General features: G+C 46.2%; 54 protein-coding genes, 2 pseudogenes and 1 riboswitch. Of the genes and pseudogenes, 33 read left to right on the top strand and 23 right to left on the bottom strand.

Features of this window, described 5'->3' with window-relative positions; all coding sequences use genetic code 11:
- The first annotated feature begins 25 nt into the window (after positions 1–25).
- Entirely contained in the window at positions 26–481 is a 456-nt protein-coding gene (locus tag L5L97_RS21400; RefSeq protein WP_219254954.1) for a DUF2809 domain-containing protein, read from the top strand.
- A gap of 83 nt (positions 482–564) precedes the next feature.
- Positions 565–1068: a hypothetical protein gene (locus tag L5L97_RS21395; RefSeq protein WP_263183906.1), complete on the top strand. Its 504-nt coding sequence runs from the start codon at positions 565–567 to the stop codon at positions 1066–1068.
- A gap of 165 nt (positions 1069–1233) precedes the next feature.
- Here the strand turns inward: L5L97_RS21395 and L5L97_RS21390 are convergent, their stop codons facing one another.
- On the bottom strand, positions 1234–2754 hold the full coding sequence (locus L5L97_RS21390) for an aldehyde dehydrogenase family protein (RefSeq protein WP_263183904.1): 1521 nt from the start codon (positions 2752–2754) through the stop codon (positions 1234–1236).
- A gap of 381 nt (positions 2755–3135) precedes the next feature.
- Between L5L97_RS21390 and L5L97_RS21385 the strand changes: the two genes are divergently transcribed.
- The 4 genes and pseudogenes from L5L97_RS21385 to L5L97_RS21370 all read left to right on the top strand — a co-directional run bounded on the left by L5L97_RS21385 (position 3136) and on the right by L5L97_RS21370 (position 8693).
- Positions 3136–5037, top strand: coding sequence for a sigma-54-dependent Fis family transcriptional regulator (locus L5L97_RS21385; RefSeq protein WP_263183903.1), 1902 nt, complete (start codon positions 3136–3138; stop codon positions 5035–5037).
- A gap of 281 nt (positions 5038–5318) precedes the next feature.
- Positions 5319–6839 (top strand): annotated as a pseudogene (locus L5L97_RS21380) (catalase).
- Positions 6840–7016: 177 nt separating this feature from the next.
- Positions 7017–7535, top strand: a complete 519-nt coding sequence (locus L5L97_RS21375) for an ankyrin repeat domain-containing protein (protein ID WP_263183901.1) — start codon at positions 7017–7019, stop codon at positions 7533–7535.
- 177 nt (positions 7536–7712) lie between these two features.
- Positions 7713–8693 carry an MDR family oxidoreductase gene (locus L5L97_RS21370; RefSeq protein WP_263183899.1) on the top strand — a complete coding sequence of 327 codons (981 nt, stop codon included), beginning with the start codon at positions 7713–7715 and terminating at the stop codon, positions 8691–8693.
- A gap of 97 nt (positions 8694–8790) precedes the next feature.
- Here the strand turns inward: L5L97_RS21370 and L5L97_RS21365 are convergent, their stop codons facing one another.
- Positions 8791–10140, bottom strand: coding sequence for an ATP-binding protein (locus tag L5L97_RS21365; protein WP_263183913.1), 1350 nt, complete (start codon positions 10138–10140; stop codon positions 8791–8793).
- A 14-nt stretch (positions 10141–10154) separates the two neighbouring features.
- Positions 10155–10841, bottom strand: a complete 687-nt coding sequence (locus L5L97_RS21360; RefSeq protein ID WP_105251061.1) for a response regulator — start codon at positions 10839–10841, stop codon at positions 10155–10157.
- 284 nt (positions 10842–11125) lie between these two features.
- Between L5L97_RS21360 and L5L97_RS21355 the strand changes: the two genes are divergently transcribed.
- The 4 genes from L5L97_RS21355 (at position 11126) to L5L97_RS21345 (ending at position 13805) form a co-directional block, all read left to right on the top strand.
- Positions 11126–11635, top strand: coding sequence for a Spy/CpxP family protein refolding chaperone (locus L5L97_RS21355; protein WP_263183898.1), 510 nt, complete (start codon positions 11126–11128; stop codon positions 11633–11635).
- A 51-nt stretch (positions 11636–11686) separates the two neighbouring features.
- Positions 11687–12577, top strand: a complete 891-nt coding sequence (locus L5L97_RS21350; RefSeq protein WP_263183896.1) for a cation diffusion facilitator family transporter — start codon at positions 11687–11689, stop codon at positions 12575–12577.
- A gap of 14 nt (positions 12578–12591) precedes the next feature.
- Complete coding sequence (locus L5L97_RS22905; protein WP_317629577.1) at positions 12592–13044, top strand: hypothetical protein; 453 nt, start codon at positions 12592–12594, stop codon at positions 13042–13044.
- 209 nt (positions 13045–13253) lie between these two features.
- Positions 13254–13805: a porin family protein gene (locus L5L97_RS21345; protein ID WP_263183895.1), complete on the top strand. Its 552-nt coding sequence runs from the start codon at positions 13254–13256 to the stop codon at positions 13803–13805.
- Positions 13806–13942: 137 nt separating this feature from the next.
- Here L5L97_RS21345 and glnG read toward each other — a convergent pair whose 3' ends face one another.
- The 8 genes from glnG to L5L97_RS21305 form a co-directional block, all read right to left on the bottom strand.
- Positions 13943–15355, bottom strand: a complete 1413-nt coding sequence (gene glnG, locus L5L97_RS21340; protein WP_263183894.1) for a nitrogen regulation protein NR(I) — start codon at positions 15353–15355, stop codon at positions 13943–13945.
- Positions 15356–15393: 38 nt separating this feature from the next.
- Entirely contained in the window at positions 15394–16440 is a 1047-nt protein-coding gene (glnL, locus tag L5L97_RS21335) for a nitrogen regulation protein NR(II) (RefSeq protein WP_105251067.1), read from the bottom strand.
- A gap of 153 nt (positions 16441–16593) precedes the next feature.
- The gene (locus L5L97_RS21330; RefSeq protein WP_263140863.1) at positions 16594–17100 is read right to left on the bottom strand and encodes a DUF4124 domain-containing protein; all 507 of its coding nucleotides are present in this window, start codon (positions 17098–17100) and stop codon (positions 16594–16596) included.
- Between the two features lie 204 nt (positions 17101–17304).
- A complete protein-coding gene (locus tag L5L97_RS21325; RefSeq protein ID WP_168826402.1) occupies positions 17305–17931 on the bottom strand; it encodes a glutathione S-transferase family protein in 627 nt (208 codons plus the stop codon).
- A gap of 133 nt (positions 17932–18064) precedes the next feature.
- A complete protein-coding gene (locus L5L97_RS21320) occupies positions 18065–18757 on the bottom strand; it encodes a type 1 glutamine amidotransferase domain-containing protein (protein ID WP_263183893.1) in 693 nt (230 codons plus the stop codon).
- 71 nt (positions 18758–18828) lie between these two features.
- Positions 18829–19986, bottom strand: coding sequence for an iron-containing alcohol dehydrogenase (locus L5L97_RS21315; RefSeq protein WP_263183892.1), 1158 nt, complete (start codon positions 19984–19986; stop codon positions 18829–18831).
- Positions 19987–20158: 172 nt separating this feature from the next.
- Positions 20159–20755, bottom strand: a complete 597-nt coding sequence (locus tag L5L97_RS21310; RefSeq protein WP_212600236.1) for a TetR/AcrR family transcriptional regulator — start codon at positions 20753–20755, stop codon at positions 20159–20161.
- Between the two features lie 336 nt (positions 20756–21091).
- Complete coding sequence (locus L5L97_RS21305) at positions 21092–21403, bottom strand: pyrimidine/purine nucleoside phosphorylase (protein WP_063884943.1); 312 nt, start codon at positions 21401–21403, stop codon at positions 21092–21094.
- A gap of 358 nt (positions 21404–21761) precedes the next feature.
- Between L5L97_RS21305 and L5L97_RS21300 the strand changes: the two are divergent.
- Positions 21762–23715, top strand: a pseudogene (locus L5L97_RS21300) (methyl-accepting chemotaxis protein).
- A gap of 141 nt (positions 23716–23856) precedes the next feature.
- Here the strand turns inward: L5L97_RS21300 and ovoA are convergent.
- Positions 23857–25971 carry a 5-histidylcysteine sulfoxide synthase gene (ovoA, locus tag L5L97_RS21295; protein WP_263183891.1) on the bottom strand — a complete coding sequence of 705 codons (2115 nt, stop codon included), beginning with the start codon at positions 25969–25971 and terminating at the stop codon, positions 23857–23859.
- Between the two features lie 365 nt (positions 25972–26336).
- On the opposite strand from ovoA, the gene L5L97_RS21290 reads away from it, so the two are divergent.
- A complete protein-coding gene (locus L5L97_RS21290) occupies positions 26337–26732 on the top strand; it encodes a hypothetical protein (protein WP_198572490.1) in 396 nt (131 codons plus the stop codon).
- 39 nt (positions 26733–26771) lie between these two features.
- Here L5L97_RS21290 and L5L97_RS21285 read toward each other — a convergent pair whose 3' ends face one another.
- On the bottom strand, positions 26772–26954 hold the full coding sequence (locus L5L97_RS21285; RefSeq protein ID WP_105251075.1) for a hypothetical protein: 183 nt from the start codon (positions 26952–26954) through the stop codon (positions 26772–26774).
- A 361-nt stretch (positions 26955–27315) separates the two neighbouring features.
- Here L5L97_RS21285 and L5L97_RS21280 point away from each other — a divergent pair, with 361 nt between their 5' ends.
- The 4 genes from L5L97_RS21280 (at position 27316) to L5L97_RS21265 (ending at position 31167) form a co-directional block, all read left to right on the top strand.
- Positions 27316–28167: a PfkB family carbohydrate kinase gene (locus L5L97_RS21280; RefSeq protein WP_263177000.1), complete on the top strand. Its 852-nt coding sequence runs from the start codon at positions 27316–27318 to the stop codon at positions 28165–28167.
- A 315-nt stretch (positions 28168–28482) separates the two neighbouring features.
- Positions 28483–29943 carry a diguanylate cyclase gene (locus L5L97_RS21275; protein ID WP_105251077.1) on the top strand — a complete coding sequence of 487 codons (1461 nt, stop codon included), beginning with the start codon at positions 28483–28485 and terminating at the stop codon, positions 29941–29943.
- A gap of 135 nt (positions 29944–30078) precedes the next feature.
- Positions 30079–30774 (top strand): MOSC domain-containing protein, encoded by a 696-nt coding sequence (locus tag L5L97_RS21270; protein ID WP_198572493.1) that lies wholly within the window; start codon positions 30079–30081, stop codon positions 30772–30774.
- Positions 30775–30810: 36 nt separating this feature from the next.
- Positions 30811–31167, top strand: coding sequence for a DUF4870 domain-containing protein (locus L5L97_RS21265; protein ID WP_105251079.1), 357 nt, complete (start codon positions 30811–30813; stop codon positions 31165–31167).
- Between the two features lie 76 nt (positions 31168–31243).
- Here L5L97_RS21265 and L5L97_RS21260 read toward each other — a convergent pair whose 3' ends face one another.
- The gene (locus L5L97_RS21260; RefSeq protein WP_263183890.1) at positions 31244–33160 is read right to left on the bottom strand and encodes a methyl-accepting chemotaxis protein; all 1917 of its coding nucleotides are present in this window, start codon (positions 33158–33160) and stop codon (positions 31244–31246) included.
- 347 nt (positions 33161–33507) lie between these two features.
- Complete coding sequence (locus L5L97_RS21255; protein ID WP_105251081.1) at positions 33508–35157, bottom strand: electron transfer flavoprotein-ubiquinone oxidoreductase; 1650 nt, start codon at positions 35155–35157, stop codon at positions 33508–33510.
- A 247-nt stretch (positions 35158–35404) separates the two neighbouring features.
- Positions 35405–35538: riboswitch (molybdenum cofactor riboswitch) on the top strand.
- Between L5L97_RS21255 and moaA the strand changes: the two genes are divergently transcribed.
- The 7 genes from moaA to L5L97_RS21220 all read left to right on the top strand — a co-directional run bounded on the left by moaA (position 35526) and on the right by L5L97_RS21220 (position 40470).
- Positions 35526–36506, top strand: coding sequence for a GTP 3',8-cyclase MoaA (gene moaA / locus L5L97_RS21250; protein WP_263164940.1), 981 nt, complete (start codon positions 35526–35528; stop codon positions 36504–36506). It overlaps the preceding riboswitch by 13 nt.
- A 96-nt stretch (positions 36507–36602) precedes the next feature.
- On the top strand, positions 36603–37079 hold the full coding sequence (moaC, locus tag L5L97_RS21245) for a cyclic pyranopterin monophosphate synthase MoaC (RefSeq protein WP_006079755.1): 477 nt from the start codon (positions 36603–36605) through the stop codon (positions 37077–37079).
- 23 nt (positions 37080–37102) lie between these two features.
- Positions 37103–37354, top strand: coding sequence for a molybdopterin synthase sulfur carrier subunit (gene moaD, locus L5L97_RS21240; protein ID WP_006079756.1), 252 nt, complete (start codon positions 37103–37105; stop codon positions 37352–37354).
- A 1-nt stretch (position 37355) separates the two neighbouring features.
- Complete coding sequence (gene moaE, locus L5L97_RS21235) at positions 37356–37823, top strand: molybdopterin synthase catalytic subunit MoaE (protein ID WP_263147854.1); 468 nt, start codon at positions 37356–37358, stop codon at positions 37821–37823.
- Positions 37824–37902: 79 nt separating this feature from the next.
- On the top strand, positions 37903–38706 hold the full coding sequence (gene modA, locus L5L97_RS21230) for a molybdate ABC transporter substrate-binding protein (protein ID WP_263183889.1): 804 nt from the start codon (positions 37903–37905) through the stop codon (positions 38704–38706).
- A complete protein-coding gene (gene modB, locus L5L97_RS21225; protein ID WP_106648406.1) occupies positions 38706–39386 on the top strand; it encodes a molybdate ABC transporter permease subunit in 681 nt (226 codons plus the stop codon). The genes modA and modB overlap by 1 nt, the downstream gene beginning before the upstream one ends.
- Complete coding sequence (locus L5L97_RS21220) at positions 39367–40470, top strand: ABC transporter ATP-binding protein (protein WP_263183887.1); 1104 nt, start codon at positions 39367–39369, stop codon at positions 40468–40470. Before modB ends, L5L97_RS21220 begins: the two co-directional genes overlap by 20 nt.
- A 14-nt stretch (positions 40471–40484) precedes the next feature.
- Here L5L97_RS21220 and L5L97_RS21215 read toward each other — a convergent pair whose 3' ends face one another.
- Complete coding sequence (locus L5L97_RS21215) at positions 40485–40646, bottom strand: hypothetical protein (RefSeq protein WP_263183885.1); 162 nt, start codon at positions 40644–40646, stop codon at positions 40485–40487.
- A 484-nt stretch (positions 40647–41130) separates the two neighbouring features.
- Here L5L97_RS21215 and L5L97_RS21210 point away from each other — a divergent pair, with 484 nt between their 5' ends.
- The 4 genes from L5L97_RS21210 to L5L97_RS21195 are packed head-to-tail and all read left to right on the top strand — an operon-like array spanning position 41131 to position 44422.
- Positions 41131–41652 carry a hypothetical protein gene (locus tag L5L97_RS21210; RefSeq protein WP_131524044.1) on the top strand — a complete coding sequence of 174 codons (522 nt, stop codon included), beginning with the start codon at positions 41131–41133 and terminating at the stop codon, positions 41650–41652.
- Between the two features lie 60 nt (positions 41653–41712).
- A complete protein-coding gene (locus L5L97_RS21205) occupies positions 41713–42390 on the top strand; it encodes a response regulator transcription factor (RefSeq protein ID WP_006079763.1) in 678 nt (225 codons plus the stop codon).
- A 49-nt stretch (positions 42391–42439) separates the two neighbouring features.
- The gene (locus tag L5L97_RS21200; RefSeq protein ID WP_263183882.1) at positions 42440–43696 is read left to right on the top strand and encodes a sensor histidine kinase; all 1257 of its coding nucleotides are present in this window, start codon (positions 42440–42442) and stop codon (positions 43694–43696) included.
- A gap of 33 nt (positions 43697–43729) precedes the next feature.
- Positions 43730–44422 (top strand): TIGR01621 family pseudouridine synthase, encoded by a 693-nt coding sequence (locus L5L97_RS21195; protein ID WP_263174609.1) that lies wholly within the window; start codon positions 43730–43732, stop codon positions 44420–44422.
- A gap of 26 nt (positions 44423–44448) precedes the next feature.
- Here the strand turns inward: L5L97_RS21195 and L5L97_RS21190 are convergent, their stop codons facing one another.
- Positions 44449–45618 carry a GGDEF domain-containing protein gene (locus tag L5L97_RS21190; RefSeq protein WP_263183881.1) on the bottom strand — a complete coding sequence of 390 codons (1170 nt, stop codon included), beginning with the start codon at positions 45616–45618 and terminating at the stop codon, positions 44449–44451.
- Between the two features lie 259 nt (positions 45619–45877).
- Here L5L97_RS21190 and L5L97_RS21185 point away from each other — a divergent pair, with 259 nt between their 5' ends.
- Entirely contained in the window at positions 45878–46045 is a 168-nt protein-coding gene (locus L5L97_RS21185; RefSeq protein ID WP_006079767.1) for a YqaE/Pmp3 family membrane protein, read from the top strand.
- A 72-nt stretch (positions 46046–46117) separates the two neighbouring features.
- Here L5L97_RS21185 and L5L97_RS21180 read toward each other — a convergent pair whose 3' ends face one another.
- Positions 46118–48295: a TonB-dependent receptor gene (locus L5L97_RS21180; RefSeq protein WP_168826443.1), complete on the bottom strand. Its 2178-nt coding sequence runs from the start codon at positions 48293–48295 to the stop codon at positions 46118–46120.
- A gap of 424 nt (positions 48296–48719) precedes the next feature.
- On the opposite strand from L5L97_RS21180, the gene L5L97_RS21175 reads away from it, so the two are divergent.
- Entirely contained in the window at positions 48720–48911 is a 192-nt protein-coding gene (locus L5L97_RS21175; RefSeq protein ID WP_263183880.1) for a DUF2986 domain-containing protein, read from the top strand.
- A gap of 19 nt (positions 48912–48930) precedes the next feature.
- On the opposite strand, the gene L5L97_RS21170 is transcribed toward L5L97_RS21175, so the two are convergent.
- The 4 genes from L5L97_RS21170 to L5L97_RS21155 form a co-directional block, all read right to left on the bottom strand.
- A complete protein-coding gene (locus tag L5L97_RS21170) occupies positions 48931–49443 on the bottom strand; it encodes a M23 family metallopeptidase (protein ID WP_263183879.1) in 513 nt (170 codons plus the stop codon).
- Between the two features lie 37 nt (positions 49444–49480).
- Entirely contained in the window at positions 49481–50071 is a 591-nt protein-coding gene (locus L5L97_RS21165) for a hypothetical protein (protein ID WP_263183878.1), read from the bottom strand.
- Between the two features lie 12 nt (positions 50072–50083).
- The gene (locus L5L97_RS21160) at positions 50084–50749 is read right to left on the bottom strand and encodes a CHAP domain-containing protein (protein WP_263183877.1); all 666 of its coding nucleotides are present in this window, start codon (positions 50747–50749) and stop codon (positions 50084–50086) included.
- A 189-nt stretch (positions 50750–50938) separates the two neighbouring features.
- Positions 50939–52282, bottom strand: a complete 1344-nt coding sequence (locus L5L97_RS21155) for an anaerobic C4-dicarboxylate transporter (RefSeq protein ID WP_105251110.1) — start codon at positions 52280–52282, stop codon at positions 50939–50941.
- A 264-nt stretch (positions 52283–52546) separates the two neighbouring features.
- On the opposite strand from L5L97_RS21155, the gene L5L97_RS21150 reads away from it, so the two are divergent.
- Both L5L97_RS21150 and L5L97_RS21145 read left to right on the top strand, forming a co-directional pair.
- Positions 52547–53725, top strand: a complete 1179-nt coding sequence (locus L5L97_RS21150; protein WP_105251111.1) for a PrnB family protein — start codon at positions 52547–52549, stop codon at positions 53723–53725.
- Between the two features lie 4 nt (positions 53726–53729).
- Positions 53730–54851 carry an aminotransferase class V-fold PLP-dependent enzyme gene (locus tag L5L97_RS21145; protein WP_263183876.1) on the top strand — a complete coding sequence of 374 codons (1122 nt, stop codon included), beginning with the start codon at positions 53730–53732 and terminating at the stop codon, positions 54849–54851.
- Between the two features lie 175 nt (positions 54852–55026).
- Here L5L97_RS21145 and L5L97_RS21140 read toward each other — a convergent pair whose 3' ends face one another.
- Entirely contained in the window at positions 55027–55284 is a 258-nt protein-coding gene (locus L5L97_RS21140; RefSeq protein ID WP_251068942.1) for a YceK/YidQ family lipoprotein, read from the bottom strand.
- A 614-nt stretch (positions 55285–55898) separates the two neighbouring features.
- On the opposite strand from L5L97_RS21140, the gene L5L97_RS21135 reads away from it, so the two are divergent.
- Together L5L97_RS21135 and L5L97_RS21130 are read left to right on the top strand one after the other, a co-directional pair.
- Positions 55899–56714 (top strand): hypothetical protein, encoded by an 816-nt coding sequence (locus tag L5L97_RS21135; protein ID WP_263183875.1) that lies wholly within the window; start codon positions 55899–55901, stop codon positions 56712–56714.
- A gap of 168 nt (positions 56715–56882) precedes the next feature.
- The coding region (locus L5L97_RS21130) for a hypothetical protein (RefSeq protein WP_263186858.1) at positions 56883–57671 on the top strand (789 nt) is incomplete at its 3' end.

Genomic DNA, 57671 nt, shown 5'->3' with positions numbered 1-57671 from the left:
ACCGAGTGAAGGGATTAACTTATTTATGTCTACCGCCGTTATTCGCGCTTTTATCAGCCGCAATCCGAGTCGTAAATCCTTTTGTATTTATGCCGTTTTATTATTTTTGACCGAAGTCTTAATCGCCTTATATGCACCTGCGGGTTTTATTCGTGGTTTTGTGGGCGATGTATTGGTGGTGATCTTACTGTTTTGCATGGTGCGCGTTGTTGTACCCCCAGTAGTCAATCCGGTAGCCAATAGTACAGACGAGGGTATTAAACGCTTTTTTCAAACTCCTTGGCTGGCGTTTGCGGTATTGCTGTTTGCCTTTGCCATCGAGTTTGGCCAGTATTGGGGCTTAGTCGATAAGTTAGGCTTGGGTGGAAATCGATTGGCGCGAATAGTGATAGGTAGCCATTTTGATCCACTTGATCTCGTGGCATATTTTGTCGGTTACTTGATCTTAGTGGGCTGTTATTGGAAAAGCCGCCAGTCCTAGTATTTGAATCCGCAAGAGCCGCGAGACGTGTGTTTTCGCGGATAAGTAGGCGAGATAGGTAGACGAGATAAGTGGGGTAAGGGATGCAGCCGATAACGGGGTTTTCACTGCTAACAGCACGTACTGATGGACTTGAGCCTGATCCACTGAAAATGCCTTTGTATTTCAATGGCCAACCTACTCACTCTTTTATTGCAGGCCTAGTGATTGAAGGCCAATATCGCTGCGTTTTACCCAATAAAACCTCGGGGTATTTGGTCATCACTTCTTTTGATTGTCCCTTCGAAGAATCGACCGAGTTTAGTCTGCTTGATGAAGGGTTTAAGCTCATTGCGACAACCTCTTTGGCGCAAATGTACGATTCTTTTCTGCTTTATGCCCATTGGCCTATGAAGGATAACCGACTGAGATTGCACTATTACGGTCAGTTTGTGCTGGATTTAGTGATGACAACGGGCAGTTCTTGGTTACCTTTTCAGCCAAAACTTAAACTGGTTGAAGTTATCGATCCCCAAAGCGATCCACAAACAGCCTCATCTCTTGCTGAATTAGCTCAGCGTTTAGCGCGGATTGATAATATAAACTGAGTGAGGTTTGAATTAAATTCAGTTAAAAAAGAAAGGGCTATTCGCCCTTTCATGTTTATCACTTGTATCGATTACTCATGCGGAAAGTTTTATAAGCTTGCTTGCAAAGACGTTTAAAAACCTAATAAAAGCTTCCTCACATCAGCTTGTTTGAACACCAAAACCTTAGAAGAAACCTAAAGGATTCACATCGTAACTCACCAAGAGATTCTTGGTATTTTGATAGTGGTTGAGCATCATCTTATGGGTTTCGCGACCGATGCCGGATTTTTTGTAACCACCAAAGGCGGCATGGGCAGGATAGGCATGGTAACAGTTAATCCACACGCGGCCAGCTTGAATGCCACGTCCCATACGTTGAGCCGTGTTCATGTCCCGTGTCCACACACCAGCACCTAGGCCGTACTCAGTATCGTTCGCGATCGCTAAGGCTTCGGCTTCATCTTTGAAAGTGGTGACCGAAATCACAGGGCCGAAGATCTCCTCTTGGAAGATACGCATCTTATTGTGGCCTTTCATAATCGTCGGGCTGATGTAATAGCCTTCACTTTGGCCGCCATCGAGTTGGCAAAGTGTGCCGCCCAGTAGCACTTCTGCACCTTCAGCCTTACCTATGGCTAAGTAGCTTAAGATTTTATCGAACTGTTCTTTAGAGGCTTGAGCGCCAACTTGAGTGTCGGTATCTAAGGGATCGCCTTGCTTAATGGTTTGCGCACGGGCGAGCACTTTTTCGATAAAGCGATCAAAAATCGACTCTTGGATTAACACTCGTGATGGGCAGGTACAGACTTCACCTTGGTTGAAGAAGGCCAGCAACATGCCTTCGACGGCCTTATTTAAATACTCGTCTTCATGGTCCATCACATCGGCAAAAAACACGTTAGGCGACTTACCGCCAAGCTCAACGGTTGATGGAATTAAGGATTCGGCGGCGCATTTTAAAATGTGATAGCCAATTTCGGTGGAGCCCGTAAAGGCCAATTTAGCGATGCGTTTGCTGGTGGCCAAAGCTTGTCCAGCTTCGGCGCCAAAGCCGTTGACTACGTTAAGAATACCCGCGGGTAATAGGTCTTCAATCAGTTCGAGCAAGACCAGAATCGAGACTGGCGTCTGCTCCGCAGGCTTGAGTACCACACAGTTACCCGCCGCTAGCGCAGGTGCGATTTTCCATGCGGCCATTAAGAGTGGAAAGTTCCAAGGAATGATCTGGCCGACCACGCCTAAAGGCTCTGGGAAGTGATAACTGACCGTGTTGCCATCAATATCGGCGGCGCTGCCTTCCTGTGCGCGGATACAACCTGCAAAGTAGCGGAAGTGGTCGACGAATAAGGGCAAGTCAGCATTTAAGGTTTCACGCACCGCTTTACCGTTTTCCCAGGTTTCGGCAACGGCTAAGTATTCGAGATTTTGCTCGACGCGATCGGCAATGCGCAGTAACAGGTTTGAGCGCTCAGTGACTGAGGTTTTACCCCATGTTTCTTTCGCTGCGTGGGCTGCATCTAATGCTAATTCAATATCTTGGGCATCGGAGCGTGGGATTTGGCAAAAGTTTTGGCCATTCACGGGGGAGCGATTGTCGAAGTATTTGCCATTGACTGGGGCGACCCATTTTCCGCCGATAAAGTTGGCGTATTTTTCTTTGAAGTTAACGATTGCGCCTGCGGTTCCGGGTTGAGCATAAATCATAGAATCATTCCTTCTTGTGGATGGCATGCTGGGCGCTGGCGATTTTTACGCTCTTGGCTTCAGCAAGGGAGTCTTGTTGATGCATCTCTGCTGGATGCCTTTTTAAATATTTTTCGTTTTGCTTTAAGCCAATCCTATTGATTGGCTTAGTGTTCTCTTATGCAACACCTTAGGCTTGCATACCAAGGGTGCATCGCAAGGAGAGTGCCAAACTGGCAGGAGTTGTACACTTGTTGTGCTAACAGTATGATGAAAAGCTAATTTTGCAGATTTGAAACAGTATGGGCACTCAGGGAGAGAAGTGTGTCCTGTGGTTACTTTGTCATTGAGTGGCACACAGCAATTGTGCCGAAACGGAACACAGCTCGGGGGAGCACGGCTATGACAGTTAAACCGCATTTACCATCGACACAGGCGTGGTTGGCCGATTCGTGGCAGCGCAGCATTGGCGCTGGCTTGTCAGAATTTCAGTTACCCCAGGAACTCAGGCTCGATGCCTGCGAACTAAAGCAGAAACATGAGCAATATCAAATGCTCATTGCATTAGTGCAATCCCACGCCTTGCCTTTGTTTAATCAGTTGATGGCGCATTCTAATAGCCGACTCTTGCTCAGCGATGCCGAGGGTTACGTGCTTAGGCATTGGGGCGTGAGCCGTTACTCCACAAAACTGGCGGATGTAGCTCTGGATATTGGGGTGAATTGGCTTGAGCAGCATAAGGGCACTAATGCGATAGGGACGGCGCTTACCGCCAAACAAGCGGTATCTGTAGTGGGTGAGCAACATTTTATTCGCCAAAATCGTTTTATGAGTTGCACTGCTTGCCCGATATTTTCCCCCCAAGGTGAGATGCTCGGGGTGATTGATATCACCAGCGAGCAGCAAAGGCACACCCAGCAGACGCTGATGTTAGTGTCCAGTTTGGCGCAGCAGGTCGAGACCGCGCTTTTGTGCCATCTGCCCGATAGCCATTATCGAATCGATTTAGCGGCGCAGCCCAATCTGCTCAATTCGGGTTGGCAGGGTATAGTGATTGCCGATAGCGATGGCCGCATTGTGGGTTGTAATCTCATGGCGAAACAATTGCTTAATCATGCCAAGGTGGGCGATACCGTCGAGCAGTACTTAGGCGATAATTGGAGCCGAGCGGGTGGTTTTAATCAGCATTTAGCCTTGCATCTACAGACTCAATCCTTAAATATTCCCAGCGCTAAGGGTCGAGTTGCGATTAGCAATAAATCGCTCAATCAATTGGGGGTTCGGTTTCGCGATCCTCAATTAGAACGCGCTTGGCAACATGCCAATAAGGTGATCACCAAGCAAATTCCGCTGTTAGTGCTCGGAGAAACGGGCGTCGGTAAAGAGCAGTTTGTTAAAAAGCTCCATGCCCAGAGTGCACGTCGCACCGAGCCTTTAGTGGCAGTGAACTGCGCCGCATTGCCCGCTGAATTAGTCGAATCTGAACTTTTTGGTTATCAGGCAGGCGCTTTTACTGGGGCAAACCGCACTGGATTTATCGGTAAAATTCGCCAAGCTCACGGCGGCTTTTTATTTTTAGATGAGATCGGTGAAATGCCGCTGGCGGCCCAGAGTCGTTTACTCAGAGTATTGCAAGAGCGCGAAGTGGTGCCCGTTGGCAGTAATCAAAGTTTTAAAGTCGACATCCAAATCATTGCCGCGACCCATATGGATTTAGAGCAACAAGTGGCGCAGGGGCTGTTTCGGCAGGATTTATTCTATCGATTAAATGGTCTGCAGGTACGTTTACCAGCGCTGCGTGAGCGGCAGGATATCGAGCGCATTATCCATAAATTGCATCGTAAACATCGTATCGCCGCGCAGGATATCTGCCCAGAACTGTTAGGGAAAATGATGCAATACGACTGGCCGGGGAATTTGCGTGAGCTGGATAACCTCATGCAAGTCGCTTGCTTGATGGCAGAAGGAGACAATACCCTCAATTGGCAACATTTACCCGATTATCTGGCGGCCAGACTCACATGCGAGCCATTAAAAGGAGACCTGTTACAAGCTGCATCTTTATGTGATGAATTTAAAGAGGTAAGCCGTCAACGTTCTGCATCACCCCTGCTAAGTGGTAAGTTCGCTGTGGAGCCGAATGTCACAAAGGTTCAATCGGATTCCCTAAATGAAGCGATTTATAGCAATGTGTTGCAGGCATACCAAGCCTGTAATGGCAATGTGAGCCAATGCGCTAAGCGTTTAGGGATCAGCCGTAATGCCTTGTACCGGCGATTAAAACAGATGGGGCTTAAGGATTAATATTAGCTTATGGCTCTTGTTGTGAAGCTCAATTAATCGCTAAATATCTCTTAATCACCCACGTTTATCCACTTCGCAATAGACTAAAACCGAGAGGTTTTAGTCCACAATCTCTAGCTTCAGTATCTGACAATGTGACTTTTTGTTGTTGCCAATTTATGCCTAATAGGTTTTATTGATTCGTATAATCGATAAAGATCGTTTCTTCTAATTACAAATTCAGAACTATACTGCGGGCAGGCAGAAAAGAGCTTGGCGTTATGCATAGAAGAGGAACTGTTATGCATCTTACTAAAAGCCTTTTAATTATTTCTATGGGTCTGACATTGAATGTACAGGCTCAAACTTTACCAACAAATACCCTGACACGTGACAATGGTGCACCTGTGGGTGATAACCAAAACTCGACCACAGCGGGCAGTAATGGCAGCGTGTTATTGCAAGATGTGCAGCTTATCCAGAAGCTACAACGCTTTGCCCGTGAACGTATTCCTGAGCGTGTCGTCCACGCCAGAGGCACAGGTGTTCATGGTGAGTTTGTATCGAGTGGCGATTTTAGTAACCTAACCCAAGCGGCACCCTTTGCACAAAAAGGTAAAGTGACACCCGTATTTGTGCGCTTTTCTACCGTGATCCACTCAAAAGGTTCACCAGAAACGCTGCGTGATCCCCGTGGGTTTGCGACCAAATTTTATTCGGACCAAGGTAACTGGGACTTAGTGGGTAATAACTTACCCGTATTCTTCATTCGCGATGCGATCAAGTTTCCTGACATGGTGCATTCACTCAAACCATCGCCAGTGACCAATATGCAAGATCCGAATCGTTTCTTCGATTTTTTCAGTCACGAAGCGGGTTCAACCCATATTTTGACTTAGGTTTACAGTAACTTAGGTGTACCTGCCAGTTATCGTGAAATGGACGGTTTCGGTGTGCATGCGTACAAATTTGTGAATCGAGATAACCAAGTTAAATACGTGAAATTTAACTGGAAGAGTCTGCAAGGTGTTAAAGGCTTACGTCCCGATGAAGTGGTTAAAGTCCAAGGGCAAAACTTTAACCATTTAACTGATGATCTTTACAGTGAGATCAACAAGGGTAACTATCCTAAGTGGGATCTGTACGTTCAATTACTCGACCCGACTGAGCTTAATAATTTTGATTACAACCCGTTAGATGCCACTAAGGTGTGGCTAGATGTGCCAGAACAAAAAGTGGGCACTATGACGCTGAACCGCATGCCTGCAAACTTCTTCCAAGAGACTGAGCAAGCGGCATTTGCGCCATCGAATTTGATCCCAGGGATTGAGCCTTCGGAAGACAGATTACTGCAAGGCCGTATGTTCTCCTACGCCGATACTCAGCTGTATCGACTCGGCACGAATTTGTCGCAATTGCCGATTAATAAATCCTTAGTGGCGGTGGCAAACCACAACCAAGAAGGTGCGGGCAATATGGGGCATACCCAGTCCGATGTGAACTATCAACCGAGCGTACATTTAGCCTTGGCCGAAGATAATCGTTATCGTGCGGTAACAACTGCGCTGACGGGGACTGTGCAACAAACGGCTATTAGCAAGCAGGATAACTTTAGCCAAGCGGGCGTCTTTTATCGCAGCTTGAGCAAGCAAGATAGAGCAGATCTGATCACTAACTTGGCCGGTGACTTAGGCAAAGTGAACGATGCCAATGTGAAACATCAGATGCTCAGTCACTTTTATCGTGCAGACCCAGAGTTTGGTGAGCGTTTAACCAAGGCCGTAAAGGGTGATCTGGCCGACGTTAAACAGCGTTCAATCTGATGTCGTTATTTTTAGGACTGTTTTGGTCGCAGAGATTTGCGCGTTAACAGTCCGAACCCAGTAAGTCCCGCAAGACGTAAACAAGCTCTTTTCTACCCAGTTTAAGAGGGCGTCTTGCGGGCATTTCGTCACCTCTTATTGTTTAAATCTCTATTTTAGCTGTGCTGGGAGCCATTGATGAAACACACTATTGCTATCTTATTATTGATTATTGTGGCCCTGAGTATGTCGGTGGCAATGGGGGCTGGTTCGCTTCAAGCGCCATTGGTTACATCCGCAACTGTCAGTCAAACGGACAAGCCCGATACGGCACAAGTACAATTGCTGGTGGACTATTTTTTTGCAGCAGCGCGTACCGGCGATATCACAGTGCTTGAGCATTTTCTCGATGCGGGCTTCCCTATTGACCAGAGAAATAGTCAAACCTATACCGCGCTAATGGTGGCGGCCTATAACGGCCAAGAGGCTGCAACGGATTTATTGCTTGAGCATGGTGCTAATGCTTGTTTGCAAGATAAGCGTGGTAATACGGCAATGATGGGCGCAGTGATTAAGGCCGAATTCACTATCGTAAAGCGGCTATACGCGAAAGAATGCGATGCGAACCTAACGAATAATGCCGGAATGACCTTGACTGAGTTTGCCCGCTACTGGGGTCAAAGCGGCGCTTTACAGCAGGCGAGTTTAAAGCCATAAAGACGCTAGATCTTGCAATCTCTTGCGCTCGATCACTCTGGGTCATTATCTTTAATCTGTTTAGATCTCAGCATTTACTATTAGCAATAAGTCTGCTTGTTAATGGTGTCTATGCCTTTTATGGTAACTTTTGGAATATCATTTAATGCGATTTTCATGGCCTTCGGAGAGCAATTTATGTTTGATGCCTTACTACTGACGCAAGAAGATAAACGCACGTTTGCTCAAGTTTCACAGATCACAGAAGCTGATTTACCAGAAGGGGAAGTCTTAGTTGAGGTTGCCTATTCCTCGCTGAATTATAAAGATGGTTTAGCTGTGACGGGTGCTGGCAAAATCATTCGCCAGTTTCCTATGGTGCCAGGCATTGATTTTGCGGGGGTCGTGCGCGAATCGACTGATGCAAGATACCAAGTCGGCGATCAGGTGATTTTGACCGGTTGGGGCGTGGGTGAAAATCACTGGGGTGGTATGGCGCAAAAAGCGCGGGTTAAAGCCGACTGGCTGGTGCCCATGCCGCAAGGTTGTGATGCCGCTAAAGCCATGATGATAGGCACGGCCGGGCTTACGGCTATGTTGTGCGTGCAAGCGCTGCAACAGGCTGGGATAACACCGCAAAGTGGGGATATTCTGGTCACAGGTGCCAGTGGTGGTGTGGGGTCGGTGGCGGTGACTTTGCTCGCCAATGCTGGCTATCGTGTGGCTGCCTGCAGTGGTCGAGTTGAACAGAATGCGCCTTTATTGAAGGAGCTTGGCGCCGCAGAAGTGATTGATCGCAGTGAACTTGAACAAGATGCTAAGCCGCTTGAGGCGCAGCGCTGGGCGGGTGTGGTCGATACCGTTGGCAACAAGATCCTCGCCAAAGTATTAGCGCAAATGCAATACGGTGGTGCAGCCGCTATCTGTGGTTTAGCGGGCGGTTTTGCATTACCAACAACCGTTATGCCGTTTATTTTACGGGGTGTGAGTTTACTGGGAATCGACTCTGTTTCTTGTCCATTTGAGAAACGAAAAGCGGCGTGGGAAGCTGTGATTAAAGCACTACCCGAACATTTTTATCAGCAAGCTTGTCAGCAGATATCATTGGCAGAGGTGCCTGATTTCGCGAATAAAATTATCCAAGGTCAAGTCACCGGACGTGTATTAGTTAAGCTGTAATCTCGTTTCCTACGTTTTAACACGATGGCAACACTGAGGTGTTGCCAATTACGACTAAACCATTAGTTCTGCCTCCTGTACTTGTTCTTCATATCGGCTATTTCGGTAGTGTAATCGTCACTTTAAGGCCCGTTGGTATACGGTTCTCGGCTTTAATCTTACCTTTGTGGGCGGTAATCGCCGCTTCAGTGATTGCCAGCCCAAGTCCCCAGCCACCGCTTTCTCTCTGTCTTGCCGAGTCGGGGCGGTAGAAAGGTTTAAAAATGGCATCGAGTTCGGCGGCATCTATGCCTGGACCATCGTCTTTTATGGTAATTTGTACTTGATCAGCCGTCGCACTCGCTTGCAGGTGAATATCGCTTGCGGCGTAGCGAATTGCATTACGCAGCAGGTTTTCAATCGCGCGGGAAAGTGATTTAGGAAAATGTGCTAACTCAATTTCTTCATCGATATCGATAGTAATGCTTTTACCTTGCTGTTCTGCTTCAAATTCCGCATCGTCTAAAACTTGGCTCAGGGATTCGGCCAAGCCTAAATGTACCTTAGTTTCGTTAGTGCTGAGCTTAACCCGCGAGAGCTCTAACAATTCACTGATAAGCTTTTCGAGTTGCTCAGCTTCATAACCTATGCGTTCCGTTTCTGTGGTCTGCTGACCTTTTTTACGTGCGAGGGCTAGGGATAACTGTAGCCGCGTCAATGGGGTGCGTAGTTCATGGGAAATATCCCCCATGAGCCGCTGCTGATTATTAACCATAGCTTCGATGGAGTCGGCCATGCTGTTAAAAGCCGTGGCGAGCTGACCAATTTCATCGTTGCGCTGAGTGGTGGACTTATCGACTCGGTGACTTAAGTCGCCCTCTGCGAGGGCATTAGCACTCTTTTTAAGTGAATTTAATGCCTTACCTAAATGCCACGCGAGCAAGCCACATAATAATCCCGAAAGGAAAATCGCTAGGCTTAAGGTTAATAACTTATTTTCGGCGAAGAAGAAGAACCAAGGCCGTGGATGATTATCCGGTAGGCGGCCATAAAGTGAATACGTTTCAGCGCCCAGATTAAATTGATAGGGACCAAACACCAGCTCATCTTTAAACTGATGGCTAATCGGTTGTTTTTCTTCATCTGCCATCAGCATAAAGCTGCGTACACCGCGACTCACCCTGTGGGTGTTGATCACTTGGCCTTGGCTGTTGACAAGATAGACCCGCAGAGGTTTGCCTTCCATGTCTATGTGTCTTTCCCAGCGCCGAAGAAAATCGGATTCCAGTAAGGCGGGGTTTTCTTGAATGCGCTTAGCTATAGTCGATAGGACTTTTTCAAGGTGAGGTGGCAGTGGCGCACGGTCGTGATTTTGTTGCAGCAATGGTAGCAGACCCACTAAGGCAATGATTAGCGAGCTGCAAAGCCAAAATCCGAGCAATAATTTGATAAATAAACGATTAGGCACAGTCGATACCACCGTTATGGGAGCCAAATATAACCTTTGCCACGGATGGTTTTCACCCTTGGCCGACCATCGCTACGCTCGGGGAGTTTTTTACGTAGATTCGATAAATGCATGTCTAAGCTGCGATCGAAGGGCATGAGTTTTTTGCCGAGCACTTTCTCGTTTAATTCTTCCTTATTCATCAACTCTCCCGCGTGCAGCGCTAGGGTGTGCAGCAGAGTGAATTCTGTGCCTGTGAGTATGATCAACTGCTCGTTACAGTAAGCTTCTTGGCGCGATGGATCTAAGCGTAGATCGCCAAACTCTTGGGCGGGCGCGGCATGGATTTCTTGGGTTGTTAAGTTCGAACGACGAATAATGGCGCGGATACGGGCAATTAATTCTCTGTCATTAAATGGTTTTGGCAGGTAATCGTCGGCGCCTATCTCAAGCCCAACCACGCGATCGATTTCATCGCCACGGGCGGTCAACATTAATACTGGGGTTTGTTTATGTTGGCGCAGTGCGCGTAGCACTTCAAAACCGTTTAATTTAGGTAGCATGACATCGAGTAGGATCAGATCGTAATCTGCGGTCAGTGCCAGATCTAAACCTTGTTTACCGTCGTAGGCCAAGGTTAATTGAAACCCTTCTAACTCGAGCAGTTGCCCTAGTAGCTCAGATAACCCCAGATCGTCATCGATTAATAATATCCGACTCATACTGTTCCTTAATCTCAGTAATGTGGCCTCATGTGCCTGTTTATCATAGGCACTTTTAGCGCTTTGGCTGAGTATACCTGTTTTGATGTCAATTGCTGTGTAGCAATGTAAGCCAAAGTAAAGAATAGAGTTATTGCCGCAACTTTACAGTGATTTACTCAGGCAACGTCCTCACTTACATATAGGGGGTTAGACTGGAAGGGTCGAAAGTGACTCGGCTTAAAAGGGTCGTCACTGTGTCTTATTACTTGCCATATTAAAGTTGAACCATCGAGGTTAACACTATGAAAACATTATCACCTTTGAAAGCGAGCCTGTTTGCCATTCTAGCGAGTTCTGCAGTTTTCGCGACGGCAGTTAATGCAGCACCTAAGGATGCTGGCTGCGACTTCTCTAAATCTGAATTCCATAAAGGCGACCGCATGGAACATGGCGGCCGACATATGGACCACGGTGGCATGCATCGTATGTTTGAAGGGCTCGATTTAACGGATGCCCAGAAAGCTGACGTCAAAAAGTTGTTTGCCGATCAGAAAGCCACGCGCGCTGATAATCGTCCAACGAAAGAGGAACGTTTGGCACATCGCACTGAGATGCAGGCCTTAATTAGCGCGCCTAGTTTTGATGAAACACAAGCAAAGGCACTGATGAGTGCGCAGCAAGAGCAGCGTCAAACTCAAGCCATTGAACGTATGAAGCTGCATAATCAAATATTTAATCTGCTGACACCAGAGCAGCAAGCTAAGTTTAAAGCGCGATTTGAAGCACAAGCTGGTAAAGAACCTCGCGGTTAAGCGTCTTAGCTGATATACAATAGGGTCATAGCTTCCCAAGATAGATCCCTTATGACTCAAACTTCCCAATACGATTTTTGGGTCAAACTGGCTAGCCGCGCTTCCGTGGCTACCGCTTTGATCCTTATTCTTATCAAGATGTTCGCTTGGCTTTATTCCGGCTCTGCCAGTATGTTGGCATCTTTGACGGATTCCTTTGCCGATGCTCTCGCTTCTATTATCAATTTTATTGCCATTCGTTACGCGCTTGTGCCGCCGGATCATGACCACAGATATGGTCATGGTAAGGCTGAGCCGTTAGCGTCTCTAGCGCAATCCGCCTTTATTATGGGCTCCGCATTTTTATTACTGTTCTATGGTGGTGAGCGTCTATTAACACCTGTTCCGGTTGAAAATGCCACCATAGGTGTAGTTGTTTCTATCATAGCGATTGTGATGACGTTAGCTTTAGTCATGTTGCAGAAACGCGCATTAGCGGCGACAAAAAGTACTGTGGTTGAAGCTGATTCGCTGCACTATAAATCAGATTTATTCCTTAATGGTGCGGTATTGTTGGCACTAGTATTAGCGCAATACGGTTGGTGGTGGGCTGACGGTTTATTTGCGGTAATGATTGCATTTTATATTGGTCATCAAGCCTTTGGCTTAGGTTATCGCTCAATTCAAGCCTTGTTAGACAGAGAGCTAGACGAAGAAACTCGCCAGCAAATTACGCAAATCGCGATGGAAGATCCACGGGTGCAAGGGCTGCATGATTTACGCACTCGTCAAGCAGGCAAAACTGTTTTTATTCAATTTCATTTAGAACTCGATGGCAATTTGAGTTTGAATGAAGCCCACAGTATTGCCGATACAACAGGGATAAGAGTCAAAGCCGCCTTCGAAGATGCTGAGGTGATTATTCACCAAGATCCGGTTAAACCTGATGTAAACGAAGCATAAATTAAGGGCAAGCTATGGCATGGATGCAGAAGCAAAGTCACAGATGGGATCATTCCACTCGATTGATATGCCGCTATCATAGGCTATCGACTCGCTTTGAGTTGATAGCCGAATCTGTGATTTCTGACGTTAGCATTCCTGTGAATGCAGAAATCACGCTCCTGATGGAACAGAAATCTTCGATAGTAAATCAAGCGGATAGTACCGTATCTCCTGTGATAGCGGGAGCTTGGAGTCAGTTAGTTCGGCGTAAACATCTTTATTACTTACCGCAGAAAATTGATTTCGAAATATCTAACCAAGCTTATCGAGTCCATATCTGGCCATTATTTCTTTGGCGTACACGTATTACTTGTGTGGCGACTGGCAGAGTTGTCGTATCCGAATGTTTGGATGTGAGAAGGCGTCGTTCCCTCATCCGTTGGCTATATGCAAGTTTTATAGGATTGTTGCGGGTGCTAAGTTAAAGCCGTTAATGATTTTAGATATAAAAAGATAATGTCTAAAGTGAGTATGATTTCCCTCTATAAATATCAACTATAGCTTTCGTTTTTGACTCAAGCTGAATAAATGCTGTACGGCTAGTGTTTTGCTCATTTAAACGATGACACCCCAGATCTGCTTATTGTAATATCCACGCCGTTTAATACTTTCGTTAAATCATTAGGGAATTATGATGAAAAAATTATCAATTGTTGCCGCTGCTTTATTGTCTGCATTTCTGGCGACTCAAGTCTCTGCTGCAACCGACACTACTGGATTTTATGTGGGTGGTGCATTAAATAGAGTCACAGCTGATGCTTTTGATGGTTCAGAAACCGGTACTGGTGTAGGCGTATACGGTGGCTATAACTTCAATGAGTGGTTTGGTTTAGAAGCCAACCTGTTCGCCACTGGAGATCTTGGCGACAGAGATGTTGATATAGGTGCCGGCGCATTAAGCTTCACGCCTAAATTTACCGCACAAATCAATGACATCTTCTCTGCTTATGCGAAAGTGGGCATCGCTTCTATGGCGCTGGTGATTGATGACGGCTCCGATGATGAAGACTTCACCGGTTTCGGTTGGACCTATGGTGTTGGCGTTAATGCGGCGGTAACAGAGCACTTAAATATCCGCGTAAGCTACGATGTGACTACGGGTGATCTAGAAGCAGATCGTCACAACTCTATAGATATCGACACTGATATTAAACAGTTTGCTGTGGGTCTGCATTATCAGTTCTAATTCTGCTTGGGCTAGTGGTCGTCATGTTAGTTAGCACAATCTAGATATAAAAAAGGGATATGTGAATATCCCTTTTTTGTTGCTTAAGGTTAATGCGTTTGTATAGTTAGCCTTGATGAGAACGTTATTTTATCTACTCAATCCATCGACAGTTCTTTTAATTTCCGCGTTAAGGTATTTCGTCCCCAGCCTAAACGTTTCGCCGCTTCCTGTTTATGGCCTTGAGTATGGCGCAGCGCAGTTTCTAGCAGTATGCGCTCGAATGCGGGCTGCACCTCAGTTAACAGATCGCTGTTTCCTTCCAAGAGTTTTTGATCTATCCACTCAGTCAGTGCCGATTGCCAATCTTGGCTGCCTTTCGCCGTGTGGGTGACACTCACAGGGTCTTTCAGTAATTCTGGCGGTAAATCTTGGGGTAAAATTTCTTGCCCCGATGCCATTACGGTTAACCAACGACAGGTGTTTTCGAGTTGTCGGACATTACCGGGCCAAGGTAATTGGGATAGTTTTACCGCGGTCTCCTTGGTCATGATCTTAGTTTCCACGCCAATTTCCTTTGCTGCAGAGGCGAGGAAATGGGTGGTAAGTTGGGGAATGTCTTCTCGTCTTTGTGATAGTGGCGGCAAGTGCACGCGGATTACGTTGAGGCGATGGAACAAATCTTCCCTAAAGCCGCCTTTTTGCACTAATAATTCAAGATCTTGGTGGGTCGCCGCTATGATACGCACATCCACTTGCACCGCATTATGACCACCGACGCGGTAGAACTGGCCATCGGCGAGCACTCTGAGTAACCGTGTTTGTACGTCTAACGGCATATCGCCGATTTCATCTAAAAAGAGCGTGCCACCGTTTGCTTGTTCGAAGCGACCTTGGCGGACATTGGCTGCGCCAGTGAAGGCACCTTTTTCGTGGCCGAATAGCTCAGATTCGATCAAATCCTTAGGGATCGCTGCCATGTTCAGCGCGATAAACGGCTTATCTTTACGTGGGCTGTGCTTGTGTAAAGCGCCAGCCACTAACTCTTTTCCCGTACCCGATTGACCATTGATCAGCACGCTGATCGATGAGCGTGAAAGCCTGCCTATGGCGCGAAACACCTCTTGCATCGCTGGCGCTTCACCTATGATTTCGGGTGTTTTGACTTGGGTTTCTTGCGCGGGTGCAGGGCTCTGTTCAGTGGCATGGGTAAGTGCGCGCTCAACCAGAGAGATCGCCTCATCGATATCGAAGGGTTTAGGCAGATACTCAAATGCGCCCGCTTGATAGGCGCTGACTGCGCTGTCTAAGTCTGAGTGCGCCGTCATAATGATCACGGGAATATGGGGATAATGCACCTGCAATCGTTCGAGCAGGCTTAAACCATCCGTGCCGGGCATACGGATGTCCGACACTATCACGTGCGGTTGCGATATTTCTAATGCCTGCCACAGGGATTCGGCGGCGGCAAAGCTGGCGGTGCTGAGCTTAGCACCTTGCAGTGCCTTTTCGAGTACCCAGCGTATCGAGCTGTCATCGTCGAGGATCCACACTTGTTCACTAATTCGCATCTTGCTTCCTCATACGGTATGGGTAGGTACTGTCGAAATTATTTAGCGCTTAAAATTGGTAATGAAATGATAAATTCTGTGTGCCCAGCGCTGGAGAGGCAATCGATCCTTCCCGAGTGTAAACGGGCAATATTATGAGCAATCGAGAGGCCTAAACCTGAACCTTGCTCACGGCTTGTCACCATGGGATAAAATAATGTGTCCATTAGCTCAGGCGGTATACCGGGGCCGTTGTCGATAATCGATAGGGTTAACACTAGCTTGTGGCGCTGTGAGCCTATGGTGACTTGGTGTTGAGTGCGAGTGCGGATCAAAATTTCGCCGCCCGTATGTTCAAGCGCCTGCACCGCATTTTGTAAAATGTTCAGCACAGCTTGCTGCATTTGGTCAGGATCCATCTCGATATCGGGAATGGATGGATCGTAATCCCGTTTGAGCTGGATGTTAGCGGGCAGCGCCATTTCAACTAACTTATAGACCTTTTGCACCACTTGATGGATGTTGTGCAGACTGTGCTGTGTCGGCCTTTGGGGGCCGAGCAGACGGTCCACTAAATTACGCAGCCGATCGGCCTGCTCTATGATGAGCGTAGTGAATTCCTTCAGCGCCGGATCATCCAGCTCCCGCGATAATAGCTGTGCCGCACCGCGAAGGCCGCCTAAAGGATTCTTGATTTCATGGGCTAAGTTGCGCACCAAAAACTGCGCCGCTTGTTGCTGTGCATCTTGACTCAGTTGCTGATGAATGCGTCTTTGTTGGTCAACTTGGCGCAGTTCGAGCAGGCTGAGTTCAGCCTCGTCATCGAGGGGAATAAGGGTTAAATCAACGGTATGATGTTGGCCATCGAGCGTGACTAGTGCTGCCGTATTGACCGTTAAGCCTTGGCCGGCTGTTACTGCATCCATTAATAGCTTGGCGTCGACACCGAGGATTTGATAGTGCTCAGGCAAAGTTTGTTCTACGAGTCTATGGCTACCAACACCTAATAATTGCTCTGCTGCTGCGTTGGCATAACAAGGCTTGAGATCCTTATCTATGACAAGTACAGCGGTAACTAAATGATTGAGCAGTGTCTCTTTATCCATCGACCGTTCCTAGAAATAGGGTTGCACCACTATGGTGCACCAATCTGGTGCAAGCTGCAACTTGTCTTCATCAAACGGTTTAGTCAGGAGGAGTTAATCTAACTTCATGTATTTAAAGTTTTTATACTAACTTTTACTATACAAATAGTGACATTAACGCTTAGCTGCTTGATGAAGAAATATCTTTCTTGGTGAACTTGATGCAAAGACTTTGCCGTTTTGAGTCAAAGCGTCAACGACTAAGGTATGTTCACCTCGGTCGATGTTTTTGAGTTTGAAGGTACCGCCAATTTGTGGCTGACCTATGGGGTTGCCATCGAGCTTGAGGGCCATCAAATACTGACTTTTTAGCTCTGGGGTGATAGTCGCAACGACGTCGAAATCGCCATTGTTATCTCTGACGGTTTCCTCTTCGGTCGGAGAGGTAATATTGACTTGATATTTAATAGATTCAATTGCTTGATTTGAGCTGTTTAAGTCTGTTTTGGGCAGAGGAAGGGCAATTTGATTTAAGGTCTTATCTTTTAGCTCAACGACTTGGGCATTTGGCTGCGGCTCATCGGAGTAATGGACTTTGCCATCTTTATCGACCCATTTATAAACAGTCGCTTGCGCTAACATGCTAAATAGCACTAAGCCGATGAGTGTGAGTGAACGCATGCTAAAGTCCCTGTAGCCTTGAGATAGAGTTAATCAAGATTAGTCTCTTTTACATCAAAAATCATGGTGTTTGTTGCGCTAAGTGGTTAAGGACGTCACCACTGAGAAGGTATAAAGTCGACAGAAAATGGGGAGGCAGAAACAGGGGTTAGTTAAAGTGGGTTAAGCTCGGGCACTAACATGTGCCCGAATTCGATCCATCAATTACAGGCTTGCATCGAGTTGTTTCTCGATCTCACTCGCTTTGACCCAAGCGGCATGTTGGGATAATTGAGTGGCATAGCGTTCAATGTGTTCAAATTTCGCGAGATCGCCACTGTTAGCCAGTAGCTCCACCACGAAGGACATCATGATATCCGCACCCGTGAGCTTGTCTGCAACAAGATAGGTTTTATCAGCCAACATATCATTGAAGTAATGACTAATCTTACTGACTTCTATCGCAGCATAACCTTCAAGGAAATTGGTTTTACAACCGTCCTTTTGCACGAACATACGCAGTAACAAAGGCAGCATGGCTGAGCTTTCGGCAAAGTGTAGCCATTGCAGATAACTGACATAGTCTGCGCTGTCTCTGGCGGGGGCTAAGGTATCCGCCGCATATTTTTCAATCAGATATTCGGTGATCGCACCCGATTCTGCTATCACTTGACCGTCCATTTCGATAACGGGTGATTTGCCTAACGGATGAATTTGCTTAAGTTCGGGTGGCGCGAGAAAAGTCTGGCTATCACGTTGATAACTCTTAATTTCATAGGGTTGACCGAGTTCCTCTAGCAACCAGATGATACGTTTAGAGCGTGATTTATTGAGATGGTGCAAGGTGATCATGGGCTTTCCTTTGGACACTGAGAGTACATTTTGGCTGTCGCACCATTATGGTGCGACAGCTCTTTTTAACGCATTTAGCACACTTGTGCGCCTGTCTTTGTTCATTTCAAGCTGAGCGTCGCGTATTTATCGCTTAGCCTCTCGCGTTCAATTGCGCAACTATGGTTTCGGCTACGGCTTCGGATGATCCCGGATTTTGGCCTGTGATCAAATGGCCATCTGCGACGACAAAGCTTGTCCAGTCATCACCTTTGACATAATTGCCACCATTTTTCTGCAGCATGTCTTCAACCAAAAATGGCACGACATGAGTGAGTTGCACGGCTTCTTCTTCAGAGTTGCTGAAACCGGTAACACGCTTGCCGCCGACCAATGGCTTGCCATCACTGGTTTTAGGGTGCAGCAATGCAGCGGGCGCATGACATACGAGCCCTAGGGGTTTATTGGCTTGATAAAACTGTTCAATCAAGATGATAGAATGTTTATCTTCGGCAAGATCCCACAGTGGACCGTGGCCGCCCGGATAAAAAACCGCATCATAATCGGCTGCATTGATTTCACTTAAGCGAGTGGTATTCGCTAGCAGTGCTTGAGTCTCAGGATCTTTGCTAAAGCGCGCAGTAGCTTCGGTCTGAAAGTCTGGCTCATCACTTTTTGGATCGAGTGGTGGTTGACCGCCCTGTGGCGAGGCTAAGGTAATGTCAAAACCTTTATCTTTAAACTCATAAAAAGGAGAGGCGAATTCTTCGAGCCAAAAGCCGGTTTTTAAACCTGTGTCGCCGAGTTTATCGTGTGACGTAAGTACCATTAATATATTCATTTTCATACCTTTACCTATGTTGCTCACCTCAATACGTGTGAGCTTTGGGTTTAGTTCAATCAGGATACTGTTTGACGTTAGAGGGCTAAGGTCAAAATCTCACGACTCATGGCTGGGTCAATATTGCCGTGTTCACCAAGCGCCACCATGCCGTGCAGTTCAAGCTGTTTCACGACAGTATCAACGTGGCTGGCATCGAGATCATAGGCAGATAAATGTGTCGCTATGCCCATGGCTTCGAAGAAAGCCTTGGTTTTTGCAATGGCGGCATCGATGCGCTCGTCATCAGTACCTGTGTTGATGTGCCACACTCGGTCGGCGTATTGGAGTAACTTTTCGCGTTTAGCCTCTTTTGTGCACTGCAGCAGGGCAGGTAGTACGATTGCCAATGTACGCGCATGGTCGATATCGTAAAGTGCAGTGAGTTCATGGCCAATCATATGGGTTGCCCAGTCGTGGGGAACACCGACGCCAATAGTGCCGTTGAGTGCCATAGTGGCGACCCACATTAAGTTAGCGCGAATGTCATAGTCTTGGGGTTGCACTAGTACCTGTGGACCAAGCTCAATCAAGGTTTGCAATAAACCTTCGGCAAATCTGTCCTGCACGGCGGCGTTAACTGGGTAAGTGAGGTATTGCTCTGTGATATGCACAAAAGCATCGACCACACCGTTGGCCACTTGGCGTTCTGGCAGGGTGAAGGTTTTCGTCGGGTCGAGTATGGAGAATTGTGGATAAACCAAGTCATTACGGAATGGCAGCTTAGCTTGCAGTGATTTACGGGTCACTACGCTGGCGTTGTTCATCTCTGAACCCGTCGCTGGCAAGGTTAATACTGAGCCAAAGGGCATAGCTTGAGTGACTTTTGCGCCCCAGCTAGTGAGAATGTCCCAAGGTTCGCCTTCAAATACCGCTGCTGCGGCAACAAATTTAGTGCCATCGATAACAGAGCCACCACCAACCGCGAGGAGGAAGTCGATATTCTGCTCACGCACTTGGGCGACGGCTTTCATTAAGGTTTCATAGGTTGGGTTTGGCTCAATGCCATCGAACTCGACGACGAAACGATTACCCAATGATTGTTTTACTTCGTCTAACGTGCCTGTTTTTCTGGCGCTGCTGCCGCCAAAGAGGATCATGACTTTAGCATCGCTCGGTACTAAAGCATCAATTGCGGCGATAGTGTTTTTACCAAAACGGATGCGGGTCGGGTTGTAATAGTTAAAATTTAGCATGGATGATGTTATTCCTATTATTACTTTAAATGAGCAGCGTTAATTGAGCTGCATTAATTAATAGCCCGTTAAATTAGTAGACCAGTCGTCTAATTTCGGGGCGTGAAAATGTATTCTTTAAAAATCTGGGCTGATCGATATCAGCAAATATTAGTTTTGAGTCGGTATTAGGTTAAAGGGCCGTTTTAGGCGTTAAAATGGCTTTAGTCGTCACGAGTGCACGTTCGAGTGCCGCAGGGCTGTGGCCCAACTTGTTCATTAAGCTGGCGCCTAACCACATGTGATACAACATTTCAGCGGTTGATTGCGGATCTTGCAGGGCGATTGATCTATCTGTTATGCCCACTTGAACGCAAGTCGTTAACCTCTCTATGATGCCGGCGGAGCCTTTAAGTAAGGCAACACGCATGGCTTCGGATAAATCGGCCACTTCGGCGCTGAGTTTCACGACCAGACACTTTTGATCTACGCAGCCATCGGCTTGTACGTGCAACCATTGTTGCCAGTATTGCATCAAGCGTTGATGGCCTGTCAGTGTTGAGTCATTGAATAATGCGTCTAAATCTAATTGATATTTTTCAAAATAATCAGTAATAAGCGCTTCGCCAAATTGTTCTTTGGATTTGAAGTAGTGATAAAACGAGCCTTTAGGCACTTCGGCCGCCTGCAGCAGTAGGGATAAGCCGACGCTGGAAAAGCCTTTGCGTACGATTAGCTTGTAGCCGATGTCGAGAATGTGCTGGCGAGTGGATTGAGTTTCAATTTTCATGGGGTTTAGGATAAGTCAAATTAGACCGGTCGTCTAGTGTTGTTTTTGTCGGCGATATCAACGCATTCGATTTAGTATACTTTGCCTTGTGAGTTTTACGCTGCCTTGAGCCAGGTTGATAAAATTGCCAGATTGATAAATGTCAGACGGATAAAGCATTCTGATGGTGAAATGGTGAAATGGTGAAATGGTGAAATGGTGAAATGGTGAAATGGTGAAATGGTGAAATGGTTCGGTAGGACAACATACTCACAGTGCTGAGATAAACCGTCACTGTGAGCGTTCGATTAACGATTGATATGAAATATTAATCGCACTGTCACTTAATCGAGATGACTAGAGATAGCTACAGCAATATTCGGCAATGGCTGTGTTACGAATTTTAAAGCTAACATTTGCAGCCAGCTCAAACTGAGTTCCTTCGCTAAATTCTTGCCAAGTCGTTGTTTCTGGAAGTAACACCTCAAAACGGCCGCTAGTCACTTCCATGATTTCGCCTTGGGAGGTTGAGAACTCATATTCCCCTGGTAATACAACACCTAAGGTTTGCTTGCTGCCATCGGCAAAAAATACGCTACGGCTAGCCACTTTGCCATCAAAGTAGATGTTGGCTTTTTTAGATACTGACACTTGCTCGAGTAAACTCATTATTAATCCTCTATAAATTGGCTTGGGATGAATTTATATGCATATTTAATAAATTTCAATGCATTATTTGTCGCATGGATGTGCGCATTCAATATAAGTTGATGCTAACGTTTGGTTTATTGCTTATTTCCCACTATATCATTTTGTTTGAAATGGTCGGTATGGCTTGGCTGTCATTTAAAGTTATTAATCATTTTTCTACTTAAAAATAATGAGTTGTCGGAATTTTAGTGAACTTTTGATGAAAATAGTCGGCACCGCTTTGTTTAGCTGAGATTCTTCTCCTATAGTTTTAAGGCAGGTTTGATTCTGCAAAGATTGAAGGAATGGAATTCGATGCGCGACAAGGAGTCTCACCATGGGTTTTACTCGTAAAATTCAGCTTATCAGTTTATTGATTGTCCTATTACCCCTCATATTTGCTACCGCAATAGTGACTTACATTGCTCGGGATGAATTGTTTGCCGAGGCTCAGTCTCGTTTAGTGGCTGTGCGTGAGATCAAGCAACGGCAGATTGTTGGCATGTTTCAGGACTTTTCCGATAACCTGCAGGCCGTCAGCGCCGTAATTGCCAGCCAAAAAAGCCTCGATACTCTTACTGACATAGATCAAACCTTGCAGTCATTAAATAAATCCCTCGGTTTTTATGACCTATTTATTATTAGTGACGATGGCACCGTTTTATATACAGTGGCGAAGGAGTCTGATTTCGGCACCAATTTGCGTACTGGACCCTTCCATGATTCGGGATTAGCACAGTTATTCAATAAGGCATTGGGATCGGCGGGCACAGTATTACTACAAGATTTCTCCGCATACGCGCCTTCAAACGGTCAACCGGCGGCATTTATTGGCCAGTCGATTCAGTTCAATCAGCAAAGATTGGTGGTGGTGGCTCAAGTATCAATCGATCGCATCAACAGAGTTATGCAAATTCGTGAGGGTATGGGGCAAAGTGGTGAAACTTATCTTATTGGCCCAAATAATCGTATGCGTTCCGATTCTTTTCTCGACCCCATTAATCGCACGGTTACGGCTTCGTTTGCGGGAACGATAGCTCAGAATGGTGTCGATACGCTGGCGGTGAAGGAGGCGCTGGCAGGTAAATCGGGTGTGATGCAAGTGAATGACTATAACAATAATCCCGTTTTATCCGCTTATTCTCCTGTCGTTGAGCTCGGTTTACGTTGGGGTTTGATGGCTGAAATTGATGTGAGTGAAATAGCAGCTCCCGCCTACCGTATGATGTTTATCGGCTTATCTTTGTGCAGCAGCCTTAGTGTTGGCGTTCGCTGCCGCTAAGTTAGTTACAGGGTTTGTATTAAAGCCGCTCGGCGGTGAGCCTGAGGACATGTGTAACTTGACCAGTATGATCGCCTCTGGCGATTTAACTCATAATTTACCGCATGTTCAAACGGATAATCACCTGATGAGTTGGTTGGCGCGGATGCAAACTAAGCTCAAAGAAATCATCAGTCAGCTGGTGGGCGTTGGGCATGAACTTGAATCTGCCGCCGAACAAAACTCTGCCGCTATGACACAAGCCGATTGCAGTATTCAGATGCAGGCTAAAGAAACTGATATGTTGGCTACTGCAGTTGAAGAAATGAGTTATGCCGCAGCTGAAATCAGCACGAATACGATGAGATCCTCCGCTGAAGTGTCCGCCTGTACCCATTCGAGTGAAATTCTTTCGCAAAACTTGGCTAGTACTCGTAAAAGCTTAAAAGTGACCTTGAGCAGTTTTGCAACTATTCATCAACAGGTGGGCAGTCTTGAGGCGGATAGTCAGAAAATCGGCTCAGTATTAGCTGTGATAAATGCGATTGCGGAACAAACTAATCTCTTGTCTCTTAATGCGGCGATTGAAGCAGCGAGAGCTGGCGAGCATGGTCGTGGATTTGCTGTGGTTGCCGATGAGGTGCGTCAGTTAGCGGTGAAGGTTCAGTTAGCAACTCAGGATATTGGGCAAGTGTTAAAAGGTATTCAGCAACAGTCAGGTGTGCTGGCGTTGCATAGTGTGACTTGTTCCACTGAAGCCTCTAAAACCGCAGAAGATGCGGATGGAATGCAGACCGCGGTGGATGATATTGCTTTGCGCTTAGAAACCTTAAAGGCATTAATGATTCAAACCGCAACCGCTGCGGAAGAACAAACAACGGTTTCGGCGACGATTGCGCAGGGGATTGCGGGCTTAAGCGTGGCGGCGGAGGAAAATAGTGCGGCTATCAGCCAAGTAGCAGCGAGTACGCGGAGTCTGTTGGGGTTAGCAAATCAGCTTGGTTTAACAACGGCACAGTTTAAGGTGTAGATATTTTTCGCTGCATTTACAGTGTTCTCACCTTAGTTGGTGCTGTAAATGTGACTGAGCTGGATGTTACACATCCGCCAGAAATGGATTTCTGGCGGATATTTTTATCAGGACTTCAGTTGGTTATCCCATGAGTGAGCATTAACGTTTACGCCAAATTGTCATTTCTGAGATGGAATGTTGGAATTTACGTTTAGTCTCGCGGATCACGAAGGGAATTTCCTTCACTGCGACCAGCTCAAATTGGCCGATCAAGGTTTCGGTCAAACCATCTAAGGTGGTGAAGTTCTCTCCTTTGACTTTAACGCCACCTAACCATTTATCCTTGGGCGTATAATCTTCAAGCCAAGTGTATGGCGAGGCAATCACAAGGTATCCACCTTGATTAATCCGCTGGGCAATACTGGTTAAAAAGTGCTTAGGCTCGTTTAACCTGTCGATAAGATTTGAGGCATAAACCAAATCATAACCTGTGTAGATGGGCTTTAAATTACAGGCATCACCTTGCATAAAGTTGACCTTTTTCGTCTCAAGCTCATATCCCAGTTTTGCGAGACTCGCACTCTTAAATTCCTGTAAGTCGCCTTCGGTGCGTATGGTGTAACGTTTTTCACCTTGTTCTGTCAGCGCATAGGCCTGTTGAATAAAGCGCGCCGAGAAGTCGATACCATCAACATGATCAAACACTTTTGCCAGTTCGAAACTCGCGCGACCAACGGAGCAGCCGATATCGAGGGCTTTAGCTGTATGAGTCAATTGAATTTCACTCAGCGCTTGCTGCACACCATTGACGCAGAAGTTAGCAACCCCGAAATATTCGGCGCCATAGTGGAATTCAAGGTATTGGGAAATCAGTTCATCCGTTTCGTACACATTGACCTCGGCCATTTGAGCTGGATTTTGGGGGGATTCCACATAGCGAAAGCCCGCGTGTTGATAAAAATGTCGACGAAACGCATAGCGTGATGAAGCAATTGCCTCATTACCTGTAGAGATCCACGAGCCACCTTTGATGAGATTATGTTTGCCATCGAAGGTTGGGGTGGAGAAATCATCGTAAAGTGGGTGTACGGCGAAGCCGTCAAAACCGTCGATTGCGGTTTCTGTCCATTGCCAAACATTACCGACAATATCGAAAAAGCCATTATGTTCGAAGCGATTCACTGGGCAAGAAGAGGCGTAATAAGCCAAAGCAATATTGCCCGGCACTTCATGCCAATCGGGCGCATCGGCGGGCACATTCTCGCGTAAGATGTTCCACTCAGCTTCAGTTAATAGACGTATATTGCTTTGCTTTTGTTCGGCTTTCCAATTACAGAAGGCCTTAGCTTCGAGTTGATTCACTTCAACAGGCCAGTTTAATGGCAGCGGGATTTCTTCTGCTAAGTTACGTTGCCACCATTTATCTTGTCTTAAGCGCCAAAAACGCGGCATTTGTGCTTGGGTATAGGCAAGCCAAGCTTGGCCTTCTTCATTCCAAAATTGGGGTGAGCGATAGCCGCCAGCCTCGACGAATGCGAGATACTCTTGATTCGAGACTAAGAATTTAGCAGCCTTAAAGTCGTTAACGTTAAATATTTTATGGCCGTACTCATTGTCCCAACCGTAGGTTTGGTCTTGTTCTGTTTTGCCTAAGGTCACCTTTTGCCCTTTTACAGCCAATAAACTGTTAGTCTCGGCAGGGGCGGTGTCTTGGCACGCAGGCCAGAGGTGGTTGGGCGCGACATATTCCAGCGGCAGTTGGCGGATGATCACCGATGAGGTTTCTAAATGAATACGCTCATGTTCAATGCCCATCAAAATGATCCAAGCTGGACTATTTTGAGTGATAGGTAACGCTAGAGGCATTTCATCGATAACACGATTGACGAGAGCATTAACTTGTTGGCGATAGCTTCGCACCTCTGCCACATCCGGCCACGGATAATGTTGTTCGTTCAAATCATCCCAAGACATCTCATCGACACCAATGGCGAACATGGATTCGAAGTTGTCGTTTACCCGTTCATCGAGAAATTTACCGAGTTTGAGTTTGTTGATATAGAAAGTGGCCGTATGGCCAAAGTAAAAGATTAACGGATGGCGCAGCGGCTCGGCTTTGAGGTAATAGGCGCTATCTTCTTGGATCAAATCATACAGAGACTCGTATAAAGCCCATGTCTGATTAAAGTATTGCTTAAGCTCTTGACGCTTTCCTGCCTCAGTTTCACCAATGAGCTTAAGGGTTTGAGGGGGTTGCGTTATGGGCTTATCCATAGACAAGTAAACTCCGTATTTATCGGCCTGCGGTGCAAGCATGGGAAGATTAATCTATCGTGTGTGACTCTATACGCGATTACTGAGCTCAGGATCACTTTGTCAGCTTAATGTGTCGGTTTGAGGCAAAGTGTTTTACAAACTAACAGAAAGACCAATTGAGTCCAACATCAGTGCTGGAGCTTAAAGCATCTCAGGTATGACCCTTTGGTTTGGGATTATCTTACAAAGAAAGTGATGCGCTCAATTTAGTGATGCTATCCCTTACAGGGATTAAAATTATTTTATCCCTGAAGAGTATTTTCTCTGTCGGGGTTAAGGCAGAATGATCCCGTCCGTAAAATTATTATGCAGGATATAACGGGATGACAATTAACGCATTATGGATACCCGCCTGGTATGAGCTTGATCCGTCGATCGTAGTGGGTGTGACTGAGGAGTTTGTTTTTCACAAGACTGCCGCAAACGAGGCGTTAAAGTTTTACAGCGGTGCAAAGGAAAACGATGCCGTTAAGGCAACCGGAACTATTTCGGCCATTAAGCACAATGTCTTGGGGGACATTGAAAGTGTCGATGCGCAGGGGCTCGATTATACGCTTGTGTTGCAAGATGGACGGCGTTTGTTAGTCAACGCAGAGGAAAATCCTGGCTTGGTTTATGAGTGGGTTGATGACAGTTGGCAGCCTTCAGATATGGTCATTACAGATTGGACATTAACAGTACAATTTGCGTCTTTATCACCATTGACGCCAATAAAGTAATTGAAGGTTTATCGTGAGTAACTAGATGGCAAAGTGCAGTTAGCGCTCGGGATCCGAGGTTGACTGCACTTTTACTTGTTCAGCAAGTTGTTGGTATTCTTGTTTGATTTCTGCAATATAAACATCGTGAAAATTCAATTCATTAAATTCTTCTATACAGAGCTGATAACGGCGTAGCTGCTCAGATTTTTCTTCAGCGGTATCCCATATTTCCATTAGCATAGCGTTTGATTCCATTCATAAATTTAATATATGTATCCAGCATGCATTTTAACTATGTCTACTGATAATTAATCGAGTCGGCTTCAAAATGGTTACGCTTCATGTTGTCCTGAGACGTTATCTTTTCTATAAATCTATTTTAAACAAAGTGTTAGAGTTAATATCTATGTTATACCGTATGGATGTATAACTGTTTTCCTCGTCTTCTTCGGGACAAATGCTTACATCAAGGCGCTGCCATATCCTTATAGTGTTTCTATCTTGATGATTGGATTGTGCCTGTGAGCATTTTGCTCTAGATTGATATTTCTTTGTTTTTATCTTCTGGCCTTGATGCTTTTTTGCCCTTTGGAGCCGTGTAATGGCTAATATTCTGTTAGTTGCCAATCTCAACTGTGATCGAATCTTACTGCTTGATAAACCTTTAAAAACAGGTGGACGTTTCCATTATCAAGATGGCGGCCAAAGGCTCGGCGGCGGTGGGGCAAATACCGGATTAGGTTTAGTCTGGGCAGGGCATAGTGTCGCGCTGGTGAGTCAAGTGGGCCGTGATGACATGGGGGATTGGCTCATTGCAGAAGCCAGTACGCAAGGTCTCGATTGTCGTTTAGTGCAGCGCCGCGCCGGCAATACATGCGAAATGCTGCTTGTAATGACGCCAGATGGCGAGCGCACCATTATTCGGCCACAAAGACCCATATTTGAATTATCTGTACCGCCGAAATGGCAGCCATGGGACGCGCTGTATTTTAATACTTCCGCAGAAGGCTCTGTCAGCTGGGCAAAAACAGCTTTAGAACATTGTCTTGTGGTCGCGCAATTAGCCAAGGACGACAGACAGAGACCTTGTCATATTTTATTGGCCTCCATGAGTGATATTCAGGGGCGTTGTGATGGCGCATCTTGGGAATATGGCAAAAGCATTGGTGGCGATTGTCTGCGTTACTTTATTGTCACCGATGGTATCAATGGGGCTAAGGTTTACACGCACGATGAAGTGCAGCATGTTGCCGCTATCCCTGCCACAGTTGTTGATACCACAGGCGCGGGTGATGCCTATGCGGCAGGGTTGATCCACAGTCTCTGCATCGGCCAGTCGATTACTGAGGCCATGGCAGAAGGGGCGATTTGGGCGGCATTTGCGGTGGCAACTGATAGTTCTATTCCGGGTGAGGCACTAAAACAGTATTTAGAGGCGAAGCAAATCGCATGATAAATCTGCGGGCGAGCAGTTTGAGTCATCTTTCTGTCATACGTCCTTGCTAGAGTATGTCTTGTGGCGCATAGCTTGTCCCTTAACGTTTTCTTGTACTTTTCTCCCATTTATTGGTTAGTATGTTTTTTGCCTCGTTTCCCCAACGAGGCATTTTTTTGCTCAAAATAAAGTTATTCTATCGTAGAACGCCAATACGACAGAAATCTTGTGCGGCCATGGCACAATTGCGTTAACATTTATTCAACTAAAATAGTTATCGTTAAATTAAAATAATAAGCCACTCAAGGTGTTCTGTAGTCTTTGGAGTTGAGAATGGGCAATAACGCTTGGAATGATAAAAATAAATTTATTTGGCTTCTGTCTGTTTTGCTTTTGGTCGCCTTTTTAGTGACCAGCGGTATCAGTTACAAAGTGGCCCATGATTCACTGAGCCAGCAAATAGAGAGCAATACCTTACCGCTCACAAGTGACAATATTTATTCAGAAATTCAACAGGATTTGTTACGACCCATCTTTATTTCATCCTTGATGGCGCAGGATACCTTTGTTCGGGATTGGACCTTAAGTCATGAGCAAGAGCCCGAAAAACTCATTCGTTACCTTAAGGAAATCCAAGAAAAATACGGTACTGTCACGAGCTTTTTTGTGTCTGAGAAAAGTCGAAATTATTACCATTCCACGGGCATTTTAAAACAAATCCAAGATGTAGAGCCTGACGATGCTTGGTATTTTCGAGTGCGTTCTTTACCTGAATCTGAACATTATGAGGTCAATATTGATGCCGATACGGCAGACCGCAGTAAGACAACCGTATTTGTTAACTATAAAGTTTTTGATTTTGAAGGAAAATTCATTGGTGTTACTGGTGTGGGGTTGGCGGTTGAAAAGGTTAAAGCCTTAATTGAGTTATATCAAAAGCGTTATAACCGCCGAGTGTTCTTTACCGACCGGCAAGGTAATGTCACTTTGCATGGCGATCAATATGACGGTACGGATTCGCTGCAAACGAACGTAGGGCTTGATAATTTGGCTACGCGTATTTTAACCAGCCCAAGTGCCGCCTTCAGCTATCAGAAAAATGGGAAAACGGTTTATCTCAATAGTCGCTTAGTTCCTGAGTTTAAGTGGTATTTGATTGTTGAGCAGGAGGATGCGCCACAAGAGCGGGAACTGTTAAATACGTTTTGGGGTAATTTGGCGTTAAGCCTAATGGTGACTCTAGGTATTTTATTCATCTCAAACATGACCTTAGGTCGTTATCAGCGCAAACTAGAAATTATGGCGTCTACCGATAAGCTCACTGGCGCCGCCAACCGTCAGGTGTTTGATGAGTACTTTAGGCAGGCGTTAGATAAAGCGAAGCTGACACAATCGCCGATTTCAATACTCTTGCTGGATATCGACCACTTTAAAAAAGTGAACGACAGTTATGGGCATGGGATTGGTGACTTAGTATTAAAAACCATGACTAATATGCTGCGTGGTTTACTACAACAACAGGATATTTTATGTCGCTGGGGCGGTGAGGAGTTTTTAATTTTACTCCCTGAGATGGATTTATCCCGAGCGGCAGAACTGGCAGAACAGATCCGTGACCTCATTTCCCAGCGGGAAATTAAAGTGAATGGATTGCATATTTCTATTACTGCCAGTATTGGTGTTGCTGAGCATCAAGTGCAAGAGCCCGCAGAGGACCTTATCAAACGTGCCGATCTGGCCTTGTATCAGGCAAAAGAAGCGGGCCGAAATCAAGTGGTGTTAAATCATTCATAGACTCTACTCGGTTCTTCTTGGCAGCAATGTTTAGCCTACCTTTGTGGGTTATGGCGCGGGTTGATTGTGTTATTGGCGTATCGCGGTTTACACTCTGACAGTAATGCGCGATAGGTCATTGATTTGGAGTTGCAGATGTCAAAGTTGTTGATTAATAAATTGTCTGGATTGTACTTAGGAACTCATCTTCAAGAAATGTCCGGTGTTGCTACGGGGATTGATGGTAAGCAAGCGGCTCAACAACTGTTAGTGCATATCGACCATGTTGAAGGGGACGCACAGGCCGATCCAAAACACCATGGCGGCCTTGATCGCGTCCTACATCATTTCCCCCGCGAGCACTACGGCCAATATCGTCGTTGGGACTTAATCACCCAGCTCGAAGATGCGCCCAGCATGGGAGAGAACATTAGCACAGTTGGACTGAACGAAACTCAAGTCAATATTGGCGATATCTTGCAAATTGGCGCAGTAAAAGTGCAAGTGACTCAGCCGCGTTCACCTTGTTTTAAATTGAATCTGCAATTTGGTCACAGAGAATTCGCCCTCGCTATGCAGCAAAGCCAATTATGTGGTTGGTTTTATAGAATCTTAACCCCAGGGATTATTCAGTTAAACGATAGGATTGAATTAGTTGAGCGTCGTACTGATATCAGTGTTGCCGAGGCCATGTCACTCTATTTCTCGCCAACGTTTAATGCCAGTGCCTATGATCGTTTAGCTTCCTGCGAGGGATTAGCGCTGAGTTGGGTTAATAGCCTACAACGCCGCCTAGCATTACAGACAGTAGAAGATTGGCAAATGCGTTTATATGGGCCGAGTGGAAAATAAGGCTTTATATTCAAAATGATAAAACAGGGATGACCTATGATTGAACCCGTTACAAAAAGTGATAAAGATTTTGGCTTACTGGTATACGCCTCAAGTTTTATTGGATACTTAGTGCCGTTGGGCTCTATTCTTGGTCCTTTGATCATTTGGCTGATGAAGCGTGAAGAGTCCGCATTTGTCGATCAATGTGGCCGTAGTTGTTTGAACTTTAAATTGAGCCTGTTGATTTATGTGATTATCAGTGGCGTATTAGCTTTGGTCGGCATTGGTTTCATCTTTTTAGCCATACTCGGCATATTCGATTTGGTGTGCACTGTGCTGGCGATTATTAAGGCCAGCGAAGGTAAAGTGTATCGCTATCCATTAACGATTAAATTTATTGCTATGGATTAATTACCTCTGCGAGTTAAAGAAAAACGCCTTAGATGGAAACATCTAAGGCGTTTTTTATGGCGTAAGTTTTAAGGTTTTACACCTTAAACTTGGCCACTAAGGTATCTAAGCGGTGTGACAGTTGATTCAAGGCTAAACTCGCCTGTGCCGCCGCTTGTGCAGTATTGGCAGTACGTTGAGTAATGTCATTGATTTCAGTGACGTTACGGTTGATGTCCTCCACCACTGTGGATTGTTCTTCCGTTGCCGCAGCAACTTGAATGTTCATGTCGCTGATAAGACCAATGCGATCGCTAATGCCAATTAACGATTTGCTGGCTTCATCGACGGCCACAACGCCTTCGTGGGAGCGGGTACGACTCTGGGCCATCGCATTAACCGCGCGGCTGGCTTCCGATTGCAACTTGTCGATCATGCCTTGCACTTCATTGGTCGATGCCGCGGTGCGTGAGGCTAAGTTACGTACTTCATCGGCCACGACAGCAAATCCACGTCCAGCTTCGCCGGCACGTGCTGCTTCAATGGCCGCGTTAAGTGCTAACAAGTTAGTCTGCTCAGAGATAGCGCGGATCACATCTAAAATACCACCGATGGATTTAGTGTGGGTCGCGAGGGACTCAATCACTTCACCCACTTGGCCAACGTCTTTCGACAATTGGTTAATGGTATCTCGGGCACGGGTTACCACAACTTGGCCGCTGCTGGCTTCAGTATCTGCATCTCTGGCGGCAACCGCAGCTTGGGCGGCATTACTGGCAATTTCATTAACCGTCGCGCCCATTTCATTAATGGCCGTTACCACCATCATAGTGCGATCTTTCTGCTCGTGGCTGTCTTCTAAGGTTTGCTGTGCCTGATTCGACACATCCTTAGCCGAGAAACCGAGCTGTTCGCTGGTTTGTGCCACTTCGATGACAGATTCCTGTATCTTACTGATAAAGCTGTTAAATCCTTTGGCGAGCTGTGCAATTTCATCTTCACCATTGACTGGTAGACGTTGACGTAAGTCACCTTCGCCTTCGCCTATGTCGTGGAACATGGCGGCAACTTGGGCAATAGGACGACTCACAGAACCTGCCACCACGATGGCGAGTACAATAAAGCCCGCTGCAATGATTAGCGTCCAGATTAAGATCTGATAAGCCGCTTCGGTTAATAGTGCGAATACTTCGGCCTCGGGCACCTGTGCGACTAAGTACCAATCCATAGATGCGATATAACTACTGGCAACCAGCATGTTTTCGCCATTGATTTTGGTATTGATCAGATTGAAATCACTGCGGTTTAATAATGAGCTTGAACTCGCATCCTTGTATAAGCTGCTTAGGCTGCTCTTACCAATTTTGCTCGTATCTGGGTGGAGTTTTACCTCACCTTTAGCATCCACTAAGTAGACTAAACCGGTTTCTTCAATTTTAAACGAGCTCAGCAAACGCACCATGTCATCGAGTGATTTAGCGAGCCCGACTAAGCCGCGACCATTGGGTTGTTGGTAGTTGATGAAGAGTTTGACTTCGCCGTTGGCCTCAGTAAATACGTTCAACATACGTTCTTGGCCACTGTCTCGGTAACCAAAAAACCAGCCATCCTGCGCAGGAGTGAGCACGCGCAAAAAACCATCCTGAGTGTAGTAGGCGGCAGTTTGTCTGTCGGCGTAGGAAGCTTGCGCTAGCTTATACTGACTAGTGATGTCTTTGAGTTGGGCTACGACTTGGGTTTCTTGGGCCTGCGGTCTACCGTCTTCGAGCCATTGCAGTAACATGCGGCTACTGGCCAATTGTTCTGCAGCATTCATCAAAGTGGAAATGTCGAGATCGATCTTATTGCGAATTTGCATCATTAAGCTCGGTAATTCCGAGCCTAACATCCTTTGTTGTACGACATTTTTCGCGCTACGTTGGCTTAATACGCCGACGAGTATGGTCGACAACAGTACTGCAAATGTCACTGTTAACAGAATTTTCTGCTTAATGGTGAGGTTATTAAATATCATAAATATCAATATGCCTGTGTTGGACTATTTTGAGTTATCGGTCAACGCACTCTTGTACGGTAAAAGATTATCGGACAGAAATGTTAAAAGTTAACCTTAGTCTAGGCCGGTTGCCGAATAAAACAGCGTATAGAACACTTATTTGGCCTAACCTGTTGGTCTTGCTGTAGATCTAATTATGTAGAGTATAGATGGAAATGAGATGGTGATTGAAAACGAACTCTTTTTTGTGTGGCAATTGTGGCCAATGTCGCGAGTAAGGGCAAGCAAAAAAGTGAACTATTCGTGTAAAAGGTGAAAAAAAGGCGCTCCATTGAGCGCCATTATTTACATTTATCATCCAAATGTTACATGTTGGGGTAGTTTGGACCACCACCACCTTCCGGTGTAACCCAAGTGATGTTTTGGCTCGGATCTTTAATGTCGCAGGTTTTGCAGTGAATGCAGTTTTGCGCATTGATCACAAATTTGGGCTGACCCGCCTCTTCGACGATTTCATACACGCCGGCTGGGCAATAACGCTGTGCTGGCTCATTAAACTGAGTCAAGTTAATGCCCAGTGGAATGCTGCTGTCCTTGAGACGTAAATGGCAGGGCTGATCTTCCTCATGATAAGTGCTCGACAGATACACTGAGGACAGTTTATCGAAGCTAAGCTTGCCATCGGGTTTTGGATAATCAATCTTGCTGTAAGCGCTCACAGGTGCCATTTGCGCATAGTCTGGGTGCTCATCACGCAGTGTGATAGGGAACTTTCCGCCAAACCAGTTTTGATCTATATAGTTGAATGCGCCGCCTAAATAGGTACCAAATTTGTGCATCGCTGGACCAAAGTTGCGGGATTTATGCAATTCTTCGTATAGCCAGCTTTCTTCAAGGTGGGTTTGGTAACAGTCGAGATCTTTACCGCCTTCAACCCCTGCCATCATGGCTTTACCTAAGGTTTCTGCTGCAACAATCCCGCTCTTCATCGCAGTGTGAGTGCCTTTGATTTTAGCAAAGTTCAACGTACCCGCGTTGCAGCCTATGATAAGACCGCCAGGAAAACTCATCTTAGGTAGCGAGTTTAAGCCGCCTTTAGTAATCGCGCGTGCGCCATAACTAAGGCGTTCGCCACCCGTTAAATACTTAGCAATCACAGGGTGGGTTTTATAGCGCTGGAATTCGTCAAATGGGCTCAGATGCGGATTTTTGTAGTTCAAATCAATAATAAGGCCGACCGCAATTTGGTTATCTTCCATGTGATAAAGGAAGCCGCCACCCGATGCGCCCTCGGTTAATGGCCAGCCACCAGTGTGAACGACTTTGCCTTGTTCGTGTTGTTCGGCGGGGACTTTCCAAATTTCTTTGAAGCCTAAACCGTAATGCTGTGGTGTTTTACCATTATCTAAATGGTATTTTTCGATAAGTTGCTTGCCTAAGTGGCCGCGGCAACCCTCGGAGAAAACGGTATATTTAGCGTGCAACTCCATGCCTGGCATAAAGCTGTCTTTGGGTTCGCCATCGGCACCCACTCCCATATCGCCAATCAAAATACCTTTAACGCTGTTATCGGCGTTAAATAGTAGTTCACTGGCGGCAAAGCCGGGGAATATTTCGACACCGAGTTCTTCTGCGCGATTGGCAAGCCAGCGGGATAGATTACCGACGCTGATAATAAAATTGCCGTCGTTGTGCATGGTTTTTGGCACAAAAGCATTAGGCATGACTCTGCCGTCGGTGGCTGAGCTGAGTAGGTAAATTTCGTCGTGGGTGACAGCGGTTTTTATTGGAGCATCTTTTTCGCGCCAGTCACTGAATAGCTCGTCTAGCACTTTTGTCTCGAACACAGCGCCTGACAGAATATGCGCGCCCACTTCTGAGCCTTTTTCTACCACACAGACGGTAATTTCTTTACCTGAATCCTGTGATATTTGCATTAATCGACATGCCGTGGCCAAGCCAGCTGGACCAGCACCGACGATAACAACATCGAATTCCATTGATTCGCGTTCCATCAGTTCACCTCTTCCTTCACGTTTCCCCGATTTTTATCGAGTGTTGTAGTTTGTAAACGGGCGTTTTATTGCTTGCACCACCTTACCTGAAAATAAGATAAGGTCACAGTGGATTAAGCTGCTGTTTAGTCTAATTCAATACAAATCTTTAGGTGAGGACTGTCACAGATTATTCACGCTAGCGTGATCTAGGTTAATAAATACCTGTTTAGGGGTATAGCTAGTGAGTACTTTCGGCCTATAATCACCGACGACGGTTCTCCGAGCTTGCCTGCCTAAGTCGAAAGATATGGAGGTGTAGCCGTGGTAATAATGCCACCGGGGTGGGATAAGAAATGCTCTCACCTCCCACACTTGGAAAGGTGATCATGTCTCAATTACAAGACAGCTTTGGTCGAAAATTTCACTATTTACGGATGTCAGTCACTGACGTTTGTAACTTCAAATGCAGTTACTGCCTCCCTGATGGTTATCATCCTGAAGGTAAACCAAAATTCTTATCTCTCAATGAGATAGAAAACTTAGTCTCCGCATTTAGCCAAGTCGGCACCCAAAAAATCCGCATTACAGGCGGTGAACCTACCCTGCGTAAAGACTTTACCGACATCATTCGTGTCGTCGCTGATAACCCGCGCATTCATACTATTGCGACGACCACTAATGGATATCGACTCGAAAAGCATGCCAAAGAATGGTTCGATGCTGGCTTGCGTCGTATCAATGTGTCCGTGGATAGTTTAGATCCCAAAATGTTTTACCAGATCACTGGCGAAAATAAGTTTGATGAAGTGATGCGGGGGATTGATGCCGCCTTGTCAGCAGGTTTCGAGCGAGTAAAAATCAACGCCGTACTGCTTAAAGGCTTAAACGATAAAGATTTGCCACGTTTTTTACACTGGATTAAACACACGCCAATCGACCTGCGTTTTATCGAGCTGATGGAAACGGGTCTTGGTCGTGAGTATTTTGAAGCACATCATCTAGCGGGCGCTGACATCAAAGCGCAGTTACTGGCAGATAGCTGGCAATTAGATACGCCAAGCGCCTCCGATGGTCCAGCCCAAAATTTCAGCCGCAGCGATTATCAGGGCCGTATCGGCTTGATCATGCCCTATGCCAATAATTTTTGTGCTACCTGTAACCGTTTACGGGTATCTGCTAAGGGTAAATTGCACTTGTGCCTCTTTACGGAATCCGGTGTCGATTTACGTGATCTGCTACAGCATTCTAACCAGCAAGCGGAATTAATTGAGCGTCTGCACGGTCAATTAGCCCAGAAGAAAGAAACCCATTACTTGCATCAAGGCATCACAGGTGTCACTCAGCATCTTGCCTCTATTGGCGGCTAGACCTGATTTTAGGTCTGTGGCTATAGCCAATTTAGCGCGAGTAAAAGCTCAATTTCCCTTGTACCCTGTTTTGACCTCAATTAAAGGATCGCTCCAATGAGCAATGTATTTACTCATATTAATGCCGATGGCAATGCCCATATGGTCGATGTAACTGAAAAAGCCGTTACCGAGCGCGAAGCCCGTGCAGAAGCTTTTATCGAGATGGCGAGCACGACACTCGAGATGATCATGAGTGGCAGCCACCACAAGGGTGATGTGTTTGCGACCGCGCGTATTGCGGGCATTCAAGCCGCGAAAAAAACTTCAGACCTTATCCCTCTCTGCCATCCGCTGATGCTAACGAAAGTTGAAGTCGATTTAGAGGCACAACCTGAACATAACCGCGTGCGTATTACTAGCCTGTGCAAGTTATCCGGCAAAACGGGCGTAGAGATGGAAGCGTTAACTGCAGCTTCAGTGGCGGCGTTAACTATCTATGACATGTGCAAGGCCGTGCAAAAAGATATGGTGATCTCCCAAGTCCGTCTGTTGGAAAAGCGTGGCGGCAAGTCGGGACATTTTAAGGTTTAGCGTATCAAAAACGAGAGAAGACTATGATTAACGTGTTGTTTTTTGCTCAAGTTCGAGAATTGTTGGGCACAGCTAAATTAAGCCTAGAGGCGAGCGAGCAGACACAAACTGCCGAAGCATTACGGGCAACGCTGGCGGCAACCGACGACAAATGGGCTAAAGTATTAACCTCTGACAAATTGCTGGTGGCGGTAAATCAGACCATTAGCCAATGGGATACACCTGTAAACGATGGTGATGAAGTCGCCTTTTTCCCACCGGTTACAGGAGGTTAATATGCGTTTATTACCCGCAGTTCGAGTGCAAGAGGTCGATTTTAGTGTTTCTGACGAATATCGCCTGCTAGCTCAAGATGATAGCGATGGTGCCGTAGTCACTTTTGTCGGCAAAGTGCGTGATTTTAACGATGGTGCCGCGGTGACAGACCTAACCTTAGAGCACTATCCGGGCATGACCGAAGCCGTGTTAGAACAAATCGTTGCCGAGGCGCGTAGCCGCTGGCCGCTCAATAAAGTGACGGTTATTCACCGTGTCGGTACTATGGCTCTGGGTGAGCAGATTGTGTTTATCGGCGTAACCAGCGCCCATCGCAAGGCCGCTTTTGCTGCCTGTGAATTCTTAATCGACTTTTTAAAAACCAAAGCGCCATTCTGGAAATTAGAAGCGGGCGAGCAAGGTAAAAGTTGGGTTGAAGCGAAAGATGCCGATGAACAGGCGGCTAAGCTATGGCAACACAAAGACTAGTCGCGTGGCAGAGATACTCGTAGTCGCAACGCAGCTTGCCAGTTTAAGACCCGCGCGAATATTGCACTAAGGTGACCCAATGCAGAGTTTGACCCGTTTCTTCCATACCTGTGTTTTTGCATTACTCTGGTGCTTGGCGGTCGCGCCATCGTTCAGTCGAGCGGCGGATAATACAGGGATTCCCGCAATTGCCGCTGCCTCAGATTTACGTTTTGCCCTCGATGATATTAGCCAAAAATTTACCAATGAAACTGGGCTAAAAGTAAAAATATCCTATGGATCATCGGGCAATTTTGCTACTCAAATCCAAAACGGTGCGCCCTATGAATTATTTTTATCTGCGGATGAAAAATATATTCAACAATTGCATAGTGCTGGCGTTGCCCGCGATGCTGGCGTGCTTTATGCCCAAGGGCAACTCGCTATTGTTGTACCTAAAACTGGTCGTTTGTCCGTTGATCCTGAACTTAAGGGGTTAGCTGAAGCACTCACTGCAGGAAAAATTACCCGTTTTGCTATTGCTAATCCTGATCACGCTCCCTATGGCGAAAAGGCCAAAGAAGCATTGCAGTTTGTGCAGTTGTGGGATGTGATTCAACCTAAATTGATCCTTGGGGAAAATGTGTCCCAAGCAGGGCAGTTTGCGATTAGTGGTTCAACCCAGGGCGGGATTATTGCGCTCTCTTTAGCTATGTCTCCTACTTTTGCCAAACATAGTGATTACGCCATAGTGCCAGCAAAAATGCATAGCCCACTGTTTCAGCGTATGGCATTAATGGCCAAGGCGAGTGAAACTGCTCAGCATTTTTACGATTATTTAAGAGCCGATAGTGCCCGTCGTGTTTTGGCCGATTATGGTTTTTCATTGCCAGAGCAACCATGATGGATTGGCAGGCACTTTGGTTATCGGTCAAGCTGAGTGGCATCACAGTTTTAGTGTTGATTCCTTTAGCTATTTTGGCTGGACGGGCATTAGCCTATCGTCAATTTGTCGGCAAATCTTGGGTCGAGGCGCTGATCATGGTGCCCTTAGTATTACCGCCAACTGTGATTGGTTATTACTTGCTGGTGGGGCTTGGCAGTCAAAGTTGGCTCGGACAATGGATTGAGCAAGTCATGGGTCAGCAACTCGTGTTTCACTTTTCTGGTCTGGTTATCGCCTCCGTTTTAGTCAATATTCCCTTCGCTGTGCAGCCGATACAACGCGCATTCGAAGCTGTGCCGAATGATGTTCGCGACGCAGCCGCTTGTTGCGGCATGAGTCGACTTAAAATTCTACTTAAAATTGAATTGCCTATGGTGTGGCCGGGTGTGCTAACGGCATTAGTTCTGTGCTTCTCCCATGTGCTTGGGGAGTTTGGCGTTGTGCTGATGATGGGCGGCAATATTGCTGGCGAGACTAAGACGATTTCGATTGCAATTTATGACAGTGTGCAATCATTCGATTTTAATGCCGCTGGCACTATGTCATTAGTCTTATTGCTGTTTGCCGTGACGGCGTTAGCACTAACAACCAGTCTATCGCGGCGTTTAGGAGGTCAGCGTGGCGCAAATCATCGCTGATCTGCAGTGTCAGATCCAAAATCATAAACACATTAAACTCAACGCCGATTTTCGCTGTAAAGCGGGTGAAGTACTTGCTGTGGTCGGGCCGTCTGGCGGTGGAAAAACCACACTGCTACGGATGATCGCTGGGTTGAATCATCCCGATACGGGACAAATCTACTTTGGCGATCGGCCTTGGTTTGATGATAAAGCGCGTATCGCCTTAAGCCCGCAGCAACGCCATATCGGTTATATGCCGCAGCATTTTGGCCTATTTCCGAATCTCACTGCCTTAGAAAATGTAGTCGCTGGACTTGATCATATTCCCAAGGCGGAGCGCATTCCGCGCGCGAAAGATTGGCTCGAACGGGTCAATCTACAGGGATTACCCGATCGATTACCGGCGCATTTATCGGGCGGCCAACGCCAGCGCGTTGCGCTTGCCAGAGCGCTTGCCCGCGAACCGTCGGTTTTGTTGCTGGATGAGCCTTTTTCTGCGGTGGACAGGGAAACTCGCGAGCGTTTATACCTTGAGCTTGCGCGCCTCAAAGAACAGTTACTTTGCCCAGTGATTATGGTCACCCACGACTTAAATGAAGCCTTACTGCTGGCTGATTCGATGATTTTGATCAGCCAAGGCAAGATGCTACAGCAAGGTGCACCTTTCGAGGTGTTATCGCGGCCACGAAATGAAGCTGTGGCTAGGCAGATGGGGCTAAGAAATATTTTTGATGGTGAAGTGGTATTTCAAGACAGCACTAAAAATCTCACTTGGCTTAAATTTGGTGAGCAGCTAATTGCCTGCGACTATGGCAAAGAGCGCCCTGTGGGAAGTCGAGTCCGTTGGGTTATCCCCAATCAAGGTATTCGTTTTAATTCGATTTCCAAAGGGCGTTTATGCCGCAGTTTTAATAAATTAGATGTCACGATCGACGCTATGCTGGTGATGGGCGAATCCGTTCGGCTTATCTGCTACATCACTAGCACCCCATTACAACTTAACACTGAAGTCTCGCTGCATTTTGCCCAAAAGCTTGCTCTTACTAAGGGGATGCAAACTACGGTGGCACTCAAATCCGAACAAATTCATATTTTGGAATAACGTGATGTCGTAATTTAATGACGTTTTATACCGAGTAATCCAATCCAAAATGTCCCTTCCAATAGCATTCCTAAGATGATGAACACCAATGCACTGGTGGCGCTGCCATAGGCATAAGCGCTTAATGCTGCTATTAATAACAAGCTTAAGCTTATCCATCGCATGACTGGTTTCATTTTCGCTCCGATTAAAAAATACCGTTACCTGATGCTAAGTTATCTGACTTTAGTCGAGGGCGATTTATTTGCCAATCCCACTTTTTAATGACACAGATAGACTAAAATACCCGCTAAAATTCAATCCTCTTGATTCTAAATGGCGAAATTGAGGGTTATTACTGAAAATGTCATGTTTAAAAATCCTCAGATGATCAAAGCTTAATCTTGTTTCCATCGGCGTTTAAGTTGGTATTAGGTAGACTTAGCACATTAGCCACAAAATGATTGAGTGTTTGGCTTATCAGCGATTTAGGTTCTGTTGACGTTGGATTTCAGATCAATTGATGGCCGAACCAGAGTTAACGCTGACACAGTGTGATTCTATATCCAGTGGTAAATTGTGAGGGATTAGCTTGGAATTGCATACAGGCGCAATAGGTCCATCGACTTCTAACTGATTGTCTCATAAGATACAAACTTAGCTGATTTATATGGAGGGGCCATGAGACTATGGTTGCTAGGATTCATGTTGGTATCTGGTGTCGCAACGGCGGCTCAGAGCATGTATTCGATGTTTGCGGGTGGAGACTATGTACCGCCGTTGAGCGTTATGCAGCAGATTGAAAAAGGGTTCTCCGGTGTGATTGCCGAATTTCATATGGAAGAGCAAGAGGGTGAATTAGTCTATCAATTTGAGTTGATTAATCCTTTAGCAAACTCTATAACGCGGTTTGAATATCGTGCACGTGATGGTAAGTTACTGAAACAAAAGGCGAGTAAAGTAAGCGCCGATGATCTGGGTGAGGTTGAGGCAACGCGTATGATCGCGGCAAAAGATCAAACCTTTTCAGGTCTAATCATTAAGGCCACTAAAGATCATAAAGCCTTCTTAACCGAAGCAAAATTAGACCACGACTTAGGTATCAGTTACTTAGAACTTAAGCTGCTAGACGATACGGGTAAGTTTAAGTTGGCCTTTGATGTCGAAAATTTACGACCGTTACCTTTACTCAAGTGGGATTGAAATATCTAAGTCAATCGAGTGCTCACACGAGTGCTTAAGATTGAGGAGCGCAACATACAGATGAAAATACTTTTAGTTGAAGATGATGCGACGACGATTGATTACATCGTCAAAGGATTTCTTGAGCAGGGCCACAATATCGAAACGGCGAGCGATGGCCACCAAGGTTTGTCACTCGCCACGAGTAGTCAGTACGATCTCGTGATCCTCGACCGCATGTTACCCCAGCTCGATGGCTTAAAATTATTGGCCGCCTTAAGGGCAACGGGCAATCAAACCCCAGTGCTGATTTTATCCGCTTTAGCGCACGTTGATGAGCGAGTGAAAGGCCTGCGCGCGGGCGGCGACGACTATATGACTAAGCCGTTTGCTTTCTCCGAGTTATTAGTTCGCGCTGAAAAACTGATGCACCGTGGGCAATCTGTGCCTGTGACAACTGATCTCGTTGTTGGTGGTTTGAAGATGGAGTTACTGACCCGTAATGTCACTTTAGACGGGCAGGAGTTGATGCTACAGCCAAAAGAGTTCCAGTTACTTAAGTATCTGATGGAACATGCTAATCAAGTTATTAGCCGCACCTTATTGTTCGAAGCAGTGTGGGATTATCACTTCGATCCGCGCACGAACGTCATCGATGTGCATATCGCAAAATTACGCCGTAAATTTGAAGAGTTAGGCCATGGCGAGCTTATCGAAACCGTGAGGGGAGCGGGTTATCGCTTACGACAAAGGCATTAAGCCTTACCAAAGCAGCGCCTGGCGCATCACAATCGTTTTTTCGACCTTAGTGATAGTGATCATCGGGGCGTTGCTATTTGCCCTTTATCGACAGTTGATTATTGAGCAGCAGTATCAAGTGACTCAATATTTAGAGTCAGAGACCCAACGTTATCAGCAACTTGCCCTAACGGTTGATCGCCGTAGTTTTGCCGCTCAAATCCGCGCCGCCGATCCACAAACGGCCCTGATCGCTTGGCGTAATAGCTACGATATGGTCGGTGCCTTGAGCTTTATGCCCGAAGGCATGCCCATGCTGCCGCAAACGCGGGATTTTCCTATCTTAACCGGTGGCCCAGATAAGCTGCATATTCTTACTGGCGGTCTGGTGATGACCCGCTATGGCCCTGTGTTGATTGCGACCCGTACCGATAACTTAGCGACGTTAATTGATAAGTTTATCAGTGCCGCTGCAACGGCTGTCATGCTTACCGTAGTGTTGACTTTAGCGCTCGGCTATCTGTTTTCTAAGGCGATTTTACGTCGATTAGTGCAATACAACCGCTTGAGTGAACAGATTGAACGCGGTCACTACGACACCCGCTTACCCTTGAGTTGGCGTCAGGATGAGTTCGATATGCTGGCGCTGCAGTTTAATAATGTGCTGGATATTCTCGAAAATAACCTGATGGCAGTGCGTGGTGCGACCGATAATATCGCCCATGATTTACGTACTCCACTGTCACATATCCGTATTGGTATTGAAGAGTTAGCGAGTAAGCCGAGCAACGAGATTAGCGAAGGTTGCGCCATTTTGACCGAGGAACTCGATCATTGTTTAGCGACGTTTGATGCCATGTTATCGCTCACGCGTATCGAAGAAGGTCAGCAGACACTCGATTTGCAGGAGTTAAGCCTAGCGCAACTGTGTACTGACTTATTGGATATGGCCGATGCTGTGGCTGAATCTAACGAGCAAACCTTGAGTTTATCGCTGCTGGCTGACCATAAGGTTTTTGGTGATAAATACTTATTGTTCCAAGCCTTATATAATCTTGTCGATAATGCGATGAAGTATTCTGGCCAAGGTGCGCGGATTGAGATTATTCAGTCAGGCCCGCAAATTCAGATCCGCGATAATGGCCCCGGTATTCCAGATGATAGTAAAGAAAGAGTATTCGAACGCTTAGTGCGCCTCGACCCCAGCCGGCATTTACAGGGCACAGGTTTAGGATTATCTATGGTCAAAGCGATTCTCTCACGGCACAATGCCAAAATTAATCTCACGGATAATCATCCTGGCTTAGTCGTCACTATTCAGTTTTAAGTCGATGATCCGCATTACAACGCCGAGTACTCCATGTATCGAATCATAGCCGATGAGGCTGATTTTATTGTTATTTCCAAATCAGCCAAAGTGCATTTCCACAGTCAGGATGGGACTGCAGGCGTGGTGGCGCAGGCTGAGCAAGATTTAGGGATTAAGCTTTTTGCTGTTCATCGACTCGATACGCCCACGTCCGGTCTGTTGATTCTGGCTAAGAGCGCGGTCGCCGCCAAGCAATTTACTGAGCTGTTTACCGCCCATAAAGTGCAGAAATATTACCTCGCCCTCGCGAAAGGCAAGCCGAAGAAGAAGCAAGGCTGGGTGATTGGGGACATGGCAAAGTCGCGTCGTAGCATGTTTAAGTTGCTGCGGACTAAAGAGAATCCAGCGATTACGCAGTTTTTCTCCTTGAGTGTTGGCGAGGGATTGCGTTTATATTTGCTTAAACCTCACTCAGGTAAAACCCATCAATTAAGAGTCGCCTTGGCGAGCTTAGGTGTACCCATTTTAGGGGATGATTTATACGGCGGAGAGGCCGCGGATCGGTGTTATCTGCATGCATATTGTCTGCATTTTCGCTATGGTGATGACGTGACAGGTTGGCGTGATTACGCTTATCGGGATTTGCCGACTCAAGGTGAGCATTTTGACGCTGAAGGTGTCACTGAGGCGCTAGTTTCATGGCGTGAGCCCGATACTTTGGCTTGGCCTGCGAAAGGAGATTAATCTTTGCAGCGTTATGTTGCAAAAGCCTAACAAGCTTGGCAAATACGGTCTCGGCCTTCAGATTTTGCGCGGTACATAGCTTGGTCTGCTTGAATGAGTAGTTTGTCAGGTTGGCATCCTTGATAAATCGTGGCGTAACCTAAACTGGCATAGATTTTAATCGTAACACCTTGCCAGATAAATGAATTGTCCTTAAGTACTTGATGTAGTTTCTCGGCGACGACTCTGGCCGCGGGTGCATCAGTCGCGGGTAAAATCACCAGAAACTCCTCTCCACCGTGACGACATAGGGCGTCATTTTCTCGCAATACCGATCCAAACAGTCTCGCCGCCGTCAGCAGGGCGAGATCGCCCGCATCGTGCCCATATTGATCGTTGATATCTTTAAAATGATCAAGATCCAATAAAATCATACTGTAAGGTACTTTATCCCGCAGCCAGCGTTGATGGATATTGTTTAAAAACTTATGCATAGCACGGCGATTCCACAGGCCTGTAAGTTGGTCCCGCTCCGCTAACATGCGGATTTTACTGACAAGCCGAGTCATGGCATTACCTATCATCACGATATTGATCAATAGGGCCAGAAATACATAGAACCAAAGCACAGGTATGGCTTCTTGCGTGTGCATGGCGATAAACATCGAACTTTCTTCGGGAGAGAGTAAGGCGATAAAGATACGAATGATAAAAATACCCACCATGGCGACTAAGGGCATGACCATAGCGATGGCAACTCGATTTCCCGTATCGCGTTTGATGGCAAGATAGTTATCTCGAGTTAACATGGCGAAAATGAGCGCGGCGCAGGCTGAGAATACGATGGCCAAAATGCGTTCGGAGCTGAAATTAGGTGGAACCAAGAGCATCACACCAGCGGTGAGTGCTAAAAGAATAAGATCCGATTTTACGCTGGGCTTGAGTCTAAAAAGCGCCTTTGTTCCCCAACGCGCTAGAATGAAGCCAAATAAAATCGCCATATCCGAGCAGAACCAAAAAAAGTAACTGGAGGCTTCGGTGCGTTGGCTGTTGAGTATGATGCCAAGGAGGACGAACAAGTTCGCCAGAGAAAAGCGCATACTGGCTTGAGTGGCAATTTTTAAAGGTTGTGCAATGAGTCCCCATGCGACGGCAGCCGTGCTAGTAAGCAGGCAAATAAACTTGATGAGTAATAAGGCTTGGGGATCAAATATCATTCTTTTACTTCATATTTTTCTTTAACTATAGATGCTTTTAGGGATTTTCGGTTGGAGTTTGCTGGATATCTTAGTCTACTTTGTACAGATAATGAGTTGAATATCCTTTTTCATTTTAGGGAATGGTAAGGGCCTTCATTTAGGCTGCGGCTGGGATTATTTACGCCTTGCAAACTAAAAGGTTTGCAAATTCTGAGTCTTCCTGCGAAGTTAGATCTTGTTGATTTGCCTACAATCTCCGTTTTGAGGATGTTCTGTTATGGATACAAATAAACTACTTTTAGTCATTATTGCGATTTTATTGCCGCCAGTTGCTGTATTTTTGAAGGCGGGAGCGGGTAAAGATCTGCTAATAAACATAGTGTTATGTTTACTGTTCTGGTTCCCTGGTTTATTACACGCACTCTGGGTCGTGACCAAGGCATAATTTGCTTTCTTCCACACAATAAAAAAGCGCAATGTAATTGCGCTTTTTTATGTTTCAAAATGGGTCTTTCACTTAGAAAGGCAAGGTGTAGCCTATTGTTGCAGTACGTCCCATCCCTTTGAAATAACGATCATTTGTACCCATGGTTTGTGAGTAATAATTGAAATAATCCTTATTAAATAGATTTTGCAAACCTAGGCTCAGGGTGCCAGTGTAAAGCGGCATTGAGAAGGAAGCATCGACTGTCGTGTAACCATCAAACTCTGCATACTTATTGCCCGCCGCGTTTTTAAAATCGCGGTCCATGTAGTAATTGGCTTGAACGCGGGTCGACATTTCATTATCGAAGCTATGGGTCCAGAACAGGTTGATACGGTTTGGTGAAATATTTGCACCATCGAGATCGGTATCGACTTGGCTATCACCATTTGAATCGTATTCGCCCTGCTGGAAGGCGATATTCATGCCGAGATCATCATTGCTGGTAATGTAGGCGGTGACATTGGCTTCAATACCATCGATCACACTCTTTTCGCGCTTCACGTCGTAGAAACCATCACTATTTAAGGCCAAACGTGAGCCAAAATCAGTAGCGGAACGATAGTAAGCTAGCTTAGCGCTTAAGTATTTACCTTGGTAATCGGCGCCGACTTCAACGTTATCTGTGACTATCGGCGTGAGCGCCAGTGAGCCATCTATGCTGGGATTGTCGCCGGGGAAGCTTTTACCATCACGCAGAATTCGGCCGATATCCGGCATGCCAAAACCTTGGTTATAGCTGGTATAAACGCGAATGTCAGGAGTGATTTTATAAGAGATACCGACGTTAAATAAGGTTTCATCGAAGGTGGCTGAACCGCCCGCAATTTGCTTATTGCCTGCACCCCATAGGGTTTTGTAGTCATCGACACTTAACTCGGCATGTTCGTAACGAACACCGGTCGATAAGGTTAAATTTTCAATTAAGTCATAATCTAACTGCAAGTATGGCGCAACGTTGTCATAGGTACTTTCGGGAACCCATGAAAAGCCAGTTTTTACTAAATCTTGCTCAGTGGTGTCGCGGAAAAGGTCGACACCGTAGGCCGCATCAATTCCTGAACCGGCAATATCCTTAGCGATCAAGGCGCTTTTTAAACCCCATTTAACCGAAGAGTTACGCGATTGCTCGTAGTACAAGCTTTCACCTTTACTGCCGACACCGCATTGGATGACTTGGTCGCTGCCTTCGAAGGATGGATCGTAGAAGCTATCGAAACAGCCACCACCATAAACTGCTTTAAAATCTTGATTAAAGAGTTGCAGGCTAAGTTGCTGGCCACCAATGTTGGCGTGGGTGTAAGTCAAACTTGTGGTGGTCACTTGGTTGTTGGCGGCTTCCCATGGCTGAGTTTCTTTAACTGCACCTGTGGGTACACCATTGGGCTTGTCACCTGCAACGGGCATCCAATCGCCATTGTTGTCTGCATTGTAATGGTTAACCATTAATTCAAGGCGTGACTCATCGAAGTTATGGCCAAGCTTAATGAAGAAGTCTTTACTCTGACTATCCATTGACTCGCCTTGAGTCGTGTCGACACCCACTACGTTATGATTGGCATCGTAATAGACGCCATTATTGCGGTAGCTAACCGAACCTATCATGTCGATAAATTCTGACTCGCCAGAAAACGCATAGCTAGCACCAAAGCTTAAGCCATTGGATTTCATTGAATCAGGCACTGTGACATCGAAACTAGCAACCTGTTCGCTGTCGCCTGTTGGCTTTTTAGTGATGTAGTTGATGATGCCGCCTTGGGCACCGAGACCATGCATGGCATTGGCGCCGTGAATGATTTCGATGCGCTCAATCATGGCAGGATCTATGGTTTGTCCCTCTCTACCACCACTGCGAAGTGGGTTCGATTGAGGCACGCCGTCGATCATAATCAATGGCGGACGACCACGCAGGGTTTCACCTGTGTTACTCATCTTCTGGCGACTCGGTGAAAAGCTAGGCGCTAAGTTACCGATAATAGTCGATAAATCTTTAGTGGTGCGGAACTGTTCTTCTAATTGGGCGCGGTCGATGATAGTGACAGTATTGGGGATCGAGCTGGGAGATTTATCCATTCGACTCGCGGTGACAGTGATTTTTTCTATGTCTTTATTTTTGTTGTTTGGACTGTTGTCGGTGGCATCTTGGGCCGCAGCGGATTGGGTTAACGCTGCCAATACGGCTAAAGCAACAAACGAGGTTTTGAATGTCATATAACTTCCTGCTAAGGGCGAATGAGTTTGTTACACCGGCTCCCTTGGCATAGGTTAATATTCCATTAAATTGTATTACAAATGATAACGATTTTTATTATTCGCGATTTTAGGGGAGGAATTACAGCTTGTCTAGTCACGCCATACAGGAAATTGCATGATTTGACGACAGTATGAATAAATTGCGACACAGCACTCGGTATCGAGAGATTTTACCGTAAAGGCCATACATATAATGCGATTTCATGTCGGTAAGGCATTACCTTTTTTGGCATTTGTCTTTGATTTAGGAGACCTATGTTTTAGCCGCAGGTTTGATTATTTGATTGGGCTACGCGTTTGCTTTAGTGCTTTCGATTGTCTGGCGCGTTGATGGAAGGCTATAATCGCGCCCCTTTATATCGTATCTCGCATTGGTACTCTGATGAACCGTAAAAAGAAGATTAATCAAACCTTGAAGAGCAAGGCAAAAAAGGCCAATGCCAAACTGCAATCTAGCAATAAACCTAAATATATTGCGAAGGCAGAGAGAGAAGCATTAACTGCGGCAGTTGAGCATGAAACCCCATCAAAAACCGCAGAACCTCAGCTTGATATTGCACTGCCAATAAGCTGATTAAAGTAAGTCGTTAAGCCTATAGTGCAGTTAAATACTCGATAGGGTTTTGATAAAAGGCCTTTTTATAACCTTGGGTTGAAGTATCCATCAGCCAAGGTTTAGGTAATAAGCTCAAAATGGAATAGTGCAAATGGGGCGGTTTACCTTGTGCATTGCCCGTATCGCCGACAGTGCCCAAAGTGTCACCTTGGTAGGTAATCAATCCCGTGGCTGATTCAATTTGGGCTAAATGGGCAAAGTAATGAATTTGCCATTTAGGACCTAAACCAACCACTACATTTCCTCCTTTGAAGAAGTCACCTCGATACAAGAGCAGCATAGGCGTTGGCGCAATCACTGCGGTGTTTTTGGCGGCGAAAATATCTATCCCCTTGTGAACGCCCGATGGACCCCAAGGTTCATACCAAAAGGTTTGGCTGTTCCAATCTTTACTGCTGGCACCTTTTACTGGGATCGCGGGTGACTCAGGGATCAGATAACCACCAAGTAGCAGTAACGTCAGTGCTAATCCAACATATTTCAATTTCATTTTTTATCCTGCATTAAGTGTTTGCGTACCTTAAGTTTTAATGAAACTCGCTAAATTCCCGCCAACTTTCAGGATATTGCAAGCGCTCAGTTTCTGAGAGTGATAGCCAATAGGGGCGCCAAAAATAGCTGCACCAAAAGTCGATATTACCTTGAAGACTGCCGAGGGTATCGGGATCGATATTGGGAAAGCTTTCCCATGGATTGGGCGGGGCGGATTTGAATCTGATTAATGCTTCTAACAAGGGTTTGTCATTGGTCACTAAGGTTATGCACACACCCGCAAAATCGTCATATTGGTTCAGCAATACGCAGGTCGCTTGGGTTGGATGTTCGATAAAACCGTTAAAGTTGACCGTTTGCTCGGGCAATGTGTTAAAGCTTGCCTGGCTAAGTAAAGTGTTTAAGGCCTCTTTCCCTTGGTATGTCAGCAAGCAATGCAATTGATATGCAAAAATATCTTCTCTGTCCATAGGTACAACGAGTGGATAGGTTTGTATGATTGGCAAGCTGATATTGGGCATCTGGGTTTGATGAAAAACAGTGTGTAACTCAGTTTGTGGCCTAGATTGCTTGAGGCTATCACTGTTGCGCGCAAGGCGTTGTTTAATCCAAGTTAATACTGACATTATTGTTATTTCTCAGTGAACCTTATTGGGGAATGGCGTATTTACGGATTCTGCAATCGGGGATGCCGTGATTTCCGGGGCCTGCCATCTTAACCAACCCTTTACTCGAGGCGCATCAATATACCAGAGGCCGTTTTGTTGAATTAATGCCAACCGTTCGCGTGATGGGCCAAAGGGGCCGGGATTTTGCTGGGCAATTTCAATACTGCTATCGGTAACTGAGGCAATGATTGCAACGTGACCATAGGGGTTAAATATCCATGGAGAAAACACGAGTAGATCATCCTGCATAGGTTTGGTCTGACTCGCATTAGTGTATTGCCGCATAGCGCGTTTTTCATTCCACATGCCATCGCTTAACTTGTTATCAAAAAAGTCTCTAGCATGGCCTAAAGCGTCAGGCATTTTATGCTGGTAGCGTTGGTAAAAGTAGCGTTTAACAAATTCAACACATTGATATTGAATACCTAAGTTATAACCATCTATAGATAGGTTGCGTCCTGAATGGGTATTAACTCCTCCGTTATAATAGATATTAACCCCGTTTAGAGTGTCGATGACTTCTCCTACTTGATGGTGGGAATTAAAGTTAATCCGAGTTATCAGACTGTAGGCACAGTATACGAGCCCCATCAGTATCGTGAAAAATGCTAATAGAATGGATAAGCGTCTAATCATCTTTAGTACGGCAAGCTAAAAAGAGTTGTTGAGTAAGATACTTATCTCACTTTCGGGCTGCGTATTTTATGTTTTGAAGAACATGGACGTCTAGGGTATGGGTTTTATATTGGCACAGGTTAATACTTTTGTGTGATCTAAGGTTATCTAAAACAAAGGCCGCATCAGCGGCCTTTGTTATTTTGGCGGTTAGAGTAAAGCGGTTGCGAGTAGATAACCGACAGCCGATGCTGTCGCTACACCGATAAAGCCTGGAATGATAAAGCTGTGGTTAATAATGAACTTACCTATTTTAGTCGTACCTGAACGGTCAAAGCCGATACAGGCTAGATCACTTGGATAGGTTGGTAGCACGAAATAACCGTAGCTTGCAGGGAGGAAGGCGATTAAGAGTTTTGGATCGACCCCTAAGGCGAGTCCCATAGGTGCGATTGCTGTGAGTGCTGCCGCTTGGCTATTAACAAGCTTAGAGATGAGAAACAGCACTAAGGCATAGGTCCAAGGCTGGCTTTGTACTACATGGGACAGGTTTTCTTGCAGTACATCCATATGGCTGATGAAGAAAGTATCGCTCATCCACGCCACACCAAATACTGAGAAAATTGCCACCATGCCCGCTTTAAAAACGGGACCGTTAGAGATGTTAGTCGGTTTGACTTTACAGGTCATCAGGATAAATGCACCTGCAATTAACATCATCATCTGGATCACTAAGTTCATCGAGAGCAAGGTCGATTTACCTTTAACGTCAAAGGCGGGACGTAATTCACTAAATGAACCTAACAGTACCACAGCAGCGATAGCGGTGAAGAAAATCCCCGTTGCCCAGTAAGCTTCCTTCGGATATTTTTGATTTAACAGGGTTTCGCTCTTGTCATAGATAAAGGCTCTTTGGACTGGATCTTTAATGCGTTCTTGAAATTCTTCATCTTTATCTAAATCTTTACCACGACGCAGACTCCAAAGTGCAGCAGCCATGACACCGCAAAGCGATGCTGGCACTGACACCATTAAAATTTCGAGCAGATTGTAAGCGCGGCCTACACCCTGTTGTGATGCCAGAATCGACACCATAGACACCACTGCTACCGACACAGGCGAAGCGCAAATCGCCATTTGTGAGGCGACAGAGGCCACCGCCATTGGGCGCTCTGGGCGAATATTTTTCTTCAGCGCGATATCGGAAATAATTGGGAACATGGTGTAAACCACATGGCCAGTACCGCAAAGGAAGGTCAGCGTCCACGTGGTCAGCGGCGCTAGAATCGTGATGTATTGTGGATGACGGCGCAGTAAGCGCTCGGCATACTGCATCATCACATCTAATCCACCCGCGGTTTGCAATACGGCTGCACAGCCAATGACTGCAAGTATGGTTAGCATAACTTGCACTGGCGGTTGTCCCGGCGCTAAACCGAAAACAAAAATCAGTAAAAATAAGCCAATACCGCTGATGAGGCCTAATCCCATGCCGCCGTAGCGGGTACCTAGCAGTAGGCAGCTAAGCACTACTATAAATTCCATTAAAATCATCCGATTTACCTCTGCGGAACTTACCGCTTAGCTATTAGTTGAGTGATGAGTGTCTTCAGGAACATTCTGCGGAGTAAAAGTGTTTGAAAAATTGCGCTGGCGCATGGTGTAAATAAAAAATGGCATTAGTTTTTTCGGAAATTTGACCTAACGCTAGAAACACGTGGCGATAAGTTGCATTCTGGTTACGAGTTTTACGGATTGGGCTAACGCTTTGAGCTCACTCCGTTTAAAAGAACGATAACAATACTCAAGGATAAGCCCGTGAAACCTGCCACCTTTAATACCGAAGCCTTTGATGATTGGATCCGCAGCCGCTTTGTGGAACTCAATTCCGAGCTCGAACAGCTTTACTACCAACAAACAGATCGGGCCAATGTGCTCGATATCGGCGCAGAAGCTAAGTTGGCGCTGGAGAGCGAAGGGCGAGAGTTGATTAAAACCTTGCTCGATGAGGGGAATACTGATGAAGGTTTCGACAGTGCCTTCGATTTACTCGGCAATGTGGGCTTGTATATGGCGGCCTGTCGGCGCCATGAAATTACTGAGCCCTCGCGGGAAACGACATCGCCATTAGCTGAGGCTTCTGCGCTCGCCATGCATATTGGCGCTTCAATAGGCGTCACGCCGCGTTTTGCCACCGCACATTTAACTACTCACAATCGTGCCCACAATGGCATTTATAAGCGCTTTACCGATCTGTCCGCTGAAAAGCTGTTTGTGGATTACAACACTAAGGGCATTTTGGCCTATAAACGCGCCGCCGATGCGCTATTGAAGATCCAGCCTTTGGGCATTTCCCATCCCATCAGTCACGATTTACTGCGAGTCGCTAAACAGGCCTTGCAAGATGTGATTGAGTCGAATACCCAATTATTTAATCGACTAGATACGGACCGTTTCTTTTACTGTGTTCGCCCTTACTACAAACCTTATCGGGTGGGCTCGGTCATTTATCGCGGCGCTAACGCCGGGGATTTTGCGGGGATTAATGTAATCGATTTAACGCTAGGTCTTTGTTTTGCAAACGAAGCCTCCTATTCGCAAATGCTGGTGGACAAGTTTTTATACATGATGCCGGAGGATCAACAGATATTGCGCGAGTGCATGCGTCGGCCGAATTTGATGGATGACTTCCTGCAGGCAAAAGACTGCTCAACCCAAGATTGGTATCAAGAAAACTTGCGACTCTTTATCGAAGTCTGCGAATTACATGGCGAGACTGCGATTCAGCACCATAATGAGTTAGTGACTAAATATATTGCTGAGCCTTCGACAAGTATGGAGCAGCAGCATTTAGCTAAAGTTACCGCGAGTGGTCCGCCACTGCATGTGCTACTCGGCTCATTGGAGCGACTCAGAGACAGACGCGCCGCCGCTCAACGCAGCGATATTCGGACTCGTTATTGTGATATTAAAAAACTAAAAGAGAGTTTGAGATAACACTATGTTTGAAGATTTTAAAAAGGACTTTTACCTAGCAGGTCCAGGATATCTATTAAACCATTCCGTTGGCCGGCCATTAAAATCGACCGAGCAGGTCTTTAAAGAAGCCTTTTTTGCGCCTTGGCAGGAGTCAGGGCGTGAACCTTGGGGCCAGTGGTTGGGTGTGATTGATGATTTTACCTTTGCTTTATCTAAGTTATTTAACGGCCACCAAAAGGATTTTTGCCCTCAGGTCAATCTTTCCAGTGCGCTGACTAAAATTGTCATGTCCCTCGACAGATTGAACCGCGAACACGCCGTTGTGTTAATGAGTGAGATTGATTTTCCCAGCATGGGTTTTGCCCTTAAAAAAGCGTTGCCTGCCAGTTGCGAAGTACGCTTTATTCCTAAAGGGCTCGATATCACCGACCCTAATGTGTGGGATGCGCATATCAGCCGCGATGTGGATCTGGTGTTTGTCAGCCATGCTTACTTGAATACGGGGCAGCAGGCGCCATTAGCCAATATTTTAACCATAGCCCGTGAGCGAGGCTGTTTGAGCTTAGTGGATGTAGCGCAATCGGCGGGGATTATTCCGCTGGATCTCGCGCGCCTACAACCCGATTTTTTAATCGGTTCGAGTGTGAAATGGCTCTGCGGTGGCCCTGGTGCTGCCTATCTTTGGGTTAATCCCGCCATATTGGATAGTTGTCAGCCTAAAGATGTGGGTTGGTTTAGCCACGAGAATCCGTTCGAATTTGATATCCATGATTTTCGTTACCAGCATACCGCACTGCGCTTTTGGGGAGGGACACCATCAATCGCGCCTTATGCCATTGCCACCCATAGCATTCATTATCTTGCTGGTTTAGGTACTCCGTTGCTGCGTAAATACAATCAGCAATTGATTGATGCTGTGGCGCAAGAGCTCGACCATGAGTTTGTGTCGCCGCGGGATACTGAAAAGCGCAGCGGCACGCTTATTCTGCAGTTTGGTAAACAGCAGCATCAAATGATGACGGCATTGGCGAACGCGAATATTAGTGTCGACGCCCGCAGTATGGGGATCCGGATTTCTCCGCATATTTATAACAATATGGCTGATATCAAGTTGTTACTTGATGTGATTAAAGCAAATCGCTAACTTAAATGATTTAAAATGGCTTGCTAGGCTAGGCTAGGCTAGGTTGTACCACGTAATTACAACTAACAAGGCACAACACTCAGGGAGGCAAACCGCGACATGGTCGTTCCCGTATGCCGGCGTTAACTCACCGTCACACAGGCAACTTGAGGTTATTTATTGGGTGCGATCATGCTTAAATCTTGTAGTCATAGCGGCAGACCATAGGTCGCGGGGTGTGGAGCTTGGGATCGCTGGGCGTGATCGCTAAATCTGCAGGTAGCATAACAGTATCGATGATCAACGCACTGCTCATATCAACGAGTGTCAGCGGGATGGTAAAGAGCAGCAAGGGCGGGGCCGCCAACGCGGAGATAATCATACACTCCTCGCCATTATCAACAGCCGTTTGCACACTTGAGAAAGAATGACCCCAAGTTGAATCTTCTCCCATCCTCGACGTTATCGTTGCACATCCCGTGAGAGAACAGCACACGACCAACCAAGTCAACCAACGCATAACCACTCCATTGTTTATATGTGAAAAACTGTATTGCTTCGGTATGACCTACTTACTTGATCAACTGAGAGCGTTAGTGATGTGGAACCAGATCTGGTTTCATTTGACGCCAACCTGTTCTGTTTCAACAGCTTGGCATTCTAACTATATGATTATATCTGTCAATTATTCATCAACAGAAACGAGATACAGCCAACCTCAATAACCTAGTTGTTAACGGCGACTCTTGTTTTGGATTGGTATTAATCATTGAGGTTTGTATGCCGTGCTCTTGCAGAACTCAGATGAGTTTTGAACATACTCTTTAAAATCAGTCTCCACTTCCCTCGCTGGCCATCTAGCTACTTTTATTACTTTCCTTAAAACTGTTTCAGTAAATATTCGCTTGAGGGTAGGCCGAGAGCATATTATGTTGCTGATTTAAAATGGATGACTGGATTTACGCTTGGCGATGGCCACGCTACAAGTAGAGTCTACCGAGAGGTAACAGGATGAACAATAAAGCAGCGCCGCAGCAGTCGGCGTCGACAGAGCAAGAGACACAACCGTTGGACGACAGTCGGTATGAAGACCTGCCGCGCAGTGAGTACCTGCAATTCCCCCAAGAGGAGCAAGACCGGCTCAATAAGCTACGTCAGCAACGGGGGCGTGAGGCGCCCACCCTTTATGAGTGGGATATTAAGGTAGCGACCGTGTATGGCATGGGGTGGCTCGTTGTCATTATTCCCTGCGGTATAATGGTGCTGATTGGCTTGGTGGCACACTGGTATGAGTCTGACCAATGGTATGGTTTTTTTTTCATGGCATTGATTTTTGCGCCATTTATCCGCTACCTCTGGTTGGCCGACAAACAGTACCATTATCGGCTCACCACCGAGGGGTTAGTTACCACCTATCATGACGTTATACCGGATGCCGCCTACGCGGTAGTGCGGGGGCTGGCTTGGTTTGGGGTGGTGGTTTGTATTGTCGGGGTGGCCTTTTTAGGCCCGGCAGCGCTGATTGGTGCAGGCGGAATGGCTCTGGGGGCATTTTTCTTTACTGGTTTTAAAAATGTAGAGATTACTTACGAGAGTCCTATAAAAAATGGGTATCGTCATTTGATTAAGGTAACGCGGAATCGTCCATTTATTGCCTGCCAATCGGATGTACGAACAATGGGCTTACGTGCAAGTATTCGTCTTCATTGCCCATTGGATAAGATGCACACTATCTTGTCATTACTGATGACGCAGTTACCTGATTCTGAAATCCGTGTATTTAAAAATGAGCGCGTGTTAGATGGTGTACCATTTGCGTCATTTGAGTCAGGCGAACCAGTCCAATTGTCAGATTTTTCCCCTGAGAATCCCCTGCCCAGTTAACGTTTTTTCTCGCGCCTGTTACTGGCGCTAATTACGACCATTATCTGGATGCAGGCTAACAGACCTTTAGCGGCGAGGTCGTCAAGGGTGAGAAGACATTAAGTACGAGCCGTGTGGGTAGGTTAACGATGACCATGCAGTCCGTGGGTACAGCAAAGGAATAGCTATATGAATAAGAGAGCTGCGCCGCAGTTGGCGTCGACAGAGCAAGAGACACAACTGTTGGACGACAGTCGGTATGAAGACCTGCCGCGAAGTGAGTACCTGCAATTACCCCAAGAGGAGCAAGACCGGCTCTACAAGCTGCGTCAGCAGCGGGTGCGCGAGGCGCCCACGCTTTATGAGTGGGATATTAAGGTAGCGACTGTGTATGGTCTATTTTGGTTAACCTTCCTGATCCCGTGTGGTTGCGTAGCACTTATAGGGTGCTATTTGCTATCTGGCGATACTAGCTTGGGTATAGGGTTAATCATCATGGCTTTAATTATGTGCTTATCTGCTCGTTACCTCTGGTTTGCAGACAAACAGTACCATTATCGGCTCACCTCCGAGGGTTTAGTTACCACCTATCATGACGCGATTCCGGATGCAGCTTACGCGGTAGTGCGTGGGCTGGCTTGGTTTGGGGTGGTGGTTTGTATTGTCGGGGTGGCCTTTTTAGGCCCAGCAGCGCTGATTGGTGCAGGCGGAATGGCTCTGGGGGCATTTTTCTTTACTGGTTTTAAAAATGTAGAAACCACCTCAATAAGTGCTATCAAGCGTGGACACCCCCATATGATAAAAGTGACCCACAAGAGGCCATATATATCGTGTGATACAGACAGGTTTTATTTCGGATATTATTCAAATCTCGACTGTTATTGCCATCCCGAAGATATGCATAAAGTGTTGTCGCTACTGATGAAGCAATTACCGGGGTCGGAACTCTTTTTATTGAAAAATGAACGAATAGTTGGC

The organism is Shewanella sp. SM71 (genome assembly GCF_025653905.1).
Classification (GTDB): domain Bacteria; phylum Pseudomonadota; class Gammaproteobacteria; order Enterobacterales; family Shewanellaceae; genus Shewanella; species Shewanella oncorhynchi.
Note: the sequence above shows the minus strand (reverse complement) of the source record. Positions and strands in the feature narration are given on the sequence as shown.

Bases quoted from the DNA above. Each gene is read 5' to 3' on its own strand.
- L5L97_RS21280 (WP_263177000.1), top strand. From the start codon at position 27,316: ATGGCTAATATTCTGTTAGTTGCCAATCTCAACTGTGATCGAATCTTA.
- L5L97_RS22905 (WP_317629577.1), top strand. From the start codon at position 12,592: ATGGCATGGATGCAGAAGCAAAGTCACAGATGGGATCATTCCACTCGA.
- L5L97_RS21215 (WP_263183885.1), bottom strand. From the start codon at position 40,646: ATGAAACCAGTCATGCGATGGATAAGCTTAAGCTTGTTATTAATAGCA.
- L5L97_RS21175 (WP_263183880.1), top strand. From the start codon at position 48,720: ATGAACCGTAAAAAGAAGATTAATCAAACCTTGAAGAGCAAGGCAAAA.
- L5L97_RS21260 (WP_263183890.1), bottom strand. From the start codon at position 33,160: ATGATATTTAATAACCTCACCATTAAGCAGAAAATTCTGTTAACAGTG.
- L5L97_RS21310 (WP_212600236.1), bottom strand. From the start codon at position 20,755: ATGAAAATTGAAACTCAATCCACTCGCCAGCACATTCTCGACATCGGC.
- L5L97_RS21385 (WP_263183903.1), top strand. From the start codon at position 3,136: ATGACAGTTAAACCGCATTTACCATCGACACAGGCGTGGTTGGCCGAT.
- L5L97_RS21355 (WP_263183898.1), top strand. From the start codon at position 11,126: ATGAAAACATTATCACCTTTGAAAGCGAGCCTGTTTGCCATTCTAGCG.
- modB (WP_106648406.1), top strand. From the start codon at position 38,706: ATGGATTGGCAGGCACTTTGGTTATCGGTCAAGCTGAGTGGCATCACA.
- L5L97_RS21160 (WP_263183877.1), bottom strand. From the start codon at position 50,749: ATGATTAGACGCTTATCCATTCTATTAGCATTTTTCACGATACTGATG.
- L5L97_RS21265 (WP_105251079.1), top strand. From the start codon at position 30,811: ATGATTGAACCCGTTACAAAAAGTGATAAAGATTTTGGCTTACTGGTA.
- moaD (WP_006079756.1), top strand. From the start codon at position 37,103: ATGATTAACGTGTTGTTTTTTGCTCAAGTTCGAGAATTGTTGGGCACA.
- L5L97_RS21180 (WP_168826443.1), bottom strand. From the start codon at position 48,295: ATGACATTCAAAACCTCGTTTGTTGCTTTAGCCGTATTGGCAGCGTTA.
- glnL (WP_105251067.1), bottom strand. From the start codon at position 16,440: ATGGATAAAGAGACACTGCTCAATCATTTAGTTACCGCTGTACTTGTC.
- L5L97_RS21345 (WP_263183895.1), top strand. From the start codon at position 13,254: ATGAAAAAATTATCAATTGTTGCCGCTGCTTTATTGTCTGCATTTCTG.
- L5L97_RS21320 (WP_263183893.1), bottom strand. From the start codon at position 18,757: ATGAAAATGAATATATTAATGGTACTTACGTCACACGATAAACTCGGC.
- L5L97_RS21400 (WP_219254954.1), top strand. From the start codon at position 26: ATGTCTACCGCCGTTATTCGCGCTTTTATCAGCCGCAATCCGAGTCGT.
- L5L97_RS21170 (WP_263183879.1), bottom strand. From the start codon at position 49,443: ATGAAATTGAAATATGTTGGATTAGCACTGACGTTACTGCTACTTGGT.
- L5L97_RS21270 (WP_198572493.1), top strand. From the start codon at position 30,079: ATGTCAAAGTTGTTGATTAATAAATTGTCTGGATTGTACTTAGGAACT.
- L5L97_RS21205 (WP_006079763.1), top strand. From the start codon at position 41,713: ATGAAAATACTTTTAGTTGAAGATGATGCGACGACGATTGATTACATC.
- L5L97_RS21185 (WP_006079767.1), top strand. From the start codon at position 45,878: ATGGATACAAATAAACTACTTTTAGTCATTATTGCGATTTTATTGCCG.
- L5L97_RS21290 (WP_198572490.1), top strand. From the start codon at position 26,337: ATGACAATTAACGCATTATGGATACCCGCCTGGTATGAGCTTGATCCG.
- L5L97_RS21330 (WP_263140863.1), bottom strand. From the start codon at position 17,100: ATGCGTTCACTCACACTCATCGGCTTAGTGCTATTTAGCATGTTAGCG.
- ovoA (WP_263183891.1), bottom strand. From the start codon at position 25,971: ATGGATAAGCCCATAACGCAACCCCCTCAAACCCTTAAGCTCATTGGT.
- L5L97_RS21285 (WP_105251075.1), bottom strand. From the start codon at position 26,954: ATGCTAATGGAAATATGGGATACCGCTGAAGAAAAATCTGAGCAGCTA.
- L5L97_RS21165 (WP_263183878.1), bottom strand. From the start codon at position 50,071: ATGTCAGTATTAACTTGGATTAAACAACGCCTTGCGCGCAACAGTGAT.
- L5L97_RS21375 (WP_263183901.1), top strand. From the start codon at position 7,017: ATGAAACACACTATTGCTATCTTATTATTGATTATTGTGGCCCTGAGT.
- moaA (WP_263164940.1), top strand. From the start codon at position 35,526: ATGTCTCAATTACAAGACAGCTTTGGTCGAAAATTTCACTATTTACGG.
- moaE (WP_263147854.1), top strand. From the start codon at position 37,356: ATGCGTTTATTACCCGCAGTTCGAGTGCAAGAGGTCGATTTTAGTGTT.
- L5L97_RS21210 (WP_131524044.1), top strand. From the start codon at position 41,131: ATGAGACTATGGTTGCTAGGATTCATGTTGGTATCTGGTGTCGCAACG.
- L5L97_RS21190 (WP_263183881.1), bottom strand. From the start codon at position 45,618: ATGATATTTGATCCCCAAGCCTTATTACTCATCAAGTTTATTTGCCTG.
- glnG (WP_263183894.1), bottom strand. From the start codon at position 15,355: ATGCGAATTAGTGAACAAGTGTGGATCCTCGACGATGACAGCTCGATA.
- L5L97_RS21255 (WP_105251081.1), bottom strand. From the start codon at position 35,157: ATGGAACGCGAATCAATGGAATTCGATGTTGTTATCGTCGGTGCTGGT.
- L5L97_RS21325 (WP_168826402.1), bottom strand. From the start codon at position 17,931: ATGATCACCTTGCACCATCTCAATAAATCACGCTCTAAACGTATCATC.
- L5L97_RS21360 (WP_105251061.1), bottom strand. From the start codon at position 10,841: ATGAGTCGGATATTATTAATCGATGACGATCTGGGGTTATCTGAGCTA.
- L5L97_RS21350 (WP_263183896.1), top strand. From the start codon at position 11,687: ATGACTCAAACTTCCCAATACGATTTTTGGGTCAAACTGGCTAGCCGC.
- L5L97_RS21390 (WP_263183904.1), bottom strand. From the start codon at position 2,754: ATGATTTATGCTCAACCCGGAACCGCAGGCGCAATCGTTAACTTCAAA.
- L5L97_RS21140 (WP_251068942.1), bottom strand. From the start codon at position 55,284: ATGGGAGAAGATTCAACTTGGGGTCATTCTTTCTCAAGTGTGCAAACG.
- L5L97_RS21395 (WP_263183906.1), top strand. From the start codon at position 565: ATGCAGCCGATAACGGGGTTTTCACTGCTAACAGCACGTACTGATGGA.
- L5L97_RS21370 (WP_263183899.1), top strand. From the start codon at position 7,713: ATGTTTGATGCCTTACTACTGACGCAAGAAGATAAACGCACGTTTGCT.
- L5L97_RS21275 (WP_105251077.1), top strand. From the start codon at position 28,483: ATGGGCAATAACGCTTGGAATGATAAAAATAAATTTATTTGGCTTCTG.
- modA (WP_263183889.1), top strand. From the start codon at position 37,903: ATGCAGAGTTTGACCCGTTTCTTCCATACCTGTGTTTTTGCATTACTC.
- L5L97_RS21145 (WP_263183876.1), top strand. From the start codon at position 53,730: ATGTTTGAAGATTTTAAAAAGGACTTTTACCTAGCAGGTCCAGGATAT.
- L5L97_RS21315 (WP_263183892.1), bottom strand. From the start codon at position 19,986: ATGCTAAATTTTAACTATTACAACCCGACCCGCATCCGTTTTGGTAAA.
- L5L97_RS21305 (WP_063884943.1), bottom strand. From the start codon at position 21,403: ATGAGTTTACTCGAGCAAGTGTCAGTATCTAAAAAAGCCAACATCTAC.
- L5L97_RS21155 (WP_105251110.1), bottom strand. From the start codon at position 52,282: ATGATTTTAATGGAATTTATAGTAGTGCTTAGCTGCCTACTGCTAGGT.
- moaC (WP_006079755.1), top strand. From the start codon at position 36,603: ATGAGCAATGTATTTACTCATATTAATGCCGATGGCAATGCCCATATG.
- L5L97_RS21195 (WP_263174609.1), top strand. From the start codon at position 43,730: ATGTATCGAATCATAGCCGATGAGGCTGATTTTATTGTTATTTCCAAA.